This is a genomic window from Bacteroidales bacterium (assembly GCA_013141385.1).
In the GTDB taxonomy this organism is placed as follows: Bacteria; Bacteroidota; Bacteroidia; order Bacteroidales; family Tenuifilaceae; genus UBA8529.
This window is the reverse complement of the sequence record JABFRB010000025.1, coordinates 1-51775: the sequence shown is the minus strand read 5'-3', so window position 1 is coordinate 51775 and position 51775 is coordinate 1. Positions and strand designations below refer to the sequence as shown.

Sequence of the window (51775 nt, the reverse complement as noted above, 5' to 3'; positions counted from 1 at the left end):
AGTGAGATTAATCGCTTAAGATAATGATTTCCAGGGTTTTAAACAAATATTTCTGATGTTATTTTATTGATTTTCAAATATTTAACTAAATTATTAGTAAAGTAGTTTCAACCCTTAATTCGCATTACAATTTAGTTAAAGGTGGACTACGGGTTAATATCGTAAAATGCGATAGTTTTATTGCACAGAACTAACACCCCATTACCATCCATTATTAAACCATTATGGCTATTATTCTTCATAATGCTCCATATCCCACCCCAATAATCGCTGCGATAGCCAAATTGCATGCAACAAGGTCATATTTAACTTTCCACTTATCATCCTATCAATTTATCAGTATTCCAATCCAAACATTACATTTGCAAAAAGATTAACAAAGTGAACTATCGTTACTTCATCGAACTATCGTACCGTGGAACAAATTATCACGGATGGCAAATTCAGGAGAATGCACATAGTGTTCAAGCTGAGCTTAATAGTTCTTTAGCCACTCTTCTTAAGGAGGATATTAGCACATTAGGCGCAGGGCGCACCGATACTGGTGTTCATGCAAAGTATTTTGTTGCTCATTTTGATTCTATTCGTAGCGATTTAAGCAGCAACCCCTCTTTTCTATATCACCTAAATCAAATTCTTCCGTTAGATATCTCAATTAAATCTATACGCTCCGTTAAACCCGAGGCTCATGCCCGTTTTGATGCTACTAGCAGAACTTACCACTATTTTATTTGCCGGGACAAAGATCCTTTTTGGCGCGAACTGGCTTGGATGTTCTTTGGATCGCTTGACATTGATTTGATGCAGCAAGCATCCAGGCATTTATTCAATTACACAGATTTTACAAGCTTTAGCAAGGTTGGTTCAGATAATAAAACATCAGATTGCAAAATATATTCGGCAAATTGGGAAGAGAAGGATAATCTACTCGTTTTTTCAATAACTGCGGATAGGTTTTTGCGAAATATGGTTAGGGCCATTGTAGGCACTATGGTTGATGTGGGTAGGAAAAAGATAACCGTTGAAAGGTTTTCGGAGATTATTGCTGCAAAAGATCGATCATTAGCTGGATCTTCAGCACCTGCGGAAGGGCTTTATCTTACTGGGATTGAGTATCCAAAAGAAATTTTCTTAATTTAACAATATGCCGATTTGACAATTAAAAATGGAAACAATTCTCGAATAATAGTACCTCAAATTGGCTAATTGGCATTTTGCCTCATTGTTAATTTAATCCGTTTGATGCTCATCCCTCAACAAATCATTCACGCTCTTAACAGGGTTAAAGGTAATTAATGGCACTTCAACAAAAATGGTATTCCAGTTCGACATTCCACCATTCCATAATCCGGGCAATTCCTGCGCTTTCAGATTTCGTCCATCCTTGCTTTTAATCGAAATAAAGCCTGTTAAAGGATCACGGAATTTAAGCAGATCAAATTTCTCTCCTTTATAATCCTTCAAGTAGCAGACTAAATCCACAGGGTTAAAGTGGGTAGATTGGTTAAATATCTCTGTAATGGTTCGATCATTTAAATCAACTTGGGAACTTTCAACTATTTGTAGGCTAGTTGTGCCGTCAGTATTTTTTGCCCAGAAAGGGCCACCACCGGGTTCTCCTTGATTTTTTACCATCCCGCAAACTCTAATAGGACGGTTAAGAACATCAATTAAATATCTCTTTAGTTCTTTTAAATCATTAGTGTTCAAACTATCGGATGGCAAAATGCAAAGTTCATTTTTTGAGAAATTGAAAACTTGATGTAAAAACTCTTCATCAACATACTCGTCATCATGAAGTTTTAGTATATAGTCGAAGATTATGTCTTTATAGCTAAGCAGTAAACCTGCAAGAGCTTTTTTATACCTTACAGTTTGTGGTTTAAGCCTATCGGGAACAACATTATCAATATTCTTTATAAAAACGATATCAGAATTAATGTCATTTAGGTTATCAAGTAGTGCACCATGTCCGCCAGGTCTAAAAAGTAATGTGCCATCAGTATTCCTGAATGGGGTATTATCCATCTCAACGGCAATTGTATCAGTTGATGATTTTTGCTCAGAAAAGGAGATGTTTAGCTTTACATCATAATGTGATTCATAATGCTCTTTAACCCTTTCTATAAGTTTTTCAAAACCTACCCGATGTTCTGTTGAAACTGTAAGATGTAGATTGAGATTTCCATGAGTATCCCTACAGTACTGAGCACCTTCTACTAAATGCTCTTCCATGGCTGTACGTGAACTATCTTTATATCGATGAAAAAGTATTAACCCTTTTGGTAGATTCCCGTAGTTTAACCCGTCATTCGCAAGAAGTGCTTCAGCAATAGGCAGAAAATACTGTCGCTCTAAGAGTTCATCCATCTTATAGCCAGTATTCCAAAGTTCATCGAACAGTTTAGGATAAAATGAAAATTTATTTATACAATTGAAAAAATTCCTTGCAGAACCAAAACTCTTATCATTAAGGCATTCCGCTCCTTTACTAGGGAAATCCTGAATAAATTCAAAGAGGTGCTTAAACATTCGAGTAGCAGCACCAGAGGCAGGTACAAATTTTAATCGACTACCGTCAAAACCTTTATATAGATCAACAAGATCATCAACCTCATCGCAATCAAGTTTTATGATACCATTATTACTGGTTGCAGGAGCAGTGATTTTCAAAAAAGGAAAACCTTTTCTAAAGTTTTCGATTTGCTGAGTAGCGGTTGATGGCTCCACTCCTTGTTCTGCTAGCTGAATTAAGTCGATTTCGGTAAACATCTAGTATGATTTTGGTAATCGATAAAAAAGCATTAATTGATACTAAATCCGTAATAAATCCTTGTTTGATGCTAAAAATATACAATGTTAATGATTTACTATTAATAATAATTCTCAAGTTTAGTATCGAAATTATGGGGTTACTTCATGTACTACCCTCCATCATTCCATTTTATTACGTTATAGTTAATTACCAACCTTACTTCTTACACCCACTCAAAATAAACTCTACATAATTCTTTTTTATCATCAATCCGATTAATACTAATAGTATTCTCTTTCTCAGATAATTGATACAATTCAACACTAAGGTTATTATTCTCTTTCCCTTCTGCCAAAAAATTAACTTCAACAACTTTAAGCAGATTCACTTTATGATAATCTAAAGAAAACATATTATAAGCCCATTCAATATATCGAGTATTGTTTACATGATTGTTAAGATCAATATCACTCGTTCTAACGACTAAATTATCTACCCTTAAAGGATTTTGCTTTACATCTACAACCTTTGATGCGTTTACCGAAAGTGCTCTACGATCATTATTAAAAAAATCTAAATCAAGATCATTCAAGCGAATAGGTCGTCGATTTTTCGCATCCAAAATAAGCCAACCACCTGAACCAGAAATAATGCAATTCCCTCCTGAGTCATAAACCTCGTAGTCCCTTAACGCAAATAACCCATAGATACCCCTTGGATATGTAATTAAAGTAATTTTCTCAGCCCAATTTGGCAGCCTTACAATTTCAACCCTTACACGGGATAAGACCCAGAAAAGATTCTTCTTAGATAAATCTTCTAGTCCAAATTGTAAAATTGCAGCATGTTCCCAAGCTATCTCCTGAAAGTAGTTAAACAGCGAAAAAACGTTTAGCCTACTATTAAAGTCTATATCAAATGAATGCACTTTAATTTCGTGCCTATGATACGAAGGAGATGTAAAAATACCCAAATCCATGACTATTTCTTATTTCGAAAACGACTCATAAATTTTTCAGTTTCTATAATCTTACGAGAATGTGTTCCTCGTCCAATTTCACCCTCTTCGTCCCAGGCCAGAACTTCGAATAAAAGTTTATTGCCATTAATCTCTTTTAATGTAGCTTCGCTTTTTACTTTCATTCCCTTTGGAGTAGCTTTTATATGCTTTACTGAGATTTCTGTACCTACAGTATTATATCCTTCGGGTAATTTTGTGCGAACAGCATTTAGAGCAGCCTTTTCCATTAAAGCAATCATTGCGGGTGTTGCAAATATATCAACCAAACCTGAACCATAATGTAACGCGGTTGTATTGGAAGTAACACGTTGCGTCTCAAGATGAGATAATCCGATACTAAGATTGAACTCCATATAATTTGTTTTCACAAATGTATAAAAATCGGCACTCTATTGGTTTTCTTTAATATTTTCTTTTCAAATTGGTATAGTCTTTCTATTTTTGCATAAAATATAACCAGTAATTATATTAATAAACAAGATGTTATGCGAACCAAAATTTTTTCCATTTTCATTTAATTATTCAAATTTATCTATATAATTTAGGTTTTTAATCCTTTTAAATTAATCATTATGAGTAAGGTAATCATCGATAAACTCTCGAAAGAAGAGATTATTAATAGAGGAATCAACAAATGGCCAATTTGGACGAAAGAGATTTCGAAATTTGATTGGTATTACGAATCTGAGGAGGAATGTCAGATAATTGATGGTGAAGTTGAAGTTGAAACTCCTGACGGAAATTACTCGATCAAAGCCGGCGATTTTGTGACTTTCAAAGTAGGTTTAAAGTGTGTATGGAATGTGAAAAAACCTATCAGAAAATATTACAATTTTAAATAAGAAGTGCCTAGAGTGCACTTAAGTGCCTAAAGTACTTGGAGTACTTAAAACACTCTTGAAATTTTAGACATTCAACCTATTTTAGGCACTTTTTCCATCACTTAACATTAATTTAACATTAATAAAATATTATATTAACATTAAATTAATACCGTGTTATACCTTTGCGCTGCATTTTAAAAACTTCACATTATGTTTGGACTAGGCACTGGATTAACAATTTTATTAATATTCAGCATTCTTGCTGCACTGACATTCGAATTTATCAATGGTTTTCACGACACTGCGAATGCTGTTGCAACTGTAATCTATACTAAATCGCTAAAACCTCGAACAGCCGTTATCTGGTCTGGTATCTGGAACTTCTTAGGGGTTTACCTTGGTGGCCTAGCAGTTGCGATGGGTATAATCAACTTACTTCCGCTTGAAATTTTAGTTGACCAGAATACCTATCATACAATGGCTATGATATTTGCGCTTATTCTAACTGCTGTTTTCTGGAATCTCGGAACTTGGTATTTTGGAATACCTTGTTCTAGTTCGCATACGCTTTTAGGGTCAATTTTTGGAGTAGGTATTGCTTTTATGTTTATTAATGTTGATGGCAGCGTTGCTCTAAATTGGAAAAAAGTAATAGATGCTGGTTTATCGTTGCTTATCTCCCCAATTTTTGGTTTTGGTCTCACTATGCTTCTCATGACAATATTTAAAAGAGTAGTTAAACGTAAAAAATTCTTTGACGAACCTGAAAAGGATAAAAAGCCACCATTCTGGATTAGAGGTATTCTAGTACTTACTTGTACAAGTGTTAGCTATTCACATGGCTCAAATGATGGGCAAAAGGGTGTTGGATTGATTATGATTATTCTAATAAGCCTTGCCCCAACATTTTTCGCTATAGATAGTTCCAAGAATATAAGTAATATGTATGGAAATGTGCAAGCCATTGATATTTATCTTAATAAGATTAATGCAAGTACCATAAACGCTGAGGAACAAGTTAAGTTAATGCAAATTAAAACCGATGTTAAAGATATTAGACAAGTTATTGAAGAATCGGAAACTAAAGATGAAATTACTCCTAAAAAAAGATTTGAGGTACGTAAGGATATAATAATGATTTCTAAAAATTGTGATAAACTTTTAAGTAAACATAGTAATTACATGCAACTTGGGTTAACTGAAATTGAGAACTCTAAGCTTAAAAGCAACCTTAAAGAGTTAAAATCCTTTACAGAATTTGCTCCATGGTGGGTTATTCTTATGGTCTCTGCTTCGCTAGGTCTTGGAACAATGATTGGTTGGAAACGAATTGTAGTTACAATTGGAGAAAAGATCGGTAAATCGCACCTTTCCTACGCACAAGGCGCAAGTGCTGAGATGGTGGCTGCAAGTACTATTGGTGTTTCAACCATGTTAGGTTTACCAGTAAGTACAACTCACGTATTATCTTCGGGCATTGCTGGTAGCATGGTTTCACAGGGCGGTCTAAAAAACTTACAGTATAAAACCGTTAAAAACATATTGATTGCATGGGTCGTGACTATACCTGTAACAGTAGTGCTTTCGTGTGGTATTTTCTTGGGTCTTTACTGGATATTAAGCTAATTCATTAGCAATTGGAAAAGCAAAAGCCCCAAATTTCGGGGCTTTTGCTTTATCTTTTAACTTTTTCGGCCATTTTTTGAGCCAATATCTCGCACTGTTGATATTTATCATCCGATGGTTTTCCAAAAATTTCGGCAGGATCTGCAACAAGTTCAAGTCCAATCTCCTGAGCAAAAGCCATAAGATTTTTCACTCCGCCCCCATTCCAACTATAGCTGCCAAATAATCCTAAATATTTATTTTTTAATCCCATATGAGTCAATTCACGGGTAAGCTGTTCCATCAATGGAAACATCTGTGAATTGTATGCACAAGAACCAAGTATCAATCCATTATATTTCCATATCTCATTGATAAGGTGGCTAATATGTGTTCTTGAAACATCATGAATTCGGATATTTTTAACACCATTTTCGGAAAGTTTACGGCCAATATAATCAGCCATCATCTCAGTATTCCCGTACATTGATGCAAAAATGATAACAACACCCTCCTCCGCTTCGTATCTGCTCCATTTATCATACAAACCAATAACTTTACTAGGATTTGAACGCCATACTGGTCCATGCGTTGGGGCTACTGCTTGAACTGGAATTCCTTGAAGTTTTACAAGAGCCTTCTGCACCATATTGCTATATTTACCAACAATATTAGAGTAATAACGACGCATCTCTTCCTCAAAAAATGTATCGTTTATTTCATCATCGAAAATACCGCCATCCAGCGTACCAAAACTTCCAAAAGCATCACCGGAAAATAGTATTTGATCTGTTGAATCATAAGTCATCATTGTTTCTGGCCAATGCACCCATGGTGTCATAAAAAATTTAAGTTTATGATAACCTAAATCTATAATATCGCAATCATCAACCTGATGTAAATTATCTTTAATACCCCAGTATGCCTCAACAATTTTAAAAGTCTTGAGGTTACCAATAAGCTTAACGCCCTTAAAGTGGTTGAAAATCTCTTTTATTTCACCAGAATGATCTGGTTCCATATGATTAATTATCAGATAATCGAGTTTTCGACCATTCAGAAGTTTCTCAATTCGCTCAATATAATTTCCCGCTGCGCGATCCTCGATTGTATCGATAAGTGCCGTTTTTTCGTCAAGAATCAAATATGAATTATATGAAACGCCCCTTTCGAGCGGCCATATATTCTCAAACAACCTTTTTCTTCGATCGTTCACCCCAATCCAATGTACTTTCCCTTTTACCAGTTCAGTATAGTGCATAATTTTTTTATTTATGGAAGCAAAAATATGAAACAATAATCGCATAAAAAATATTAAAGGGTATTAGACATTAAAAAAATCAGATGCAAAATCATTTCATTTAAAACTCATATTTGATTTTTTTTGACAAAAAAATAATTCCCTAAAACGCTTTGTTTTATCTGTTATTTTCCCAAATGCTTATAGAATATTTCGATATCTTTTTTTATGACACTTTGTTGAATTGTACAAATGATTTAACTTGTATACACTATTTTTTAATTTAATACAAATATTTTATGACTAAAAAAGTTAAAATGGTTATACTTTTCACAGTGATTTGTATGACCACATTTGCACAAAAAGGGTTTAAAAACCCAGCTGCAACCTATTGTGAATTCATGGGTTATCGCTATTCCGTTCAAAGCGATAAGAAAGGGAATGAAATTGGTTTGTGTACCCTACCTAATGGGGAACAAGTAAATGCTTGGGACTTCTATAAGGGCAAGGTTGGAAAAGAATATTCTTACGCTGCAAAAAAGGGATACAAAATTGAAACAGTTACAGAAAAAATCGATGGATTTGTAACCGAAAAAGCTGTATGTACTCGCGAAGTAAAAGGAGTTGTAGAAAAACTATCTCTACAGGAATTGATGGAAAAGAATGGTGATAAAATGCAACTAGAAACTAGGGGCTCGGGAAAGGATATTTATGAAATAGCTAAGGATAATCCTAGTTTCGTTGCGTCTAAAGCCAATCCAACCTCTTTCGACTGGAGAAGCTACAACGGACATTCGTATATAGGAGCAGTTCGCGATCAAGGTAGCTGCGGATCATGCTATGCATTTGGAGCCTCTGCTTGCGCTGAGGGTACTTACAATTTTGCAACAGGTCTATACGATTCAAACACATCAGATTTTTCAGAATCTTACATCGCATTTTGTTTGAGTACTTTACCTGCATATTCTAGCCATTTTAGTGGTTGTAACGGTGCCGATTATACCTATTCTGAATTACAAGCATTGGTTGATGTCGGAACTATACCTGAATCATACTTTCCATATACTCCAACTGCTGGTCAACCATGTCCATCATCCACCGCTTCGGCACCTAAAACTCAATTTAATGCTTGGTATAGGGTTCCCTGTTCAGATATTGAGGCAATAAAAACGGCTATTATGACCTACGGCGTTGTTGATGTTGCTGTTTATGTTTCAACCGCATGGCAAAACTACAGTGGGGGTATATATACAGATGCTTCAACATCTTGCCCTGGTAGTCCTTGCGATTACACAACAACTAACCATGCTGTTGCATTAGTAGGTTGGGGAAACGATGCAACTGCTGGTGACTACTGGATATTAAGAAACTCATGGGGTCCAACATGGGGTGAAGGCGGATATATGAGAACTGCTGTAACAGCAGCTCGCGTTGCTTGCTCAGTTTGCTATATGGTTTATCAAGATGATGGAACAACCGCTCCTACAGTAACAACTAATAGCGTATCATCAATAGCTGATAATTCTGCCATTTGTGGTGGAAATATCACTTCAAATGGAGGTGCAACCATTATAAATAGTGGGCTTGTATACTCAAAAACAGCCAATCCAACAGTTGTATCAGGTACAGTAGTGGCTACTTCTCCAACTGTTCTTACGGGATCATATACATTAACAATGGATGGTCTAGCTTCAGGTACAACCTATTATGTACGTGCTTACGCTACAAATGCTAAAGGAACAAGCTATGGAAGTCAGGATACTTTCACAACAACAGGGATAGCTCCAATTGTTTATTGTACATCAATGGGTAGTAATTTCTCATACGAATGGATATCGAACGTTATAGTTGGGTCGTTATCAAACTCATCTGGAGCAGCTGGTTATACCGACTTTACTAACAAAACTTTAAATGTAATCGCTGGTAGTAGTTATAGCGTATCACTAACCCCCGCATTTGCAAGTACAACATATAATGAATACTGGAAAATATGGATTGACCTCAACTATGATGGCGATTTCGCAGATACTGGTGAGCTAGTTTTTGATGCCGGTGCTCTTAGTAGCACTACTGTTACCGGCACATTAACAGTTCCTTCTGGCACAACGCCTAAAACAACAACAATGCGCGTATCTATGAAGTATAATTCTGCACAAACTGAATGTGAAACATTTTCATATGGTGAGGTTGAAGATTATACGGTAGTAATTGCCGAAGGTGGACCAGATACTCAAGCACCAACTGCTCCAAGTAATCTTACCTCTTCAAATATAACCACCAATTCTGTTACATTAGGTTGGACTGCTTCTACAGATAATTTTGGTGTTACTGGATACGATGTGTATGAGAATGGTACTTATCTTGCAACATCAGCCACTACATCATATATCGTAACTGGTTTAACAGCTGCAACAGCCTATTCATTCTATGTTCAAGCTAAAGATGCAGCTGGTAATGTTTCTGCTGCTAGTAATATCATTAACGTAACAACCTTAACATCTATCACTTATTGTGCATCAAAGGGTAATAATGTTACTAATGAATGGATTGATTTAGTAAGGCTGAATACAATCAACAATGTTACTGCTGCTAATGCAGGTTACGGTAACTTTACAAACTTAAGTACAAATTTAGGCAGAGGAACAAGTTATACTATTTACTACAGTGCAGGTTATAAAAGCACTAAACGCACTGAATACTGGTATATCTGGATTGACTACGATCAGGATGGAACATTTGAAAGTAATGAACTAATCAGTTCTGGTTCATCGAAAAGTAGCGCAACTCTTAGCAAAGCCTTCACAGTTCCAACAACTGCAACATTAGGTTCAACTAGAATGCGCGTGACGATGAAATATAATTCAGCTCCAACCGCATGTGAAACTTTCAGCTATGGCGAAGTTGAGGATTACACTGTAAATATACTAGGCACTGCAACGCCTAAAAGTGACAACATTGATGCTGAAGAGCTACCTACAAGTATATCTGTTTATCCCAATCCAAGCAATAACACTATCAATGTTAAACTCAGCAATGGTGCTATGATTGGTGTGGTTAAAATCTACAATACAAATGGTTCACTTGTAAAAACTGAAAACATTGATAAAACTGAAAAATCAATTAATGTTTCAGAATTACCTTCTGGTGTTTACATCCTTTCTGTTGATGATTCAAAAGGACCTCTTACAACCAGATTTGTTAAAAAATAGCAATCTGATATCATCTTAAATAAAAAAAGAGGCTAATAATAGCCTCTTTTTTTATCGCTTTATAATAAAAATTCAGAATTAATAGAGGATCAAAAAATAGAATTTCTGTTAAAAAATCATCCTTCTAAAGATGTAGAATTTAAGATAAAGAATGCACAGGGTTTAAAAGTCGAATGCTCCTTACTATTCTTATAAGATTTTCTCGCATCCCCCTTGGTATTTGACATATAGTACAATTTTGCTATCTGGATTTGGACAATATCCTTTTGACAAAAAATGATTTCCTCTACAAGTTTTTCTTTAAACCTAAGCAAATACTTCATAAGGATTCTTGAGCAAACTAATATTTAAAAGATATCGTTCTTTGAAATTGATTTTTAAGTTTGAATAAAAACATATAATAGAATATATTAATGCTTCATTTAATATAAATTTTACTAAATAATTATAGAATATTTCGATATCTTTTTTTATGACACTTTGCTATGCTATATAAATATTTTAACTTGTATGCACTATTTTTTAATTTAATCTAAATATTTTATGACGAAAAAAATTAAATTGGTTGTACTATTCATAGTGATTTGTATGACCACTTTCGCACAAAAAGGGTTTAAAAGCCCGGCTGCGACCTATTGTGAAACCTTGGGATACAAGTACTCAATTCAAACCGACAAACAAGGTAATGAAGTTGGTATGTGCACCCTCCCATCAGGCCAAACGGTAAATGCATGGGATTTTTATAAAGGTAAAGTTGCACAAGAGTATTCTTATGCAGCAAAAAAAGGGTACAAAATTGAAACAGTTACAGAAAAAATCAACGGATTTGTAACTGAGTATGCAGTTTGTACTCGCGAAGTTAAGGGTGTTAAAGAAAGAATGTCCTTACAAGATCTAATGGAAAAAAATGGTGATAGAATGCAACTGGAAACAAGAGGTCCTGGAAAGGATATTTATGAAATAGCTAAGGATAATCCTAGCTTCGTTGCGTCTAAAGTCAATCCAACCTCTTTCGACTGGAGAAGCTACAACGGACATTCATATATAGGAGCAGTTCGCGATCAAGGTAGCTGCGGATCATGCTATGCATTTGGAGCATCTGCCTGCGCTGAGGGTACTTACAATTTTGCAACAGGTCTATATGATTCAAACACATCTGATTTTGCTGAATCTTACATAGTTTGGTGTTTAGGTACCATGTCAGCATATAGTAGCCATTTTGGTGGATGTGGCGGAGCAGACTATACCTATTCTGAACTTCAAGCATTAGTTGACATTGGAACAGTAGCTGAATCATACTTCCCATACTCAGCTACCGATCCTCAAACATGTCCAGCAGCAGCTACTAATGCTCCTAAGACTAAATTCAATGCTTGGTATAGAGTTCCTTGTTCAGATATTGAGGCAATCAAAACAGCCATTATGACCTACGGCGTTGTTGATGTTGCTGTTTATGTTTCAACTGCATGGCAAAACTACAGTGGGGGTATATATACAGATGCTTCAACATCTTGCCCTGGTAGTCCTTGCGATTACACAACAACTAACCATGCTGTTGCATTAGTAGGTTGGGGACACGATGCAACTGCTGGTGACTACTGGATTTTGAGAAATTCATGGGGTCCAACATGGGGAGAAAGTGGATATATGAGAACTGCTGTAACAGCAGCACGTGTAGCTTGCTCCGTTTGCTATATGGTTTATCAAAACACACCTCCTGCAGCTCCAACTGCAACTACAGTTGCTGCATCTGGAGTTACTAATAATGTTGCTACTTTAAATGGTACAGTTAATGCAAATAATGCTTCAACCACAGTTACTTTTGAGTATGGTTTAACAACCAGCTACGGAAGTACTATAAACGGTACACCTAATACATTAACTGGTGCATCTGCAACCAGTGTTACTGCATCTTTAACAGGACTGACCGCCAGCACCACTTATAATTATAGGGTAAAAGCTGTTAACGCCTATGGTACTACCTATGGTCTCAATATGACTTTTACGACCTCAGCAAATCCAATATCATTGACTCTCCCAGTAACCGAGAATTTTGCTGCATCAACACTACCAAGCCAATGGACAACTCAAAATGTTGGAACAGGTATTACCGAGCGTTGGAGCATGTCGAATACTGCAACCGCAGGTGGTGCTGCTTACGAATTAATGTGTACATACCAACAAATTAACCCAGGAACAACAAGAATTATTACTGCTCCTGTTAATACCGTTGGGGTTAGCCAAGTAACATTCTCATTCAAACACATGCTAAATGCTTATGCTACTGGTGTTACTTTACGCCTACAAACATCGAATGACAAATCAACTTGGACAAATACCAGCTGGTCTGTTGCAACTACAGCTACCGATATTGCAGCTACTACCGTTAGCGTTCCTGTTACAACCAATCTAAACTCAAACAATACCTATTTTGCCCTTGTTGCTGATGGTGACCTATACCAGATTGACTACTGGTATATCGATAATATTTCAATAACAAGCGGTGGCTCAACAATCCCGACTGTTACTACAACCGCCGCAACAAGCATTACTTCAAGTTCTGCGGTAAGTGGTGGTAATGTAACTGCCGATGGTGGTGCAACCGTTACTGAAAGAGGCATTTGCTATGCAACAACTGCAAATCCAACAACTGCAAACAGCAAGGTGGTAACAGGATCAGGAACAGGAACATACACTTCAACCATGACAGGACTTGCTGCAAGTACTCTTTACTATGTAAGAGCTTATGCAATTAATGCCAACGGAACAGCTTACGGCTCACAGGTTTCTTTCACAACATTAGGTACAGGAACAACTGTAATAATTGGTACTGGAACTGCAACACAGGGATATCCACTAAGCTGCTACTACGGTTACGAGAGAAGCGCATCACTTTACACATCTGCTGAAATTGGTAGAACAGGAACAATCAATAAGGTTGAGTGGTATCCCACAATAACCTTATCATACAACGTTCCTGTAAAGATTTACATTAAGACCACAACCGCTACTACCATTACCGCTTCAACATGGGCAACAGCAATTTCAGGTGCTACATTAGTTTATAACGGTACTATGGCTGGAACAACAGCTAATGCATGGAAGGCATTCAGCCTATCTACAACATTTAACTATACCGCAAACAATGTATTGGTTCTTGTTGAGACGAACTACACAGGAACTGGTGCAGGTACAAGTACAGGTCCAGCTTGTCGTTACACTTCTGCAACAAGCAAACACATGTACATCAGAGCTGATAATTCAGCCCCAACAGGTACTGCAACTGTTTCAAGTTACCGCCCCAACATCAGGTTAACATTCTCAGGAGTAGCTTCACCAAGAACTGAAGATCTTGACCAAAATATTGAGAATAACGAAATGATTAGCGCTTACCCAAATCCTACAACTGGTATTATTACTGTAAGAAGCGAAGGAAGCATTAGATCAATTGATGTTTACTCAATAACTGGAGCTAAGATTTACTCAAGACCAAATGTTACAGATGAGACATCAAAGGAAATTGATCTTTCTAATTTCAGCAATGGTGTATATATAATAATTGTTAACGATGGCGTTAAGAATCACTCATTGAAAGTAACAAAACAGTAAATTCTATTATATAACTATCAATATAAAATATGCTTCAAAAGGATTCTTTACATTAGATTCAAAATAGCATAAAAAGAAGGAGGGTGTCCATTATTTGGACACCCTCTATTTTTTAAATTTTGTCTATTAAACTATTTCATTCTATCTATCCTCGACTCCTTATATAATGTATCACCATGCTGCATCATAAAATCAAGCAAAGAAATTTTCATCTTTTTCCCTAGAGAATCAGTACATACACAAACGCCAAACTGTGCAGTATCAGTTGAGTCGGTTTCTGCATCACATCCTTTTAGCGCACAGTAGGAGAATTCAGATCCACACTTACCTCGAAAAAACGCCCACTCATCGCATTCAGTATTATTAGGGAAAATACATACTTTTATCTGATTACCATTACTATCGGTTTTCATCTCTGTTTTATACCCTAAAAATTTGGTGTACAAAGATGCAGGATTTGGTATCACTTTATTTTGCGAATAAACGTAAGCTACCAATGAAAACAGTATCATTGTTAAGAGTATTTTTTTCATTTTACATAAATATTAGCTACAGTTATTTTAATATATAAATACAATATTGTACCAAATTTAGAACTTGTTTCACTATAATAATACTATTTAACCAGAATTTTTACAAAAGCATTATCAATCAAATAAATAGAATCATTTTTTTAGGTAAATATGAAATTCCCATGGTTTAAGATTTACCTCTTCACCTTTGACAAATGTTTTTGTTTCGCCAGACATAAAGTCTTTAAATAAATCTGCGTACTCATCACCTTCAAATGTGACCTTTATATTTTTATTAGAAAGATTAAAGATTGAGAAAAGTTTTTCGGTCTCATTCTTCCTTAAAAAGGAAAAAACACATGAATCGTTTGATGATTTGATTCTGAAAATGTCAGCTCCTTTCTCGCCAGCAGCTAGCACTGAACTAGTCTTCTTTAATTCAACCAATTTCTTATAGAATGGGGTCAAACCTAAAGAGTCATTCCAACTGATTTCCTCTTTTTCAAAAAACTTGAGTCTTCTATTTAATCCAACCTCTTGACCTGAATAAATTAAGGGTAGGCCTGGAATAACAAAAGACAATGCAGCAAAGGTTTTGAAACTTTTGCCCATTCGTTCGAATTCCGTTCCATTCCAAGAGTTTTCATCATGATTTGTAATGAAATTTAGTTTGATAGTATTCTTTGGATAAGTGGCAATATTATTAAGTAAATACTTTTCAATACCATTTACAGATTCTTTCCCTATAGCTATCTGATTCATAATTTTATGAAACTTCGATGCATAATCGGCATCAAAAGCATACTTCTGCATCTCAGGTTCCTCTGCTTCGGCGAGCATAAATAATGGTTTTATTACATCAAGTTCTTTTTTTGCCTCATTCCAAAAACTAACTGGAACTTCGGCTGCTACATCACACCGAAAACCATCAATTCCAGTTTCCTTAACCCAAAATTTCATAGCATTAATAATATATTCTCTGAGCTCCTTTTTATTATAATCGAGTTTGGCAACATCACTCCAATCAAACGGAGATATAACACTTCCTATTGAATCGTAAACATACCAATCGGGGTGTTCTTTTATAAGAACTGCATCATGTGAAGTATGATTCGCAACCCAATCAATAATAACTTTCATGCCAAATTCATGAGCCTTGGTAACTACCTGCTTAAAATCTTCTAGAGTACCAAATTCAGGGTTAACAGCTAAATAATCTCTAACGGAATAGTAACTCCCAAGTGGACCTTTACGATTTAACTTCCCAATTGGATGAATTGGCATAAACCAAATAATTTCAACACCTAATTCATTTAATCTCGACAAATGAGGTTCAAAAGCCTTAAATGTTCCTTCGTGCGTGAATTGTCTAATATTTACCTCATAAAGTGTTGCATTATTAACCCATTCAGGATGAATTACTTTAAATTCATCGCTTGAAGGTTGCTTACATAATACTAGAGAGGTTAACACTACAAGTGTTATCACAACAAAAAAAAGTTGAATCATGATTGAAAAAAATCTATTTTTCATATTAATTAAATTTTGGTTAAAATATAAAGCATATATTTCACACGATTGCACTAATCTCAACATAAAAAAGTATTGAAATTGAATAATTTCCGCTAATATAGCATTGCTTTTTTTTATATTTTTGCAATGTTGGATAAAAATTGACATGCATGGAATATTTTTTTCAACTTAATAAAATGTTTTTTTAATTAATTAATTGTTTTTATGAATAGAGTTTTAGTGGCAACTGGTGGTGGTGATTGTCCGGGTTTAAATGCAGTAATTAGGGCAATCGTGAAACGTGCTGCTCATGAACGAGACTGGGAAGTAATTGGTAGCATTCAATCTTTTGATGGAATTCTGCGTGAACCAACAGAGATTAGGGTTTTGGATGAGAGGGCTGTAGCTGGAATCCACGTACAAGGTGGAACAATTATAGGAACAACAAACAAGGGTGGTCCCTTCGCTTGGCCAGTAAAATCCAAAGATGGAATTTGGACGTCAGTCGATCGATCTGATGAAATGATTAGGAAACTTCAGTATCTTGGGATAGATGCTGTAATTAGCATTGGTGGTGATGGATCTCAAAAAATTTCTCAAGATTTGTATGAAAAGGGATTAAATATTATTGGAGTCCCAAAAACAATTGATAACGACCTTTCTGCAACCGATTTTACTTTCGGTTTTCAAACTGCAGTTCAAATTGCTACCGAAGCAGTTGATAAATTAGTTACCACAGCAGCTAGTCACAATCGTGTTCTGGTTCTTGAAGTTATGGGTCGATTTGCTGGTTGGATTGCCTTACATGCTGCTATTGCAGGTGGTGCTGAGGTATGCCTTATTCCCGAAATACCATACAATACTCAAAAAGTATTAGATAAACTAAACAGCAGATATAGTAAAGGGAAAGGAAATGCAATTATTGTTATTGCCGAAGGTGCAACAGAACTAGGAGGCGCCCTTACTTCTGAACATAGCGATGAGGTTGGCTATAACAATCTCCGTCTGGGTGGTGTTGCTCACAAATTAGTTCACGATCTTAAGGTTGCAGGATTCGAAGCAGACATGCGCGAAACAGTACTTGGACACTTGCAGCGTGGAGGTAGCCCTATTGCGTATGATAGAATACTTGCTACCCAATTTGGAGTTAAAGCTTTCGAAATGGTATTAGAAGGGAAGTTCGGCGAGATGGTAGCATACCGCCACCCCGATATTATCTCTGTTCCATTGATTGATGCAATCAACAAACCTAATTTTGTTGATCCAACCAGTGATTTATTAAAGACTGCCAAAGGGATTGGTATTAGCTTTGGGGCCTAGATCAAATGCTAACAAATAGATCATATAAATAAAGGCTAACCGATGAGTTAGCCTTTATTGTTCAAATATATCAATTACTTAATTCTTCGCAATTAGAATATCAAATGAGTTATCAGCTAAGGTAAGAGTTAGTCTATTTCCATTAATTGTAAAGTTAGAACTGAATGAAGCGGTAAACTCCTTACCTTGATACTCTTTAGGCAGAATCAACTCCACCTCTTTGGTTTGTTTACTTTTATTAAATACAACAATTACCCTATTGCTAAAATACCCTCTGGCAAAAGCAAAGATATCTTGTTCGGCAAAGAGAGTTTTAAAATCACCGAAGATCAGGGCAAGGTTATTCTTTCGAATATTAACAATTTTCTTAGTAATGTTTATAGTATTCTTCTCATCAACATTAAGACCTGCAAACTTCATTAAACGTCTATTATCAGGATCGTTCCCTCCTGGTGAGCCAAACTCATCACCATAGTAAATTGTAGGAACTCCCGGGATTGTCATGTTAAATACGTTAAGCATGGAAAGTCTTTTATACCCAACAGCATCTCCGACCTCTATATCCCTTTTCCATCCTGCTTTTTTGGCGTTCTCATCAAATTTCAACGAACCTCCAGCGTATGATACAAACCTAGCCCTATCCTGATTGCCTGATATGTTACCCATTAGGTTATGATATCCATAATAATCGAGACTTTCAAGTAATGAAGAATCCAATTTTGAAAAGGATACGTTGGGTTTGGCAAATACGGCAATAGCATCATCATAAACGTTGAAATCGAATTGAGAATCCATCATTCCACTCCCAATGTAACTGTTTATTAACTCTCGACTTCCATAAGTTTCACCTATTTGGAATACGGATTTATTTGCGGGTAGCTGTTGCTTAATTTTCTGGGTTAACCTTCGCCAGAATGGTTCAGGAATATGTTTAGTTGCATCGTGCCGAAAACCATCAATATCGTAGTTTTTAATCCAGTATAATGCTGAATCAGACATCGGTTCGTAAACCTCTGGTTTATCGAGTGCGAGGGTTGGAAGGAATGAATCAAACCATGTTGTAAGTCTGTATTCGTCCCATTTCTCAGTATTCAAAGTACCATCTGGAAGGTATAGTGACGTAAACCAATCAGGGTGCTCCTTCCATGCTGGATGCTCTATATGGATATGATGAGCAACATAATCTAGAATAATATTCATCCCCTTATTGTGTGCAAGGTTGATCAAATTATGAAGTTCGTCAGATGTGCCGAATCGAAAATCGACTTTAGACAATGATGTTGGCCAGTATCCATGATATCCTGAAAATTTCGTTTTAGGATCATTATACAATCCCCACGCACCCAATGGATTTTGGGTTATAGGCGAAAGCCAAATCGTATTAATTCCTAACGAATCGAAATACCCCTCTTTTAATTTTTGGGTAACTCCAGCAATATCCCCTCCAAAATAATTGGCTTTGGGAAGTATTTCAGGATCATTAACAGGTTTATTATTGGATGTGCTTCCATCAAAAAATCGATCAACCATTAAAAAGTAGAGAATCTGTGCTTGCTTATCGCTTCTATCCAATTGAGTTGCTTGTGTAAGAACTACACCATAATCTAAAGGAACTAGAACATCATTGGAACAACCATACTTGTTAAACGCCCAAATTCTAATATTTGATCTTTTCATCAATTTGGCATTTGTAGGTATTTTTATATGTACTTTGCTCCCGTCATTCGATACAAAGGTATTTCCCAGTCTGAAGTTTTCCCAGAAAACAAATATCTCATCAACCTTATTTGCAACACCTATGGTAAACTCTTCACCAATTTCTTTTGTAACTAAAGAAGGTTTCAGGCTATCTACATTTTGCCCAACAAACGCAATAGAGTTTCGTCCTCCAATATTATTATCTTCAGCCATTGGATTTTCAGGATCAAGCATTTCTTTGCCGTCAACAACAAAAAGGTATTGATACTTACCAGGATTTAACCACATTGAGGTTTGATATCTCCCATCCCGTAACTCAAGTGGAGATCGAGAAGGATTCCAATCGTTCATCTGTCCTTTAATTTGTACCGATTTATATTTTTTCAATTTAGGATTAAAGGAGAAATCGGCTTTCAATTTCTTGCTCTTCTTTAGCAGTAATGAGTATGAAGTACCTTTAACCCATACTTTCATCTCCGAGAGTAAAGGAGTCTTATCCGTTTCGTACTGGATTTTAGCCAATTTCTTATCCTGAAAAAGTACAATCTGAAATACAGGAAGGGCTTTAAGAGAGTCGATTCGGTTAACATCCAGAAAATAATCTTCTAGATTGATTTCTGTCTTTTCACTGGTTAACTGAATAGGTGTTGCAAATCCTCGTATATCAGAATTCTGGGGTAGATTTTGAATTGACTCAACATTAGAACATGACAAAAGTCCACACACAGAAGCAACAATTAGCAACTTCTTAATCATAGCATAAAGTTTAAGTTATATTTTAGGGTATTAATTCAATAACAGCCGATGAAAATGGTGCAAGTTTTATTTCCTTTAAACTATCAAAATGCTTATTAGAAATAACTTCAAGTCCTTTGGAATATCCACCTAAAACCTCTTTGAAACGGTCGGTATTCAAAACCTTTTCTGTTTTATTAGAGTTGAGGATAACCATAACAGCCTTGTGGTTGCTATATCTAAAATAAACATAGATATTATCTTCGGGTACAAACTGTTTTAATTTTCCGCTTTGAATTACTTCTGATCCTTTACGCCATTTGAGTAAGATTTGAAGGAAATTCCACGCCTCATTCTCTTTTTTAGTTCTACCCTCAGATATAAAAGCACTCCTCGTATCTCCATACCAACCTCCAGGAAAATCAAGCCTAAGATTACCATCTCCTTCTGATTTCAGTCCTTTCATTAACAACTCAGTTCCATAATAAATTTGGGGTATACCACGAGTGGTCAATAAAAAAGTCATTACTAATTTATACCGGCTAATACTATCTTTTGCCATAAAAAACCTTGACTCATCGTGATTGTCAGCAAATATTAAGATATTACTAGGATTTGCATATAAAAAGTCCTTGGACAGATGATTATAGAGGCGTGTAAGACCCATATCCCAACCCATTGTATCATCGAACGCAACTTGCATTGTAAACATTAAGGGAAAATCCATTACAGAAGGCACATTCGAATTATATCCATCTCTATTATTAGCATCTTTTTGCCAATAAGCACACCAAGGTGATTCTTTAAACCAAGCCTCTGCCACAATATTAAAATTAGGATACTCAGTCATTACAACTTTTGCCCAATGTGCCATGAAATTTTTCTGTGAAAATGGGTATGTATCCATCCTTATACCATCCAAATCGGCAAACTCAACCCACCAAATGCTATTCTGTGTAAGATAGTTTGCCAAAAATGGATTATCCTGATTTAAATCAGGCATAGTACCTGAGAACCAACCCCTTGACATCATTTTAGTGTCGTAATCTGATGCATAAGGATCGGATAATACACTCGATCTGAAGTTTGAGGTAGTGTATTCAGGCCAAACGTTAATCCAATCCTCCGATGGTAGGTCATTCATCCACCAATGCTCACTTCCACAATGATTAAAAACCATATCCATAATAATTTTTAGCCCTTTCTGATGAGCCTGTTCAACCATTGAACTATAAAGTTCATTTGAGCCGTGGCGTGGATCAATCTTATAATAATCGGTAATAGAATACCCATGATAAGATCCCTTGGTTTGATTATTCTCAAGCACTGGGGTTAACCATAGGGTTGTAACTCCCAAATCATTAAAATAATCAAGATGATTTATAATTCCCCGTATATCACCTCCATGTCGACCGTACTGGTTTTTTCGGTCTATAACATCTGCATAACCAGCAACATTATCATTCGAAGTATCGCCATCTGCAAACCTATCAGGCATAATCAGGTAAACAACATCCTTGGAACTAAACCCATTACGTAATGAAGAGTTCTCCTTGCGTTGAAAAAGTGAATATGAATGCTTTAATGTGCTCCTATTCTGAAAAGTAAAATTAATATCAAAATTACCTGCTTGGGTAGTTTTATCGATAAACAAGTCTAAAAACAGATAGTTTTGATTGGAAACACGATTAACCTTAACAAGTTTAACACCAGCATAATTTACTTTTACATCAGCGCCACCAATATTTTTTCCATAAATCATAAGTTGAAGGTTTTGATTTTTCATACCAACCCACCAGTTAAGCGGTTCAACCCGATTTATCGATTGTGACTTACTCATCTGAAAAGAAAGAATAAATGCTAATGACATTAAAACTAGATATCTTTGCATATGTTAAAATTCTAAAAAGTTTAAATCCACCTATTTAATGCATTTAAATCAGCAAAAGCTTCTTTTAATCGTTCAACAATAGACTCCTCCCCTTTTCGAAGCCAAACACGAGGATCGTAATACTTTTTATTAGGAGCATCTTCTCCCTCAGGGTTTCCAATTTGTCCTTGAAGATATCCCTGTTTAGCAATATAAAATTTTCTAATACCATCCCAGTAAGCCCACTGAAGGTCAGTATCGATATTCATTTTAATAACACCATAGCTAATCGCTTCAGCTATCTTTTCCTTCTCAGAGCCACTACCTCCATGGAAAACAAAGTTTACGGGGTTATGTTTTGTACTAAACTTCTGCTCTATTAATTTCTGAGAATTCATGAGAATTACCGGATTCAAAACAACATTTCCTGGTTTATATACACCATGAACATTACCAAATGACGCAGCAATGGTAAAATTGGGGCTGATCTTCAATAATTCCTCATACGCATAGGCAACTTCTTCGGGTTGGGTATATAACTTTGAACTATCAACACCAGTATTATCTACACCATCCTCTTCACCACCCGTAACACCCAATTCTATTTCAAGGGTCATTCCCATTTTGCTCATACGCTCAAGGTAGCGTTTACATATCTCTATATTCTCCTTTAAACTTTCCTCGGATAAATCCAACATATGAGAGCTAAATAGGGGTTTCCCTGTTTCCTTATAGTATTTCTCTCCAGCATCGAGTAAACCATCAATCCAAGGAAGTAATTTCTTTGCAGCATGATCAGTATGCAGAACTACGGGAACATCATACGCTTCAGCCAGAAGATGAACATGCTTCGCACCGCTTATAGCTCCTAGAATGCTAGCCTTTTGCCCATCATTGCTTAATGTTTTACCAGCTAAAAACGAAGCCCCACTATTCGAAAACTGAATGATTACTGGTGAATTAACTGCTTTAGCAGTTTCAAGTACAGCGTTCATGGTGTTTGTCCCTGTTACGTTAACAGCAGGAATAGCAAAGCCTTCGGCCTTTGCATAAGAGAACAACTCCGAAAGTTGCTTTCCGGTTAGAACCCCAGAAGAGATTTTTTTCATGATTTAGACGAATAATTTAAATACTTAACAATTAGCCGATAATAATACAATTAATAAGTATCATATTTTTACCATGCTACCACCATTTACTATTAATGACTTATCCCAGACCTTCACGGTTAAGGAGGGTCCCTGCTCATTGATTATTATGATTTCATCATGAGCAACTTTAACTTTTATTAGATTGTCGCGAAACCAAATCTTAAAACTAAAGGATTTCCATCCTTTGGGAATACAGGGGTTAAAGATAAGTATATCATTTTGAATTCTCATACCACCAAAACCCTCAACAATAGACATCCAAGTACCTGCCATACTTGTAATATGAAGTCCTTCATGGACTTCCTTATTATAATCATCTAAATCAAGACGGGCAGTTCTAAGGTATAAGTTGTAAGCTTGTTCGATTTTCCCAATCTTTGAAGCCAGAATTGAGTGAACACAGGGCGACAGAGATGATTCGTGAACAGTACGGTTTTCATAGAATTCAAAATTCCTTTTGATAGTCTCAATATCGAATTGATCTTCAAAAAGATATATTCCCTGAAGCACATCTGCCTGTTTGATGAAGCATGAGCGAAGAATTCGATCCCAACTCCATTTTTGGTTTATGGGTCGTTGAGAAGGTTCGAGATCCTTTACCAAAATCTGCTCCTTATCCATGTATCCCTCTTGTTGTAGAAAAACTTGATGCTTTTCATCATACGGGAGATAAACATTTGCTCTAACTTCTTGCCATTTGGCTATCTCATCTATTTCATCGAACTTAACCAATTCGATAATATTTTTATATTTCCCTGATTCAATCTGTTTAACTTGCCTAACGGCCTGTTCAGTATACTCAAGACACCAACTTGCAATTGTGCTTGTATACCAATTGTTATTTACATTATTCTCGTACTCATTTGGCCCAGTAACACCAAGCATTACATATTTACTCTTTGATTCAGAATAGGTAAAACGTTGAACCCAAAATCTTGATATAGCAATCAGCACCTCTAGTCCAAAATTTGCAAGATATGTCGAATCACCCGTGTATCTTACATAGTTAAATATTGCAAAAGCGATTGCACCATTACGATGTATCTCCTCAAAGGTTATTTCCCATTCATTGTGACATTCCTCCCCATTCATGGTAACCATCGGATAAAGCGCAGCACCATCTTTAAAACCTAATTTACTAGCATTAAGAATTGCTTTTTCTAAATGTTTATACCTATAAAGAAGCAGCTGACGAGCAACTTTTTGTCCGTGTGTGCCTAAATAAAATGGTAAACAATATGCCTCTGTATCCCAATACGTTGATCCACCATACTTCTCTCCAGTAAATCCTTTTGGGCCAATATTTAAACGTTCATCTTTACCTGTATAGGTTTGACTAAGCTGAAATATGTTAAATCTTATGCCTTGTTGAGCAGCAATATCACCTTCAACAGTAATATCGCTATGCACCCAAATATCAGCCCATGCCTCAATGTGATCTTTAATCAGGGAATTGTAACCCTTCAAAACAGCAGTGTTTAAGAAATCTTTTATTGATTTTCCAATATTATTCTTTTCGCAGTTTAATGATGAAATAACCGCTACATACTTAATAACAGTTAATGTTTGTCCTATTTCAACAGTCTGATTATAAGAACAACCAATATATTTTTCGTATTGATTCTTATCGGTTATATCAATTGTCGTCTGTTCATCTAAGGTAACATTACACATCATCCCATGACCAACGATATAGTCGAGTTTTTTGGTTTGAGTAATTAGATACCCACCATCATTCAGAAAAACCTTTTCAACTTCATTCCAAAATTTTTCGTCATAATTGGAATCTTCATTTATAACATTCCCATCAAGATATGGTTGTAACGATATCTCAGCCTTAGCATTTAAAGGTGTAACTGAATATCTTATTACACTCAATTCTGGAGTACTCATGCTAAGAAATCGCTTGGCGTTCACTTTAACCTTTATCCCCGAAGGCATCTCTACAACAAACTTGCGTTCGAGAAATCCCTCCTTCATATTAAGGGTTCTAGTGAATGAGTCAATTTTACATACCGCCAAATCAATATGCTCACCATTAACAAGAACATTAATGCCTATCCAGTTTGTAGAATTAATAACCTTTGCAAAATATTCAGGGTAGCCATTCTTCCACCAGCCAACGCGAGTTTTATCAGGGTAGTATACTCCTGCAACGTAGCTTCCTTGCAAGGATTTGCCGCTATAACGTTCTTCAAAATTCGCCCTCTGACCCATTGCACCATTGCCGAGGCTAAAAATACTTTCTGAAGCACGTGCATTCATTGGGTTAAAACCCTCCTCAATAATTGACCACTCGTCGTGCTTTAAGTATTGATTCATCCGTAAAAATATTTAGTTATTAATACGTTACAATTATAATTATAGCATTTTCTACCAAGTGAACGAAAAACCCATACTTTTTTCATAATTGCACAAATTAATGTGGGTGATTCATAGCAGAAAAAATTTTATGATTAGTTTATCAAACTCATAAACTTACTCATCGTCATCCCTTTAAAATTTGGTAAAACGATATTTGCTTTGTAAAGAATTGATTGCTCACCAATACCAACACACCTAAATCCTCCTCGGATTGCTGCTTCAACTCCTGCTTCTGCATCCTCAAAAACAATACTTTGGTTTGGTTCAACCTTTAAATCCTTTGCTGCAAGCAAAAAAATTTCAGGATCGGGTTTTGCCTTAGAAACTCTATTGCCATCAGCAATGGTTTCGAATAGATGAATAATTCCGAGTTGATTAAGAATCAAGGTAGCATTCTTACTTGCAGAGCCCAAGCCTATTTTAATCCCATTACCCTTTAGCTCCTCAATAAACGCCCTAACCCCTGGAAGAATTTCATCGGATTTCATTTTATTAATGTAATCGAGATACCAATCATTCTTCTGTTTGGCTAATTTCTCTTTCTCCTGTGTATTTAGAGATAATTTACCAATCTCTAAAAGAATGTTTAACGACTCTATACGGCTAATGCCTTTTAACCGCTCATTATCCTCTATATGAAACTCAAATCCAAGTTCACTAGCCAATCTTCTCCACGCTAAATAATGGTACTTTGCAGTATCAACAACAACTCCATCAAGATCGAATATGCAAGCTTTTATGTCAAACATCTTTTATAATTCAAAATTAATCCTTAAGAAATAGGATGGTTGGAACAACAAATTTGTCGTTCCAACCTTCCCCTACCCCCAACTACACCTAAAACAAAACTTAAATGAAAACATTACTATTTACCTCTTATCTTTTACAAATAGAACTAAAAAAGCTGCTATGAATAGTGATATCCCGCCTAGGACTAGGGCATAGATAGCTTCATCGTGAAATACTTTGCCAACCAAATATCCTAAAATACTGCCCGCTAGAATCTGAGGAATTACAATAAAGAAATTAAAAATACCCATATATACTCCCATTTTCTTAGATGGTAGCGAACCAGTAAGTATAGCATATGGCATTGCAAGGATACTTGCCCAGGTTAACCCAATTCCTAAAAATGATATTAGTAAAAAGTTGGGATTTGATATAAAATAAATTGAAATAAAACTAACACCACCAACAATTAAAGCAATCATGTGTGTTATTTTTCGGCTCGTTAAACGAGCAAAGATTATTAATAAAAAAGCAAATAACGCTGCAAAAAGATTATAAATTCCAAAACAGAAACCCACCCAATTTGCTCCCTCATTATATAAGGCAGATGTTGGATCTGTTGTTCCATATATATGGCTTGTAACTGCTCTGTTTGTATAAATCCACATTGAGAATAGTGCAAACCATGAAAAAAATTGAACAAATGACAACTGTTTCATTGTTGAAGGCATTGTATTCAGGTCTGAAATTACCTCAACCAACCCTTTCGCTTTATTAGTGTAACCCTGAAAATAACCTGCAATAATTTCGAGAATACCGAAAGCAATTAAACCTATTGAACCGACATAAACCTCCTTCTGAACATCTATAAAGAATAGAAATACAGATAAAAGAATGCCTAAAATAAGTCCAATCACACCGATTTGATATTTTAAGTGAGGAGGATTTATCTTTTCATAATCTGAAAGATTACCCATTTCTAACTCTTCTTTTTCTGCATTATCAAACTCTTCGAGTTGCTCAGGAGAGTACTCTTTAGTTGATACAACAGTTATTATGATAGCAGATATAAATACCACAGACCCTATGTAAAACGAAAGTTTTACTGACATTGGAATCTCGCCTGTTGCTGCTGTATTCGGAATATTAAACCAATTAGTAAGAATATATGGCAACGAAGAGGCAACAAAGGCACCAGTTCCAATAAAGAAACTTTGCATTGCAAAACCTGTTGTTCTCTGTTCCGATGGAAGCATATCACCAACAAAAGCCCTAAAGGGCTCCATCGATACGTTTATGGATGCATCCATTATCCAAAGCATACCAGCTGCTATCCATAATACCGGAGAACTAGGCATAATAAACAATGCAAGCGATGCTAGGATTGCGCCTACCAGAAAGTAGGGTCTTCTTCGTCCAAATCTTCCCCAGGTCTTATCGCTAGCATGACCAATAATTGGTTGTATGATTAGTCCTGTTAACGGAGCTGCTAACCAAAGGATGGGAATTGTTTCAATTTTAGCTCCAAGTGTCTCAAAGATTCTACTAACATTGGCGTTTTGGAGGGCAAAACCGAATTGGATTCCAAGAAATCCAACACTCATATTCCAAATTTGCCAAAAACTCAATTTAGGTCTTTTGCTCATATATATAATATAGGTATAGGGTATAGGTTTTGAACTGCAAATTCAAAAGTACGTAAAAAAGAGATTCAATAGATCTTCCAACTCACTAGAACCTTCTAAATACAAGGGGTTTAAAACTTGGAAAGGGCATTTCAAACGATTACGGAAGGCACAAAAAAAATATTTTTTTTTAATGATCTTCTTTTAGAAAGGATTACTAAGAACTAATAAAAAAAGCCCAACGAATAGCTGAGCTTATTAAATACTTTATAACAAAATATGATTTACCTAATTTTCGATGAATCCCTCACGACTAGGCTTGTTTTTAGTGTTTCGGTTTTTTGGGGTTCTGGTTTATTCTGCTTTATTCTTTTAATAAGCAACTCCATTGCCTTTCGTCCCATCTCAAACCCAGGTTGCTTTACCGTAGTTAATGCTGGATCTAGCATCTCAGCAATCAAATCATCACCAAAACCAACTACAGAAACATCCTGAGGTACTTTAAGGCCATTCCTCTGTAACACTTTCATTGCACCCGCAGCAGAAAAGTCGTTTACGGTAAATATTGAATCGAACTTAACCTTACTATCAATCAACTGTTGAGTTTCGATAATTGCCGAATGGAAATTATCGCAAGGAATCAGTAACGATCTATCTATTACTACTCCATTATCACTCATCGCTTTCAGATAACCACTTAGTCTATTTTGCCCAATTAAACGGTTTTGTGGGCCCTCAAAATGAACTATCTTACGACGTCCCTGAATAATTAAGTGCTCAGTTGCCTGATACGCTCCAACAAAATCATCGATAATAACTCTATCCGATGTTATCTCCTCAACAATCCTATCAAAAAACACAATTGGGATCCCTTCTTCCTCCAATTTCTGAAAATGAACATAATCTTCAGTCTCCTTGGTAACAGAAACTAGGAGTCCATCAATTATTCCATTATAAAAAGCATCACAGGCTGCCACCTCTTTTTTATAATCCTCACTTGATTGGCTAATCATTACACTGTAGCCATTTTCATTGGCAACCTCTTCTATCCCACAAATAACTGAAGAAAAAAAGTAGTGAGCTATTTCAGGTATGATTACCCCAATGACATTACTCTTTTGGCTACGTAAACTTAATGCAATGATATTGGGTCGATAGTTAAGTTTTGTTGCTAAATTATTTACAAGAGTTTTAGTATCTTGGCTAATATCAGGGTGATCTTTTAATGCTCTAGAAACTGTTGAAGGGCTAATACCCAATTCGCGTGCAATATCTTTAATTGTAACCTGATTCGATTTCATAGAAAATATTTTAACAAAGTTAGTAAAAAAGAAGTTCAACGAATAAATAAATTGCAAAGTGCCTCATCAACTTTTTTCAAGTTATAAATATATTTTCAAATAGAAAAGCCATATTTCAAACGATTGCGGTAACGTTTGCATAATTTATTGATTAATAATTGCTTATGGTTTTATATTATGCTAAATTTATCAGTAGATTGCCATTGTAAAAGTTTAAACCTAAACCTAAAATAAGAGATATGAAGAAAGAGTTTTTCATCAGGAGATTTTTTGTCCTGTTAGCTTTTATTATGTATGGTGGTTTCACCTTTGGTCAAGGGGTCACCGTAACAGGTACAATTACCGATGTTACGAGTAAAGATCCATTACCCGGTGTAACAGTACTTATAAAAGGAACGTCAACTGGGACAGCCACCAGCATGGATGGTAAGTATTTAATCCAGGCAAAAGCAAACGATGTACTGGTATTCAGTTTCGTAGGTTACGAAGCTCAGGAAATACCAGTTAATGGCCGTTCAGTGATAGATATTGCCTTAAAAGTGTCTTCCGAATCACTGGATGAGGTTGTGGTAATTGGTTATGGAACTGTTAAAAAGACAGATCTAACTGGTTCAGTCACAACTGTAAGTTCAAAAGATTTCAACAAAGGTTCAATTACCTCACCACAGGAGTTGATTGTTGGAAAATCGGCAGGTGTTGTTGTAACTTCAACTGGTGGAGCACCTGGTAGCAATTCTACTGTGCGTATCAGAGGGGGGTCATCATTAAAAGCAAACAACGATCCTTTGTATGTAATTGATGGATTTCCAATTGACAATACTACAATATCAGGGTTGGCAAATCCATTAATGACCATAAACCCAAGTGATATTGAATCTGTAACTGTGCTTAAAGATGCTTCAGCAGCAGCAATTTATGGTTCAAGAGCATCAAACGGAGTCATAATTATTACTACAAAAAAAGGTAGTTTGGGTGTTCCTTTCAAAGTAAGTTATAACAGCAACGTATCAGTAGGAGTTCCAGTAAAATTAATTGACGTAATGGATGCCAAGGAGTTTCGTGCTGCTCTACAAGCCCAAATTGATGCTGGTAAAATTACAGGTGCTGCTATAAACTACTTAGGAACTGCAAATACTGATTGGCAAAAGGAAATATACAGAAATGCTATTTCAACAGATCAAAATGTAAGCGTCATGGGAGCAGTGAAAAAAGTACCTTATCGTGCTTCCTATGGATATACATCTCAAAACGGCTTATTAGATAATTCAAATATTAAGCGTTCAACATTAGACATAGGTGTAAGTCCTTCATTTTTAGATGATCACCTATCTGTTAATGTAAACGTGAAGGGGATGAATATAGACAATGACTTTTCCAATACTGATGCTATTGGTTCAGCTGTTGAATTTGATCCAACTCAACCAATTAGGAATGGAAATACACGGTTTGGTGGGTATACAGCATGGACTAATTCGCCATTAACTGATATTAACGCTTTACCAAATAATATTGCTACTCATAACCCCGTAACAAGATTGAAGTATCGTGATAATACATCCAACGTAAAAAGGGCTATTGCAAATGCTCAACTTGGATATAAGTTTCATTTTTTACCCGAATTGCGTGCTAATTTAAACTTGGGTTATGATTATACTGACAGTAAGGGTCATGACAATACCGATACATTAGCATCATGGAGTTATCGTGAACCTGAAAAAAATTATAAAACTTATTCTCAGAATCTTAAAACTAGTTTGCTGGATTTCTTCTTTAACTATCAAAAGGACTTGAGTTCTATTTCAAGTAAAATAGATGCTACTGCAGGTTATTCATGGCAACATTTTTATAGAGAAAAAAACGATTTTAACCGTCCTTGGAAAGAAACCAATGGAGTATATATTGGTGCTAATGATGTAGTTACCAAGAATGAAAATTTCTTAGTTTCATTTTTTGGTCGTTTAAACTATACTTTATTAGACCGTTACTTATTAACCTTAACAGTTCGTGATGATGGTTCATCAAGATTTAGCAAGGATAATCGTTGGGGCCTATTCCCATCAGCTGCATTTGCATGGAAAATTAAGAATGAATCATTTCTATCTGGAGTTAGCTATTTGTCCGATTTAAAACTTCGGTTAGGTTACGGTGTAACTGGACAGCAAGATATTTCTGATAACTATTGGCCTTATCTTCCTACATACGCCATTAGTCAACAAGGTGCATATTACCAATTTGGCAATGAATTTTATCCAACTCAAAGACCAAATCGTTATGATGCAAACATTAAATGGGAAGAGACTACAACCTCAAATATTGGTTTTGATTTCGGGCTATTCAACGATAGGGTTGTTGGTTCGTTTGATTACTATAAACGAGTCACAGATAATCTGATTAATGAGATTCCTATTGCTGCTGGAACAAACTTCTCAAACTTTCTAATAACTAATGTTGGTTCACTTGAGAATACTGGTTATGAAGCCACTTTAGGCATAAGAATAATCTCAACCAAGGAGTTAAGTTGGGAGGTTAATGGAACTTTCTCACGCAATTTAAATAAAATTACAAAACTAACCCGTGTGAACGATCCTAACTATGTTGGGTATGATGTAGGTGACATTTCTGGTGGAGTTGGTAATAAAGTTCAAATTAACAGTGTGGGACATCCCGCTAACTCATTCCTTTTATTTAAACAAGTATATGATTCCAATGGTAATCCTATTGAAGGTCTATATGTTGATAAAACTGGAACCGGTGGAAATGTAGCTGGAAATAATGCAAATAAGTATTACCTAGGAAAACCAGCAGCTGATTACATAATTGGCCTTTCTTCAAGATTGAACTATAAGAATTTTGATTTATCATTTTCTGGTCGTTTGAGTATTGGAAACTATGTTTACAATAACAATAACTCCAATAGAGCTCTATATCAGCAAATGTATAATCAATCAGGTTATACCAGTAATATCCTATCTGCTGTTTCAGAAACAAAATTCTTTACAGCTCAATACTGGTCAGATACATACTTGGAAGATGCTTCTTTCTTTAGAATGGATAATATTAGCCTAGGTTATCAGTTTAACAAACTTCTTACTGAAAAACTAAAAGGAAGATTGAACTTTACAGTTCAGAATGCATTTGTAATAACCAAGTATTCTGGTCTTGATCCTGAAGTTGATGGTGGTATTGATAACAATATCTATCCTCGTCCTAGAACATTCATCCTTGGCATACAAATTGATTTCTAATAACTTTAAGAAAATAGTTTTATTATGAGACAGTTAAAAATATATATAGCACTTATCATCACAATGGTGATAATGTCTTCATGTCTTAAAGATTTGGATGTTACCCCAAATGATCCAAATATTACAACATCTTCCAATCTTTTCAAGAATGAAGCAGCTTTTAAACAAGCACTGGCTAAACTATATGCAACCTATGCTATCAGCGGACAAACTGGTGGTGGCGGTGGTAATCCTGACATTCAAGGTATTGACGAGAACTTCGGTAACTATTTACGTCAGTACTGGGGTTTGCAAGAATTATCTACAGACGAGGCTATTATTGCATGGGATGATGCTACAATTAAGAACTTCCACTGGCAAACATGGGCTCCAAACGATGTGTTCATCTCGGCTTTATACTCACGTATCTACTATACAATAGCTCTTTGCAATGAATTTATTAGAACCTCATCTGAGAGAATTCCTAGTGTTACGGGTTCATATCAAACCAATCTTAAATTATTCAAAGCTGAGGCTCGTTTCTTAAGAGCACTTTCTTACTGGCATGCAATAGATATGTTTGGTAATGTTCCTTTTGTTACAGAAGCTAACAAACCTGGAGCATTTTCACCAGAAAGGATTACCCGTGCTAATTTGTTCAACTATATTGAAAGTGAATTAAAAGCAATTGAGACGGATCTTGCAGCACCTAAGGCTAATGAGTATGGACGTGCTGACCGTGTAGCTGCTTGGATGCTTCTTTCGAAACTTTACTTAAACGCACAGGTATATATTGCACAAGACAAGAATACCGAAGCGTTAACTTACATTAATCAAGTTATCGGTTCTGCTTACTCATTTGATCCTAATTACCAGAGGATTTTCAGTGCTGATAATAATGAAAGTCCCGAAATTATTTTCCCAATTTGTTTTGACGGACAAAACACACAACAGTATGGAGGAATGACATTTATTATGCATGCTTCTAACGGAGGTGGTATGCCATTATTCGGTATTGATGGTGGATGGGGTGGTATTAGAACTATCAAGAACTTTGTTTCTTTATTTGGTGTACAGGAAAGCGATTACAGTTCTGGTAATCCTTTAAATACAGGTGCAGCCGATAAAAGAGCACTGTTTTATTTCAATCCAGACACATGGAAATGGAGTATTACAAATATAGGTACATTTACACATGGTATTGGAGTGGTTAAATTTAGAAATGTTACTTCGACAGGTGGAGAAGCACCAAATTCACACCCTTCATTTGTTAGCACCGATTTCCCAATGTTTCGTTTAACCGATGCTTATTTAATGTATGCCGAAGCAGTTCTTAGAGGCGGAACAGGTGGAAATGCAGGAACTGCACTTACCTATGTAAACCAAATTCGTCAAAGAGCTTATGGAAATGCCACTGGCGATATCAATTCAGGCCAACTAACTCTTGATTTTATTCTTGATGAAAGAGGTCGCGAACTTTACTGGGAATGCCATAGAAGAACTGATCTTATCCGGTTTGGTAAATTTACAGGTGGTAGCTATTTATGGGAATGGAAAGGAAATTCACAAGCAGGTACTGCAACTCCTGCATTTAGGGATCTTTACCCAATTCCTGCTAATGACCTGGTTGCAAATCCAAACCTTAAGCAAAATGATGGTTATTAATAGTTAAAAACTCGAAACGATGAAAAAAGTAAAAATACTTCTAACTTTTCTAATTCTGGCTTGTGTTATAATTAGCTGTGAAAAGGATGAGGAAAAAGCCATAGTCAAGAAGATAATAGCCTCTAATGAACTAAGTGCTTTGTCTGCATCTTCATATATTCTTCTATTGGATAGTGCTGCAAATGATTTTCAAACGTTTAACTGGACAAAAGTCGATTTTGGTTTTACAGCATCTATCACTTACAAAGTTCAAATAGATGTAAAAGGTAATGACTTTGCTAGTGCTGTTGATATCCTTACGGTAAATAATCTTTTAACAAAAACTATTACAATTGGTGATTTTAATAAGTTTTTACTAGATAAGGAACTTGAGCCAGAAACTGCAGTTATTTTAGAGTTTAGGGTAAAAGCTATTGTTAATGACAATGTTGCTCCTATTTACTCCAATATAGTTGAGGCAACTATAACTCCATATGCAACCTCTTTCCCTCCTATCTATATGTGTGGATCTGCTGTTGGTGGTTGGGACTGGACTAAAGGAGTTGAAATGCGTAGTACTGCTCCAAAAGTATATCAAACTATTGCATATTTCGAAAACGCAGGTGCATTCAGGTTCTTCGCTCAGGCAAATTGGGGTCCAACTTCATACAACTACCCCTATTTTGCAACTGGTACAGTTAGTGCTTTATTTGAAAATGCTAACGATGGAGATTCTAACTTCAAGTTTATTGGCACAACTGGTTATTTCAGTATTACTGTGAACCTAAAAACTAAAACTGTTGAAATGACTGCTGTTGACGAACCTAAAATGTTTATGACCGGAGGAGCAGTTGGTGGTTGGGATTGGACAACAAACTATGTTCAAATGACTTGGAAAAGCAATGGGATTTTCGAAGCCACAACAGATTTTATTAATGGTGAAGCATTCCGCTTCTTTGCTCAAAAGGATTGGGGTCCAACTTCATACAACTACCCCTATTTTGCAGGTGGCACAGTTAGCAATCTTTTTGAAAATGCAAATGATGGTGATAAGAATTTTAGGTTTACTGGTACAACTGGTAATTTTAAAATCACCTTAAATATGCTTGATAAGATTATTACAATGACTGCGCAATAGAGGCTTAGTAATTTTCAGTAATGTAAATTTTAAAAAGAGGGCTGCTTTATTAATAGTAGCCCTCATTTTATTACCAATATGGTACAAAAACTATAGATAGCCTATAGTATGATGGTTGATGAAACTATGGAAATGAAAGGATATAATGAAACAAATTGGAAAACTATTGAGTTTATTGGATATGATCACTCAGAAAAATCGTAGAGTAAAAGGCTTGACATCCCTTTAACCTTCTTACTTAGTAATTGATAATGATTTGCATGTTTGAGATCAATAAAACAATCAACAATTTAAATGAATTCTTTATGAACTGTAACATAAGCAAAGGTTTAATAATTGGGTTAATATTTATGTTAAATTTTAAACCAGCTATTACACAAGTAATTACCACTAATCCGGTTATGCCAACTGATGCCGATCAGGTAGTGATAACATTTGATGCATCACAAGCAACTCGTAAGGATCTTTTAAACTACGTTGGTGATGTATACACTCACACCGGGGTAAAGGTGGAAGGTTTAACTACTTGGCAATATGTTAAGGGGACCTGGAATAATAATTCCACACAACCAAAGTTGACTCGCACGGGAACTAACACTTACACATTAACAATTAGTCCAAGTATCAGACAATACTATGGTGTATTAGCATCTCAAAAAATCACTCAACTATGCTTCGTTTTCAGGAGTAGCGATGCAACAAAGCAAACCGAAGATATTTTCTATAATGTTTACGAACAAGGATTAACCGTTGGTTTCGCCAACCCTGTTCAAGATAAACCAATATATGAGTATAATTCCTCAATTGCTGTTCAGATAAATTCAAAAAGTTCAACATCTCTAAAACTTTTTATTGATAATGTAGAGGTATCAAGCACTACACAAACATCTATTACATATAATTATAACGCTACTGTTTACGGTAAGCACTGGCTAAAAGCAATAGCTACAAGCGCAACAGAAACTAAAAAAGATTCTGTTTATATTATTGTCAGACCTGAAGTAATAACCGAAGTGCTCCCCATAGGAGTAGTTCCTGGAATAAATAAAATTGATAATAGTACAGTTACCCTAGTACTTAATGATCCTGCCGCAAAAAAGCAATATTGCTACTTAATTGGTAGTTTTAACTATTGGCTTATAGATGGTCAATACTACATGAAACGTACCCCAGATGGTAAAAACTACTGGATTACTTTAACAGGCCTTAATCCTGATCAAGAATATATTTACCAATATTTTGTCGATGGACAAATAAAACTTGCCGATCCCTATTGTACCAAAACAAGTGATCCAAACGATCAATATATTAGTCAAACAAACTATCCGAGTTTAATAAACTATCCAACTGGCAAGACTACAGGTATCGCCTCAACTTTCAAAATAAACGAGGAATCATACACTTGGAATAATCCCAGTTTTACACCTCCTCAAAAAAAGGATTTGGTAATCTACGAACTTCATATTCGCGATTTTATCAGTGGTGATTACATAAAAACCGTTAAAGACTCCTTGCATTATCTTCAAAAACTTGGAGTTAACGCAATTGAACTAATGCCAATAAGCGAGTTTGAGGGTAATGATAGCTGGGGTTACAATCCCTCCTTTTACTTTGCCCCCGATAAGGCCTACGGAACCAAAAACGATTACAAGGCGTTTATTGATGATTGCCATAGCAGAGGTATTGCTGTTATTCAGGATATCGTTTTCAACCATTCATACGATCAATCACCATTAGTTCAGATGTATTTTAACACAAATACTAATAAACCTACTGCTGATAATCCCTGGTATAATGAAAATAACCCTAACAGCGCATATTCTTGGGGCTACGATTTTAACCACGAAAGCGTATCTACTAAAACGTTCGTAGATAGTGTTATACATTATTGGCTTACTGAATTTAAGATGGATGGTTTCCGTTTCGATTTTACCAAAGGTTTTACAAATGTTCCTGGTGATGGAAGCGCTTACGATGCCTCTAGAATATCTATAATCAAACGCATAGCAGATAAAATATGGAGTGTAAAACCTAATGCTTATGTTATCCTTGAACATTTCTGCGCAGATACTGAAGAAAAAGAGTTGTCAGATTATGGAATGATGATATGGGGCAATTTAAATTATAATTATAATGAAGCAACTATGGGATATGTCTCTACCTCCAATTTTTCAAGCATTTCCTATAAAACTAGAGGTTGGGCAAATCCAAATCTTGTTGGTTATATGGAAAGTCACGATGAAGAACGATTAATGTTCAAAAACAAAACCTATGGAAATTCAACAAATGCAACTTACAATATTAAGAATATACCGTTAGGGTTGGCTCGTAACGAACTAGCGGCTCTTTTCTTCTTTACTGTACCTGGTCCCAAGATGATATGGCAATTTGGCGAACTTGGATATGATATTTCTATTGACCAGAATGGACGTGTTGGTCGTAAACCTATTCACTGGGATTACATGCAAGATGTTAATCGTCGTCATCTATTAACCACCTATGCTCAGCTAATCAAACTAAGGAAAGATTATCCGGTTTTTGGAACCAATGATTTTATCACATCCTTTTCAGGTGCAAAAAAATGGATTAAACTGAACAGCAATGATATGAATGCAATTGCTATGGGTAATTTCAATGTTCAAACCGAGACATTTACGCTTGACTTTCCAAATACTGGCAGATGGTATGAGTATTTCGCCCAAGATTCTATTGATCTGTCTACCACAACATTTAATGCTGATTTTGTTCCCGGAGAGTGTCGTTTATATACCTCAAAAAGAATTATTAAAGATGATATATTCTTGGGAATCGAAACAAATCAACCAATAGTTAGTAGTTCCGAACTCGAAATATGGCCAAACCCAAACAATGGTTTATTTGAACTAGGAGTAAATCTCACAAATCAACATAAAATAGCAGTAGCTATTTACTCAATTCTTGGACAGCAGATTTTCAGTTCCAATTACAACAACTTATCGTTTGGGTGGAACACTTTTGATATTCGGATACCATCATATATAACTCCGGGTGTTTATATTTGTCGAATTACTCAGGGTAATTCAATTCAATCGAAGAAGATAATAGTTGAATAAGTAACTCTAAATAGAACCCGTCAGGTTAAAATGAAAACCTGACGGGTTTTTATTTTATATTTACCCTACAAAATCATGATAATTGCGAATACGAATACTATTACTATCCCTTTTTTGCTCACTTACATTCCTGACATACTCTCAGGAAAATACTTATTTTGATACAACCCATATAACCAATCATCTAAGTTTTAAACTTTACACAGGCACCATTGTTCCTCATGAAAAACCTCTAAAACCTTTAAAAAAAGGACGAGTCAGGGCTTTTGAACTTAGCTATAGCGTCATTGAATCGGATGGAAGGACTTGGCATCAATATTACAACTATCCTGAGGTTGGAATATCATATATGTTTATGGATTTGGGGTATAGAGAGGTTCTTGGCTACACACATTGTATTTTTCCTTACATAATCTTTCCCTTGACAATACAGGATAAACCTTTTAGTATTAGTTTAAGAGTTGCTTCAGGCATATCCTATATCACCAAAACTTACGATAGCCTTACTAATCCAAAAAATATTGCTATATCATCACATCTCAACTATTATGCCTCATTCAGTTTTAACATAAACTATCGCCTATCGAAAAGCCTTACTACAAATTTTGGAATAAACACTTCCCATTTCTCAAACGGTGCAATTAAAAAACCCAATTATGGGCTAAATATTATAACTACAAGTTTTGGAATAAATTACAATTTCGGCAATAACAATAAATTTATTAAAAACCTCGAAATACAAGATACTGAAAAGATAAGATGGCTAGCCACTTTTTGCGGAGGCATAAAGGAAGCAAAAGATCCCGGTGGATCAAAATATGGGATTGGTTCACTTTCTATAGAGTGGAGCAAACCCTTTAAAACATTTTTTAAATATGGTGCAACATTCGATTATATGTACGATGGTTCCACGCTAATTCATTTCAGAGAGAACGGTGTTTTATATCAATCTCGTCTTAAAGCATCTAAGTGTGGGCTAACTGTTAAAGGGGAAATGGTTTTATATCGACTATCAGCATTTGGGGAATTAGGAGTCTATTTATACAATCACGATAAGCAGAATAAAGCCATATACCAAAGGATTGGTTTACGATATCGATTAAGTCAATCTTTATATAGTCAAATATCGCTTAAAACCCATTTAAATGTTGCCGATTATCTCGAATTCGGGTTTTCATACAAAATAAATTCGAATTAATTGGAAACTGTCTAAATCCCTTCAACACCCACTAGCAGAGCCTTAACTGATCCAATTAAAATTTTTGCTTCAACCATAACAGGGATATGGTAATTATCATCAGTAACCCAAACCACTAAATCTTCGCCGCCTTTGAAAATTGTTCCCTTTACAAGCATTGCAGAGAATTTAAAGGTATTATAAGTTTTTCCTTTATGAATAATAATCTTCTCTTTACCCAAAAATCTGATATACAAATCGTAAATCTCATTATCAACAGCCATTGTCAATGGAACTTTTTGATCTATTACAAGCGAATTAAAGTCGATATTTCGACAATAGTATATAGCACTCAACACATCAAATGTACAAGGTTTCAGGGGGAATTGTTCGAGTTTTGATTTTCGTTCGGAGGTATAACTATTTATTTTTAGATTATTCGAATTGTAATCAAAGGTATAATTATTATAGGCTACATAACCTCCCTCATACGTATCCCTTCTAAACCAGTGAGGTTTCAAAGAGTCTTTATTTACAATCGATTCAAACTTATCGCGCACTTTATAGAACCAATCATACTGCTTTAAACTCCAACCTTCTGATTTTAGATAATAACAGTTTTCCCCTGCATATATAGTATCCTTAACCGTAAAAATAACATCTGCAGCATTTATCCAAATAAATCCCCAATTATATACAGCTCGGTAGTATACCTTCTCGCCACTTTTAAAAGTATTATTGATTATATAACAATCTGTACCCTGTGCAAAAAGAGTTTTGGAGATGCTTACCAGTAAAAGGAATAGTGCTGTTCTAAAAAACTTCATTTGTTATTCGTTAAATAAATCATTAACAAATCTAATCTAAAAGTGATTAATAAAAAAAACCGAGAGTTTCTCGGTTTTTTTGTTGAGTATATATTTTTTAGTTATTGCCTCTTAGGTCTTTAGGAAGAAATTGGAAGAATGTATCACCTCTTAGTCCTCTACGTAATGTTTCAAGGGAAACAACCTCGTTCGGAGCAATATTTCCCAGATTAACATTTTCACCAAGAAGATTAATAAACCAAGCCTGTTGGCTTTTTATTGGTGCTTCCCAAAGCACATTTTCAATTTTGATATTATGAACAATATCGTCAATTAGTTTAGTATTTGCTGATTGGTTTGAGTTATAAATTCCAATATTACCACTTTCTCTTGCCTCTGCAATAACCTTCCAAGAGCCAGATTCAAGTTCTCTTCTCATCATTGCAACCCACTCATCATCAGGAATATGAACATCTGCTTGTTTAGAACCAACTTCAGAAATAACGGTTACCCGCTTTGCAAGTTTTGAAATGTAATCACACTTTACATCGTTATTCATTTCCATTGAACCATCTGAAACTTCAGCCAAATCGAGTTTATATTTATCTATAAATTTACAGAACTCATCGAACATTCCTCTAATTATAAAGATTTCAAAAAGAGTTCCTCCAAAGTAAGGTCTGATACCTGCCTGCCTGTAGAGTTTAATTTTCTCTTCAAGTTTATTAGTGATAAGAGCTGTTCCAAATCCAAATTTCACAAAGTCAATAAATTCTCCACCCGATTCAACCATAGATTCAGCCTCAGAAAGGCTTAAGCCTTTATCCATAACCATTGTTAAACCATGATTACGTGGTTTATTTGGTCTTTCGGGAATAAAAGGAAGATTGTAGTTCATATTCAAAATTTAATAAAGTTATTTACCAAAAGTATTTCCTTTTTTTGATTTTGAAAAATAATAGTTGATTTTGAATGCTTAAACAAGAGAAAATCCCTTAGAGTTGCTTGGTTTGATTTACAAAATCATCATCATTAATTACTGATACGATGCTGAAAAAATCATCGATTGATGTGGGATCAATCCGTTTCGCCACCTTTAATTCGTCAAGAGCCTCTTTTCTTCTGTGTGATAGGTAAAGGGCAGCAGCATTAAGCACTTTCATAGATGCGTTACCTTCAAACTTAGGTCCAAGCTCATCGAACATACATTCAACATCTCTAAATTTTTCCTGATATAGATAAATCTCTGCTAGTGCAAGGTACGCATCGGGCTCATCGGGGTTTAATATTGTTGCCTCACGATAAGCTTTAAGAGCTTCCTCAATGTTATTCAGTTCATAATGAACTTTTCCAAGACCTAGCCAAAAATCATACTGTTCCGACTCCAATGCTATTGATTTTTTAATAAAATCAAGGGCTAAGTTTGGTTGTTTTCGTTCATTCATTATAATTCCAATGCCATAATATGCCTCAGCAAAAGCAGGATCAATGGATATTGTTTTATTGTACATTTCAAGTGCCTGCTCAAACTTTTCAGTTTTTTCATAACATTCGCCAAGTGAGCAATAAATCCGAGGGTTCTCGGGTTCAAGGAGAATAAGTTCTTGGAATACAGAGGTGGCTTCTTTATACCTCTCAATAGAGGCTAATGTATTCGCCTTATTGTGATATGCTGAATTGTACTCAGGATCAATTGCAATACAATAATCGTATGCCTCAATAGCCTCATCGAATTTACCCTGTTTAGTTAGAACAATTCCTAAGTTATACCAAACATTTTGGGTAAAAGGATATAAATCAAGAAGTTTATTATAGTAAAAATAACTTTTTTCAATTTCATTAATCTTCTCGAAACTATATGCTAAATCAAAAAGTGTGGCAAAATGATTTGGGTCAAGTCTATGCGCTTCTAGCAAGTAGCGAATGGCTGTATTAAGTTCTTCTTCAACAAAATATATACTCGAAATTCTATATACAAGTTCGGATTTCTCTTCGGTACATGCCTCAACTGATTTTGCGAAATTCTCATCCGCTTTAATAAAATTTCCTAAATTGAAAAAAGCCTGACCCTTTAAAAAGAGCACTTCTGATTTTTCCGAATGAATCTGTTCAAGAAAGTCAAGGATAGCTAATGCTTCGTTATAATTCTTTTCTGTAATAAAAAGTTCTGCTTTCAACAACTGAATTTCGGTTGAATATGGGTGCATGCCATTGGCTATCCTAATAGATTCTGATGCGTTAACCAATTCTTCATTATCAAGATAGTAATTAATAATAGCTTCGAATTCCAATACATCAAAAAAGAAACTTTTACTCTGACGAATAAGCTCCTCATACTTTTGAACAAGTTCAAAAGTCTCAATTTCGTTATAACCAAAATCTCTATCGTCCTTCATCTGTAATTTCCTTCTTTTGCAAACTTAGCTATATTTTCGTGGAAGTTAGCAGATTATTATTTTTAAACTATTAACAATGCAGCAATAATATTAACAGGAAATAAATGCCTAAAATACTTAAAGTGCTTGGAGTACTTGAAATACACTAAACCTTAAGTACTTTAGGTGCTTTTTTAATCTCTATTTCTCAAATATTTCATAAACTGAACTCTTTCAAAAACTTTTGGATCAAAAGTCCTAGATTGGCTCATCTTACCTCTAAACTCATCTATTGTTTTATAATCCTTTTCAACCATCCACTGCTCAATTTGAGTAAGTATTGTTGCTATTTGATCATTACCGTGTTTATATAGTGTAGAACAAAGTTGAATAGCTTTTGCCCCAGCAAGTAGCTGCTTTATTACAGCACTACCATCGTGAATACCGCTTGATGCGGATAGATCGCAACTCACTCTATTAGCCATTATTGCTATCCATCTGAGTGACATCGACATCTCCGAAGGATTGCTAAATACATTTGACGATGCAAAGTTAAGAGTATGAATATCAATATCGGGATTGTAAAATCTATTAAATAGAACAATTGCTTTTATTTGAGTTTGGCTTAAGTGTTTAATCAAATAACCTAGGTTTGAATGATAGAATCCAATTTTTAGTGCAATAGGTAATTTGACAACAGATGTTATCTTATCGATAATATCGAAGTAAATCTTTTCATTATCATCATTTTCTATATTGAAATTGGCTGGTAATCTAAAAATATTAAGTTCCAAACCGTCAACGCCAGTATCTTCAATACGTTTAGCAAAATCTGTCCACCCTTCAGCTGAAATACAATTTACACTAGCAATTACAGGTATATGAACACTTTTCTTACTATCAACCAAAAACTTTAGATAATTAGAGACGGTGTCCTCCATCCTATCAAAATCAAAATACTCTGTTGTTTCTGGGTATACAAATCCAGAAGCATGCATTTTATTAAGGTTTTCGTGAGTCTCAATAATTATTTCTTCTTCAAATAACGACTTAGTAATAATAGCACCAGCACCTTTTGACTCCAAATCAATAATATCTTTAACGCTACTGGTGAGACCAGAACTCGAGATAATAATTGGGTTTTTCAACTTCAAACCCATATAGGCTGTGGTTAAATCAGTCATAGGATTTTTTTTAGGTTAATATAAATGTATGAAATTTCTGTAAACTATTAATAATAAAAAAAGACTCAATCAAGAGTCTTTTTATTAATTTCTTATACATACTAACAAATAAGTCTATCCAAAGTTTTCCATTAATAACGTTAATTTATAAAAAGTTGATTCGCTAATTGGAACTAAGGGTAATCTTAAGTTATTTTCAATTATTCCTTTTATGTTAAGAGCAGCTTTAACTCCTGCTGGATTACCTTCAATAAATAATGCATCTGTAATTTCTATAAGTTTAAGATGAATCTTACGTGCTTCTGCAAAATTTCCATTTAATGCAAGATGGATCATCTCGGAGAATGGTTTTGGGAAAGCATTACCTAAAACCGAAATTACCCCATCAAGTCCTAATGCCAGTTGGGATAATGCTAATCCATCATCTCCAGATATTACTTGGAATGAATCGGGCTTATCCCTGAGAATATATGAAATCTGATTTAAATTCCCAGAAGCTTCTTTAATTGCTACAATATTAGGAACTTGTGCAAGTTTAAGGGTTGTATCGAATGTCATATTAACACCGGTTCTGCCAGGTACATTATAGAGAATAACCGGCACTGGACTTTTTGATGCTATTTCTTTATAATGCAACTCCAAACCTTTTTGTGAAGGTTTATTATAGTAAGGTGTTACTGAGAGTATTGCATCAATATCATCATAATCATAGTTATCAATTGATTCAATAACGTGCTTTGTGTCATTTCCTCCAACTCCAACAACAATTGGAACTCGCTTATTATTCTTTTTTACTACAAATTTAACTAGTGATTTCTTTTCTTTATCCGATAGAGTTGCCGCTTCTCCAGTTGTCCCCAGAACAACAAGGTAGTTAACGCCTCCGCTAATTAAATACTCAATTAGCTTCTCCGTTGCATTATAATCAATCTCGTTCTCCTTAGTAAAAGGGGTTACCATTGCTACCCCCAAACCTCCAAATCTTTTGTTCATTTTACTTTAATATTTTTTAATTAACTGTATCATCTTCTTTATCCTGAGCAAAACGATTATTTAAAATATTTAGATAATGGATAATCTGTTCGGACAGGTAAGGTATCTCCTTTTTATTATCCACGTTAATAATCAAATCGTATGGATTGCCAACATAGCTGTGACTTCCAACTTTAAACTTCGAACGGGATAAGGAAGATATCCAACGAATTGGAAATTGCTCAACTAACGAAAGGTCAATAAGTATATCATATTCCACCCTACAAAATTGATCAACAAAAGGAATTAGAGGTTTACCATACCAGTTGACCTCGTTCCGATTAAAGATATTAATCCCTTTACGTAATAGCAATTGCTGTGGAATCTCTTTTCCTGGATAATATAAAAGAATCTCCACTTGCATATTTTTTTCAGTAAGAAATTTTTGCAAGCTGTTAATCTCGTCAAAATCCTTATTATTATTTACCAACCCCACTATTGCAATTTTACGGGCAGTTACTAGGTTATGAACAAACTTATTTCGTTGTAATGTTCGTAGGCTTTTGCTTAAAGCTTTTAACCCAGCATTTCTTTTTATATTATCAATAATTTTCACGGTGCAATTGTATTAATTTAAAAAATGGTTATTAGTTATTTGATGCCTATTAATTGTTAATGATTGCTAATAATATAACTTTTTTCATTCATATTCATTTTTCAATCTGAAAAATTGACCAATTTCTCAATTAAATACTAGCTAATCATCTCAAAAAACTCCTCCTCCGAAACTATTTTAACTCCTAATTTCTGTGCTTTATCAAGTTTTGCAGGGCCAATTTTTTCTCCTGCCACAAGCATTGATGTTGCTGATGAGACACTACTTACATTCTTACCACCATGTTTTAGTATTAACTCCTTAAGTTCATCCCTAGATATTCGGGAAAAAGTTCCTGATATAACTATGGAAAGTCCATTAAGTATACTAGAAATTAATTGATTTGATGTTTCATCAACCTTTAGCTGCAATCCTGCTTGTTTTAACCTTTCAATAAGATTGATTGTGATAGGATTAGAGAAATATTCAACAATACTTTGTGCAATTCTCTCACCTACCTCTTCAACTTCGAGCAATTGCTCAATGCTTGCTGTTTCAATCTGCTCAATCGATCCAAAGTGTTGAGCAAGTTTACGAGCAGTAGTTTCGCCAACATAACGAATTCCTATACCATACAACACTCTTGGAAAAGGAATGTTTTTTGATTCTTCAATACTTTTAATCGCATTATCGGCAGATTTCTCAGCAAATCTCTCAAGATTTAGCAGTTGTTCTTTCCTAAGGGTATATAAATCAGCAATGTCTTTAATTAAACCTTTTGAGAAAAGTAAATCAACTGTCTCCTGCCCTAATCCATCAATATTTAAGGCCTTTCGACTTATGAAATGTTCAATTCTCCCTTTAATCTGTGGCGAACATCCAACCTGATTTGGACAAAAATGCTTAGCCTCACCATCGGGCCTCACCAATTCACTCCCACATTCTGGGCATTGCTCAATAAATTTGAAGGGTGTGCTGAATAGTGTTCGTTGAGTTTTATCGACTCCAACAATTTTAGGTATAATCTCTCCTCCCTTCTCAACCTGAACCATATCTCCAATCCGAATATCGAGTAGTTCCATTTGATCTCTGTTGTGCAGAGAAGCTCTTTTAACGGTAGAACCAGCCAGTTTAACTGGCTTAAGATTAGCAACTGGAGTAACAGCACCAGTTCTACCAACCTGAAAATCAACTGAAATAAGTTGCGTTGTTACCTGTTCCGCTTTATACTTGAATGCAATTGCCCATCGAGGTGTTTTGGCTGTAAAGCCAAGTACTTTCTGATATTGATAGCTATTCACTTTAATTACAACTCCATCGGTATCATAGGGTAATTTCTTTCGATTACTATCCCAATGATTTATGAATGATAGAACCTCATCAACGTTCTTACAAAGTTTATTATTATCAGGTATCTTAAAGCCCCACTCCTTTGCCTTTTCAAGATTTTCAAAGTGATTTTTGAATGGAAGGTTTTCGCCAAGAATGAAATATAGGTAGCAATCGAGTTTACGTTGAGCAACAACAGATGGATCTAGAAGTTTTAATGTTCCAGATGCTGCATTTCTAGGATTTGCAAAAGGAACATCACCCTCCTCTTCACGCTGAGCATTTATATCGTCAAAAACTTTACGAGGCATAAATATTTCACCTCGAATCTCAAACTCATCGGGATAATCGTTACCCTGCAAAGTCAAAGGAATCGTTTTTATTGTTCTAACATTTGCAGTAACATCATCACCCACAACACCATCGCCACGTGTGATAGCTTGAAAAAGTTTACCATTCTTATAGGTTAATCCTATTGCGGTGCCATCATACTTTAGCTCACATACATACTCAGGTGATTCCCCAATTCCTTTAACTACTCTTGTATCAAAATCCCTTATCTCCTCATCGGAGTATGTATTGGCTAAAGAAAGCATTGGGTATTTGTGTTTTACCTGAACAAACTCCCCTGTTAAATCGCTACCAACTCTTTTTGTTGGTGAATTTGTATCATCAAATTCTGGATATTTCTTTTCCAGTTCACCTAACTCTTTAAGTAATTGATCAAATTCAAAATCACCTATCTCTGGTTTAGAAAGAATGTAATACAGGTAGTTATGCCTATTCAATTCCTCTCTGAGATGCTCAATATGCTGACGGATCTGTTCCTGAGACATGGGAAATAAAATTTTGATAAAGATAGAAAAAAGATAAAAACAACTTAGTACAAGAAGCCGAATAGCCAAAGTGGCACTATTTCACCAGTTCCGTGTTCAATGCCATCTTTAACAAGGTAAGAATTTTCTGCATCTTTAATTTGTTTCTTCCCTTTATTTCTTCCTCCTATTTCAAAAACATATTGATTATTAATTAAAAAGTCACCTTGTGAAGAATAATTTACTTCATAATTTGAGGATAGCTGATTAATAAAAAATGTTTCTCTAAGGGTGCCTGTATTTGTTTTGCTATGCGTTAATGCTTCCGCCAAATTTGGGTTATGTAGATATATTTTTTCAGGTTTTGCCATCATGCTCATTCCCTTTGCATGTTTGCGTAACATATAAATAATCTCTGCTTTCTCCAATAAATAAAGGAATCTATAAAGTTGTTCTCTGGTTACACCAATTTTATCGCTTAACTCTGAAATATTTGGAGTAAAAGGAACAACTTCGGCCAAAACATATAAGAGTTTTCTTAATTTAACAACTGTTCCAAATGTAATATTATCAATAGCAGGAAGATCGGTTTCAAGAACTAGGTTAACAACATTTGACAGTTTTTGATAGTAATACTCCTCGCCTTCCAAGGAAAAAGGGTAAGCACCAAATTTAAGATACTGATCAAAAGCCTGTAAGGGTTTAATTTTTTTTAAAACCAATGATGAGATTTCATCCTGTTTCGTTATTATATCATTTAAACTATAAACTGGAAACGAAATACCATACTTAATTTCAATAAACTCTCTTAATGAGAGCTCATTTAGATGTAATGATATTGATCTCCGGCTAAGATCGGCATCCCCCTTCCCCAATTGCAATGCAGATGAGCATGTTACAATTATTTTTAAATTTGAATACCTATCATAAATTGTTTTTAATGTTCTTGACCATTCAGGATATTTGTGAACTTCGTCTAAGACAATGAGTTCACCACCCCTCTTATAAAACCAATCTACAAAATCTATTACATTTTGTTGAGTGTAGATTATATCATCTAAACTTAAAAATGCAACTCTATCTTTCGAGTCATTTATGCTCTTAAGATATTGCAACAATAGTGTTGTTTTACCAGAGCCTCTAGCGCCTTTAATGAAAACTAATCGCTGGTTTTCAGGTATGCTTTTCAATAAATACCTTTTAAAATCCAGTTTTACTGATGATATAAGGTTTTTGGATAGTTCAAGAATTGTATCCATAGCAATAATATTTATTAATACAGACACAAATATAACATATTTGTTTATATAAAAAGACATTATTAAACATATATTGTATATTCAAATATACATTTATTATATATTTTACTATTTAAAGGTTGTAGGAACTCTTTTGTAGTTTTATTGTTATATTTCTACTTTCAAACAAGTGCCTTTAAATGGAATCTACTACACAAACTGAAAATAGCAAAATCGTTAACTATTATCGATGTTTACTGCGTGCAGCAAAGGGACTAATTTCCAAAGATGATCAAAAACAGATCCGAATAGCATTTAAACTCGTAGTTGATTTGAATTCAGGTGTCCGTAGAGAATCTGGTCAACTAAATATTTTCCATCTGGTAAATGTTGCTCGTATTTGTGTGGAAGAGATGGGTCTTGGAAAAACATCCATAGTATCAGCACTTCTGCATGAAACCATTAAAAGGAATCAACTAACCATTGATGAGATTGAGAAGCAATTTGGGTCTAAAATCGCCAGAATTATTGATGGTTTGACAAAAATATCCGAGATTGATCCTAAAAACCCTAAACTACAGGCTGAGAATTTCAGAGAACTTTTACTAACCATTTCTCAAGATCCTCGGGTTATCCTTATTAAAATTGCTGAACGGCTAGAAACAATGCGGTCATTGAACATTATGCCAAATAATGTTCAGCTTAAAAATTCATTGATAACATTTTACCTCTACTCCCCTCTTGCCCATCGCCTTGGTCTTTATAGAATAAAATCCGAGATGGAAGATTTAGCAATGAAGTACACCAACTCCGAAGATTACGAAGCTATTAATAAGAAACTGAAGAATACCAATGTAAAGCGAAATAAATATATCAAAGAGTTTATCACTCCAATACAGGATGAGCTTAAATCCAAGGGATTTGATTTTGATATTAAGGGTAGAACCAAGTCGGTTTACTCTATTTGGAAAAAGATGCAAAAGCAGGGTGTCGATTTCGAAGAGGTTTATGATCTCTTTGCAATTAGAATAATTTTAAATAGTCCTCCCGAAAAAGAGAAATCAGATTGTTGGCAGGTATACTCAATTATAACAGACAAATACACACCTAACCCCGAGCGTCTTAGAGATTGGATATCTGCGCCAAAGAACAATGGCTATGAATCGCTTCATACAACAGTTGTTGGCCCTGAAGGCAGGTTTGTGGAAGTTCAGATTCGTACAAATCGGATGGATCTAATTGCAGAAGATGGATTGGCTGCCCACTGGAAATACAAAGGTATTAAGCAGGAACAAAATGTCGAAGAATGGTTAACAAAGGTTAGAGAGATTATTGATACTTCCAATTCATCTCCAGAAGATTTCGTTGATCATCTGAAAGCAAATTTATACACCAAAGAGATTTTTATTTTTACTCCAAATGGGGATTTAAGAAAGTTACCCGTTGGGGCAACTGTTTTAGATTTCGCTTTTGAAATACACTCAAACGTTGGCTGTCAGTGCGTTGGAGCTAAAGTGAATAATAAAAATGCAACCATTAGGCAAATCTTAAGCAATGGTGATATTGTTGAAATTATTACATCCAAAAATCAGAAACCTAAGACCGATTGGCTAAACGTTGTAATAACGTCAAAAGCTAAAGGAAAAATTAAGCAAAGCTTAAGGGAAGAGAAAAACAAGGAGATTCTTTTAGGAAAAGAGATTCTATACAGAAGGTTTAAAAACTGGAAGATTACTGATAACGAGGAAGCTATTCAGGCTATTCAAAAGCATCTCAAGATAAAAAGTCAACCCGATCTTTTCTCTCTTATTGCAAACGAAAAGGTTGACTTAACAGAAATGAAATCCATAGTTCTCCAAACTGATAAAAAAATTACAACCCCAGCAGATGAGAAGGTATATGATTCCAATAAACCCGATGATTCTAGAAAGCTACATGCAAGTGATGATTTTCTGGTTATAGATGAGAAACTTGTAAACATCGATTACAAACTTGCAAGATGCTGTAATCCAATATTAGGCGATAATATTTTTGGTTTTGTCACAATTAGTGAGGGTATTAAGATTCATCGCACGAATTGCCCAAATGCACCACAGCTTAATGCCCGATGGGGTTACAGAATTGTAAAAGCAAAATGGAGGGAATCAAAAATGGTTGGTTCATTCCAAACCACTATCAAAATCAATGGTTTTGACGAACTCGGAATTGTAAATAAAATCTCGGAGGTAATAAGCAACGATTTAAAAGTAAATATGAGAAGTATTGCAATCAATAGCTCCAAAGGGCTATTTGAAGGGCGAATTCAGGTATTTGTTTCGGATATAAAGAATCTTGAAACGCTCCTCTATAAGCTGAATAATATTAAAGGGGTTCAAAAAGCAGTAAGATTGAAGTGATTTAGGTCTGTTACTGCAATGCTGTTTTGCCGTTTTGAAAATTTTACTCCTACTTGGAAAGAGGTAATTTCCTAACTCTCCATTTCATAATACCACCTTTCATATTATAAATTTTTGTGAATCCTTTATTTTCCATCAGTTGCATGGTACTCTTACTTCGAAAGCCACCATAACAGTAAACCAAATATGTTTTCCCTTTATCCAATTGGTCTATTTTATTCGAAAAATCTTCGGATTTAAAATCAATATTTATTGCGTTTGTAATATGCTCTTTTAAAAAGTCATCAGGTTTTCGAACATCTAGTATCACAAATTGCGAATTATTAGCATTCATCTTAATTAGTTTAAACGCTTTTTTTACTTTAATACTCGTTGTATCGCCATTAGAAGAATCCAAGTTTTTAATACTTGAACATTTCCCTGAAATATCAATAGCTATGAAAAATAGTATTAATATCGCAGTGATTAGGTGTTTGCTCTGATTAGTCATACGTTTAGGCATTTACAAGTTCAATCACTAAGGTATGAATAAAAAAAGCAATCAAATAGTTTCAACTTCAATTTAACAATTCAAATCGCAAATTAATTAACGTGAGTTCCTTTAGATTTACAGTATCATTTTTTATATCAATAATAATGATGATGATGCTAACAAGGGGGTTCTAGGGGGAGTTAGTAACTTTAGAGCATGTTAATAACCTATACTGGAA

34 protein-coding genes are annotated in these 51775 nt (G+C 35.1%); 12 read left to right on the top strand and 22 right to left on the bottom strand.

Annotated features, from left to right (window positions below):
* The first annotated feature begins 360 nt into the window (after window positions 1-360).
* On the top strand, window positions 361-1140 hold the full coding sequence (gene truA / locus HOO91_15425) for a tRNA pseudouridine(38-40) synthase TruA (protein ID NOU18945.1): 780 nt from the start codon (window positions 361-363) through the stop codon (window positions 1138-1140).
* Between the two features lie 90 nt (window positions 1141-1230).
* Here the strand turns inward: truA and HOO91_15420 are convergent, their stop codons facing one another.
* The 3 genes from HOO91_15420 to HOO91_15410 form a co-directional block, all read right to left on the bottom strand.
* Window positions 1231-2772, bottom strand: coding sequence for a DUF4301 family protein (locus HOO91_15420; protein ID NOU18944.1), 1542 nt, complete (start codon window positions 2770-2772; stop codon window positions 1231-1233).
* Between the two features lie 206 nt (window positions 2773-2978).
* Window positions 2979-3734: a hypothetical protein gene (locus HOO91_15415; protein ID NOU18943.1), complete on the bottom strand. Its 756-nt coding sequence runs from the start codon at window positions 3732-3734 to the stop codon at window positions 2979-2981.
* Window positions 3735-3736: 2 nt separating this feature from the next.
* Complete coding sequence (locus tag HOO91_15410) at window positions 3737-4129, bottom strand: thioesterase family protein (GenBank protein ID NOU18942.1); 393 nt, start codon at window positions 4127-4129, stop codon at window positions 3737-3739.
* A gap of 219 nt (window positions 4130-4348) precedes the next feature.
* On the opposite strand from HOO91_15410, the gene HOO91_15405 reads away from it, so the two are divergent.
* On the top strand, window positions 4349-4618 hold the full coding sequence (locus HOO91_15405) for a cupin domain-containing protein (protein NOU18941.1): 270 nt from the start codon (window positions 4349-4351) through the stop codon (window positions 4616-4618).
* A 192-nt stretch (window positions 4619-4810) separates the two neighbouring features.
* Complete coding sequence (locus HOO91_15400; protein ID NOU18940.1) at window positions 4811-6226, top strand: inorganic phosphate transporter; 1416 nt, start codon at window positions 4811-4813, stop codon at window positions 6224-6226.
* A 49-nt stretch (window positions 6227-6275) separates the two neighbouring features.
* On the opposite strand, the gene HOO91_15395 is transcribed toward HOO91_15400, so the two are convergent.
* Window positions 6276-7466, bottom strand: a complete 1191-nt coding sequence (locus tag HOO91_15395; protein NOU18939.1) for an FprA family A-type flavoprotein — start codon at window positions 7464-7466, stop codon at window positions 6276-6278.
* Between the two features lie 278 nt (window positions 7467-7744).
* Here HOO91_15395 and HOO91_15390 point away from each other — a divergent pair, with 278 nt between their 5' ends.
* Window positions 7745-10654, top strand: a complete 2910-nt coding sequence (locus HOO91_15390; protein ID NOU18938.1) for a DUF333 domain-containing protein — start codon at window positions 7745-7747, stop codon at window positions 10652-10654.
* A 543-nt stretch (window positions 10655-11197) separates the two neighbouring features.
* A complete protein-coding gene (locus HOO91_15385) occupies window positions 11198-14263 on the top strand; it encodes a DUF333 domain-containing protein (GenBank protein NOU18937.1) in 3066 nt (1021 codons plus the stop codon).
* A 131-nt stretch (window positions 14264-14394) separates the two neighbouring features.
* On the opposite strand, the gene HOO91_15380 is transcribed toward HOO91_15385, so the two are convergent.
* Both HOO91_15380 and HOO91_15375 read right to left on the bottom strand, forming a co-directional pair.
* On the bottom strand, window positions 14395-14796 hold the full coding sequence (locus tag HOO91_15380; GenBank protein ID NOU18936.1) for a DUF333 domain-containing protein: 402 nt from the start codon (window positions 14794-14796) through the stop codon (window positions 14395-14397).
* Between the two features lie 132 nt (window positions 14797-14928).
* Window positions 14929-16284, bottom strand: a complete 1356-nt coding sequence (locus tag HOO91_15375; GenBank protein NOU18935.1) for an alpha-amylase — start codon at window positions 16282-16284, stop codon at window positions 14929-14931.
* A 228-nt stretch (window positions 16285-16512) separates the two neighbouring features.
* Between HOO91_15375 and HOO91_15370 the strand changes: the two genes are divergently transcribed.
* Window positions 16513-17607, top strand: a complete 1095-nt coding sequence (locus tag HOO91_15370; GenBank protein ID NOU18934.1) for an ATP-dependent 6-phosphofructokinase — start codon at window positions 16513-16515, stop codon at window positions 17605-17607.
* A gap of 78 nt (window positions 17608-17685) precedes the next feature.
* Here the strand turns inward: HOO91_15370 and HOO91_15365 are convergent, their stop codons facing one another.
* The 7 genes from HOO91_15365 to HOO91_15335 form a co-directional block, all read right to left on the bottom strand.
* Window positions 17686-20061 carry an alpha-amylase gene (locus HOO91_15365; protein ID NOU18933.1) on the bottom strand — a complete coding sequence of 792 codons (2376 nt, stop codon included), beginning with the start codon at window positions 20059-20061 and terminating at the stop codon, window positions 17686-17688.
* 22 nt (window positions 20062-20083) lie between these two features.
* Window positions 20084-21931 carry a glycoside hydrolase family 13 protein gene (locus tag HOO91_15360; protein NOU18932.1) on the bottom strand — a complete coding sequence of 616 codons (1848 nt, stop codon included), beginning with the start codon at window positions 21929-21931 and terminating at the stop codon, window positions 20084-20086.
* A 20-nt stretch (window positions 21932-21951) separates the two neighbouring features.
* Window positions 21952-23019 (bottom strand): class II fructose-bisphosphate aldolase, encoded by a 1068-nt coding sequence (fbaA, locus tag HOO91_15355; GenBank protein ID NOU18931.1) that lies wholly within the window; start codon window positions 23017-23019, stop codon window positions 21952-21954.
* Window positions 23020-23079: 60 nt separating this feature from the next.
* Window positions 23080-25383, bottom strand: coding sequence for a glycoside hydrolase family 65 protein (locus HOO91_15350; GenBank protein ID NOU18930.1), 2304 nt, complete (start codon window positions 25381-25383; stop codon window positions 23080-23082).
* Between the two features lie 134 nt (window positions 25384-25517).
* Window positions 25518-26174 (bottom strand): beta-phosphoglucomutase, encoded by a 657-nt coding sequence (pgmB, locus tag HOO91_15345; protein ID NOU18929.1) that lies wholly within the window; start codon window positions 26172-26174, stop codon window positions 25518-25520.
* A gap of 120 nt (window positions 26175-26294) precedes the next feature.
* Window positions 26295-27800, bottom strand: a complete 1506-nt coding sequence (locus HOO91_15340) for an MFS transporter (protein ID NOU18928.1) — start codon at window positions 27798-27800, stop codon at window positions 26295-26297.
* Window positions 27801-28063: 263 nt separating this feature from the next.
* Complete coding sequence (locus tag HOO91_15335; protein ID NOU18927.1) at window positions 28064-29080, bottom strand: LacI family DNA-binding transcriptional regulator; 1017 nt, start codon at window positions 29078-29080, stop codon at window positions 28064-28066.
* A gap of 239 nt (window positions 29081-29319) precedes the next feature.
* Between HOO91_15335 and HOO91_15330 the strand changes: the two genes are divergently transcribed.
* The 5 genes from HOO91_15330 to HOO91_15310 all read left to right on the top strand — a co-directional run bounded on the left by HOO91_15330 (window position 29320) and on the right by HOO91_15310 (window position 39376).
* On the top strand, window positions 29320-32325 hold the full coding sequence (locus tag HOO91_15330; protein ID NOU18926.1) for a SusC/RagA family TonB-linked outer membrane protein: 3006 nt from the start codon (window positions 29320-29322) through the stop codon (window positions 32323-32325).
* 24 nt (window positions 32326-32349) lie between these two features.
* Complete coding sequence (locus tag HOO91_15325; protein NOU18925.1) at window positions 32350-33969, top strand: RagB/SusD family nutrient uptake outer membrane protein; 1620 nt, start codon at window positions 32350-32352, stop codon at window positions 33967-33969.
* Window positions 33970-33988: 19 nt separating this feature from the next.
* On the top strand, window positions 33989-35086 hold the full coding sequence (locus HOO91_15320) for a hypothetical protein (protein NOU18924.1): 1098 nt from the start codon (window positions 33989-33991) through the stop codon (window positions 35084-35086).
* Between the two features lie 305 nt (window positions 35087-35391).
* Complete coding sequence (locus HOO91_15315) at window positions 35392-38178, top strand: T9SS type A sorting domain-containing protein (protein NOU18923.1); 2787 nt, start codon at window positions 35392-35394, stop codon at window positions 38176-38178.
* Window positions 38179-38260: 82 nt separating this feature from the next.
* Complete coding sequence (locus HOO91_15310) at window positions 38261-39376, top strand: hypothetical protein (GenBank protein NOU18922.1); 1116 nt, start codon at window positions 38261-38263, stop codon at window positions 39374-39376.
* Between the two features lie 11 nt (window positions 39377-39387).
* Here the strand turns inward: HOO91_15310 and HOO91_15305 are convergent, their stop codons facing one another.
* The 8 genes from HOO91_15305 to HOO91_15270 all read right to left on the bottom strand — a co-directional run bounded on the left by HOO91_15305 (window position 39388) and on the right by HOO91_15270 (window position 48690).
* Window positions 39388-40182 (bottom strand): DUF3108 domain-containing protein, encoded by a 795-nt coding sequence (locus HOO91_15305; protein ID NOU18921.1) that lies wholly within the window; start codon window positions 40180-40182, stop codon window positions 39388-39390.
* 97 nt (window positions 40183-40279) lie between these two features.
* Window positions 40280-41059: a phosphosulfolactate synthase gene (locus HOO91_15300; GenBank protein ID NOU18920.1), complete on the bottom strand. Its 780-nt coding sequence runs from the start codon at window positions 41057-41059 to the stop codon at window positions 40280-40282.
* A 97-nt stretch (window positions 41060-41156) separates the two neighbouring features.
* Window positions 41157-42557: a tetratricopeptide repeat protein gene (locus HOO91_15295; protein ID NOU18919.1), complete on the bottom strand. Its 1401-nt coding sequence runs from the start codon at window positions 42555-42557 to the stop codon at window positions 41157-41159.
* A gap of 173 nt (window positions 42558-42730) precedes the next feature.
* Window positions 42731-43720, bottom strand: coding sequence for a dihydroorotate dehydrogenase-like protein (locus HOO91_15290; protein NOU18918.1), 990 nt, complete (start codon window positions 43718-43720; stop codon window positions 42731-42733).
* Window positions 43721-43834: 114 nt separating this feature from the next.
* Window positions 43835-44713 (bottom strand): 4-hydroxy-tetrahydrodipicolinate synthase, encoded by an 879-nt coding sequence (locus HOO91_15285; protein ID NOU18917.1) that lies wholly within the window; start codon window positions 44711-44713, stop codon window positions 43835-43837.
* Between the two features lie 16 nt (window positions 44714-44729).
* Window positions 44730-45308, bottom strand: a complete 579-nt coding sequence (locus HOO91_15280) for a hypothetical protein (GenBank protein ID NOU18916.1) — start codon at window positions 45306-45308, stop codon at window positions 44730-44732.
* A gap of 137 nt (window positions 45309-45445) precedes the next feature.
* Entirely contained in the window at window positions 45446-47452 is a 2007-nt protein-coding gene (gene ligA / locus HOO91_15275; protein ID NOU18915.1) for an NAD-dependent DNA ligase LigA, read from the bottom strand.
* A 44-nt stretch (window positions 47453-47496) separates the two neighbouring features.
* Entirely contained in the window at window positions 47497-48690 is a 1194-nt protein-coding gene (locus HOO91_15270; protein ID NOU18914.1) for an ATP-binding protein, read from the bottom strand.
* A 179-nt stretch (window positions 48691-48869) separates the two neighbouring features.
* Between HOO91_15270 and HOO91_15265 the strand changes: the two genes are divergently transcribed.
* Window positions 48870-51065: a bifunctional (p)ppGpp synthetase/guanosine-3',5'-bis(diphosphate) 3'-pyrophosphohydrolase gene (locus tag HOO91_15265; GenBank protein NOU18913.1), complete on the top strand. Its 2196-nt coding sequence runs from the start codon at window positions 48870-48872 to the stop codon at window positions 51063-51065.
* A gap of 49 nt (window positions 51066-51114) precedes the next feature.
* On the opposite strand, the gene HOO91_15260 is transcribed toward HOO91_15265, so the two are convergent.
* On the bottom strand, window positions 51115-51555 hold the full coding sequence (locus HOO91_15260; protein NOU18912.1) for a rhodanese-like domain-containing protein: 441 nt from the start codon (window positions 51553-51555) through the stop codon (window positions 51115-51117).
* Between the last annotated feature and the right edge of the window lie 220 nt (window positions 51556-51775).

What these genes read in the sequence shown, in the direction of transcription:
- HOO91_15360 (NOU18932.1), bottom strand. Translation starts at nt 21,931, where the DNA reads ATGCAAAGATATCTAGTTTTAATGTCATTAGCATTTATTCTTTCTTTT.
- HOO91_15300 (NOU18920.1), bottom strand. Translation starts at nt 41,059, where the DNA reads ATGAACTACAATCTTCCTTTTATTCCCGAAAGACCAAATAAACCACGT.
- HOO91_15290 (NOU18918.1), bottom strand. Translation starts at nt 43,720, where the DNA reads ATGACTGATTTAACCACAGCCTATATGGGTTTGAAGTTGAAAAACCCA.
- HOO91_15325 (NOU18925.1), top strand. Translation starts at nt 32,350, where the DNA reads ATGAGACAGTTAAAAATATATATAGCACTTATCATCACAATGGTGATA.
- ligA (NOU18915.1), bottom strand. Translation starts at nt 47,452, where the DNA reads ATGTCTCAGGAACAGATCCGTCAGCATATTGAGCATCTCAGAGAGGAA.
- HOO91_15380 (NOU18936.1), bottom strand. Translation starts at nt 14,796, where the DNA reads ATGAAAAAAATACTCTTAACAATGATACTGTTTTCATTGGTAGCTTAC.
- HOO91_15375 (NOU18935.1), bottom strand. Translation starts at nt 16,284, where the DNA reads ATGATTCAACTTTTTTTTGTTGTGATAACACTTGTAGTGTTAACCTCT.
- HOO91_15340 (NOU18928.1), bottom strand. Translation starts at nt 27,800, where the DNA reads ATGAGCAAAAGACCTAAATTGAGTTTTTGGCAAATTTGGAATATGAGT.
- HOO91_15395 (NOU18939.1), bottom strand. Translation starts at nt 7,466, where the DNA reads ATGCACTATACTGAACTGGTAAAAGGGAAAGTACATTGGATTGGGGTG.
- HOO91_15400 (NOU18940.1), top strand. Translation starts at nt 4,811, where the DNA reads ATGTTTGGACTAGGCACTGGATTAACAATTTTATTAATATTCAGCATT.
- HOO91_15390 (NOU18938.1), top strand. Translation starts at nt 7,745, where the DNA reads ATGACTAAAAAAGTTAAAATGGTTATACTTTTCACAGTGATTTGTATG.
- HOO91_15330 (NOU18926.1), top strand. Translation starts at nt 29,320, where the DNA reads ATGAAGAAAGAGTTTTTCATCAGGAGATTTTTTGTCCTGTTAGCTTTT.
- HOO91_15315 (NOU18923.1), top strand. Translation starts at nt 35,392, where the DNA reads ATGAACTGTAACATAAGCAAAGGTTTAATAATTGGGTTAATATTTATG.
- HOO91_15260 (NOU18912.1), bottom strand. Translation starts at nt 51,555, where the DNA reads ATGACTAATCAGAGCAAACACCTAATCACTGCGATATTAATACTATTT.
- HOO91_15405 (NOU18941.1), top strand. Translation starts at nt 4,349, where the DNA reads ATGAGTAAGGTAATCATCGATAAACTCTCGAAAGAAGAGATTATTAAT.
- HOO91_15385 (NOU18937.1), top strand. Translation starts at nt 11,198, where the DNA reads ATGACGAAAAAAATTAAATTGGTTGTACTATTCATAGTGATTTGTATG.
- HOO91_15420 (NOU18944.1), bottom strand. Translation starts at nt 2,772, where the DNA reads ATGTTTACCGAAATCGACTTAATTCAGCTAGCAGAACAAGGAGTGGAG.
- HOO91_15370 (NOU18934.1), top strand. Translation starts at nt 16,513, where the DNA reads ATGAATAGAGTTTTAGTGGCAACTGGTGGTGGTGATTGTCCGGGTTTA.
- HOO91_15265 (NOU18913.1), top strand. Translation starts at nt 48,870, where the DNA reads ATGGAATCTACTACACAAACTGAAAATAGCAAAATCGTTAACTATTAT.
- HOO91_15365 (NOU18933.1), bottom strand. Translation starts at nt 20,061, where the DNA reads ATGATTAAGAAGTTGCTAATTGTTGCTTCTGTGTGTGGACTTTTGTCA.
- HOO91_15285 (NOU18917.1), bottom strand. Translation starts at nt 44,713, where the DNA reads ATGAACAAAAGATTTGGAGGTTTGGGGGTAGCAATGGTAACCCCTTTT.
- HOO91_15335 (NOU18927.1), bottom strand. Translation starts at nt 29,080, where the DNA reads ATGAAATCGAATCAGGTTACAATTAAAGATATTGCACGCGAATTGGGT.
- HOO91_15295 (NOU18919.1), bottom strand. Translation starts at nt 42,557, where the DNA reads ATGAAGGACGATAGAGATTTTGGTTATAACGAAATTGAGACTTTTGAA.
- HOO91_15270 (NOU18914.1), bottom strand. Translation starts at nt 48,690, where the DNA reads ATGGATACAATTCTTGAACTATCCAAAAACCTTATATCATCAGTAAAA.
- HOO91_15415 (NOU18943.1), bottom strand. Translation starts at nt 3,734, where the DNA reads ATGGATTTGGGTATTTTTACATCTCCTTCGTATCATAGGCACGAAATT.
- HOO91_15320 (NOU18924.1), top strand. Translation starts at nt 33,989, where the DNA reads ATGAAAAAAGTAAAAATACTTCTAACTTTTCTAATTCTGGCTTGTGTT.
- fbaA (NOU18931.1), bottom strand. Translation starts at nt 23,019, where the DNA reads ATGAAAAAAATCTCTTCTGGGGTTCTAACCGGAAAGCAACTTTCGGAG.
- pgmB (NOU18929.1), bottom strand. Translation starts at nt 26,174, where the DNA reads ATGTTTGACATAAAAGCTTGCATATTCGATCTTGATGGAGTTGTTGTT.
- HOO91_15305 (NOU18921.1), bottom strand. Translation starts at nt 40,182, where the DNA reads ATGAAGTTTTTTAGAACAGCACTATTCCTTTTACTGGTAAGCATCTCC.
- HOO91_15350 (NOU18930.1), bottom strand. Translation starts at nt 25,383, where the DNA reads ATGAATCAATACTTAAAGCACGACGAGTGGTCAATTATTGAGGAGGGT.
- HOO91_15410 (NOU18942.1), bottom strand. Translation starts at nt 4,129, where the DNA reads ATGGAGTTCAATCTTAGTATCGGATTATCTCATCTTGAGACGCAACGT.